Below are 57,671 nucleotides of genomic sequence, written 5' to 3' on the forward strand. Positions count from 1 at the left end.
TTTTATTTACCACAGAAACAAGCATTGGAAACACATAGCGATGTACAGCGCACTCAAATGAAAGCGTTTTACTCGACATCCTGAGGTTTTCCAGTTATTTTCCTTCGCTGCCTTCAGCAGTGACTGTAGTACATTACTCTAGATTTAAAATCGCAGACCAGTTCTCTGCATCCCAATTGACCTTAGCTCCTAATGTGTCACTAATGAATCGAAGCGGTATATAAGTGAAGCCTGCATCTGAGATGAACGGAGCGACAGCTAATGTGACAGACCTGCTACCGTTAACAAGGGCTTCTTTGCTGCCGATTTTCAAATTGACTGAAGTATTTCCTTTTTCGATGGTAATCGGCTGTGTTTCATTCTGCCAAGTGATTTTCCCTCCTATGGCTTCAATAACGCCGCGTAGCGGGATGAATGTGTTCTCGTTAACAATCATCGCTTTCGGGTTGATATCCAGGTATGTACCGTTAAGTTTAATACCGATATTTTGGTTGTTATATATTTTCTGTGGTGTGGGTATTGGCTGAGCAGGTTCGGACTTAGTCGGCTGTCGTTGACCTTTGCTGCCATCTTTATTCGGTAATAATACAGGGATCGGCTTCTCAGAATAATCGTAGCCCCCGTTAATATTTCCCCATGACCAAAGTTTGCCGTCTCTCGTCAAGGCTAGCGCATATTCCTCACCTAATGCCACTGAGGCGACATTCTCAAGTCCATCAACTATTTTTGGTGTAAATGAATAGGTGACGGACGGATCGCCAATAGTAAGTCCGACTACCCAAACGGTTCCGTCTCTTTTAACAATTGCAGTCGTATATAATCCAGTACTAATGGATTGAACATCGGTTAAGCTTTCGATGAGGACGGGGTGATACGAATTGTGAATGGAAGCTGGAAGTCCAAGTGCACCATTTCCGTTATCCCCCCATCCCCAAACGGTCCCATCCTTCTTAATAGCAAAAGTATGTAGGGAATTACCAGACGATAATGCGGCGATATTGTCCAGTTCATTCATTTTATAAGCGTTGTAGTTTTGTAACGGAACTCCAGTGCTGCTGTACGGGACCCAATTCCATACCGTGCCATCCTCCTTAAGAATTAGCACTCCATCGTTGGCTATACCGATATCTTTAGCCTTTGTTATATTTTCAAGCTTTACGGGATCGCTTCTTTCAGGCTGAGTGATCCATACCCATACGGAGCCATCCTTATCAAGAGCTGCATCTATACTGTGAAGGACCGAGACTTTGGAGATATCAGAAAGCCCCTTAATTTGTTTCGGAGCTGGGAATTCCGATCTTCCATTATTGTCATCCGTAAAGATGTACTTTCTACCCCATTCCCATACAGTTCCGTCCTTCCTCAAAATCAGGTTTTTCGTATTCGGACCGGCGGTTACTGCAGTGAAATCCCCCAAGCCTTGCATAATCTTTGGTTCCCTAAGACCTTCTAGCGGTTCCCAATACCAAAGCGTTCCGTCTGAATTGTAAGCAATTCTGTGGCGGTCGTGCACGGTAATGGCAACAGGCGGAGCTTCAGCGGCCTCCGATTTATTCTCGAACGCCGCCTGGGCTTGTACTCCAATCCCAAGTGTTAAAACAGAGGCTAGTATCATAACCCGGTATGATTGCGCTGCCCGTAACGTTGTTTTTAATTTCATTTTCTTCTCTCCCCAGTAGGTACTAGTCAAAGAATTACTGCAAGAAGTTTATGCAATCCCTATTCTTTGAATATAACTAAAATTTTCCAATCTAAGGTTAGACGAAATTAAACCCAAATAGTTGCATTTACAGGAAAAATATTACTGAAAAAACTTCAGAGTCGGGCATTTACACAGACATTCAGTAGACATTAATAGTTAAGCAGCCATATTAATAGCATTTCTTGAATGAAATATAATAAGCCCGCCTTCAGTTCATCTTCAGTACATGTGTACTGAAAGTGAACCAACGGCAGGCTTATTTGTACATCTTTAACTACTGTATTCCCAACTGCTTTTTGTTCTTCTCATATTTAGCCTGTTGATAGGCGACTACTTTGTCGTAGCCGAGCTTTTCACGATCTTTAAGGAATTTGGCGAAGGTTTCTTCCATTTCCGCATCGCTTTTCGACAAGAGCATCTTCGGCAGCGTTTTGCCCCACAGCTGCTGCGCCTTTGTCGAGATGATGCCTTCCGGGGAGTTGCCTTGCGGCTGCAATTGCTTGAACTCCGAGAAGTTATGCACTTTGCTTGTACCCCTTGACCAGTTGTAGTTAGTCAAGTATGGCTCTGGGTCCTTTGGTGCCCATTTCAGCCACATATTCGTATCCATGACCATTGGGAATAAATATTTTGCCCCGTATTTGACGCCTTCTTTCGGATTGTTAAGATATTCCTCCATGAACTGATCTTTGCCGTCAATCGTATCGTAGGTAACGCCCTTCACACCCAGGCAGAGGTCGCGCTGCCCTTCGTCACTAGCCAAGTAGCTCAAGAATTGAATCGCTCTTTTCTTATCTTTCACATCTTTCGAGATGAGCGTCAGCGTCCAGCCGGAGACATCCGGACCAGGCAGCGTCGGTTCTGCCATTTTGGTGTTTGCCGGGCCATCGATAGCGATGTAGATTTTGTTCGGATCCTTCAAATAGACCTGGCGGTTCTGCGCCTCAATGTCTGCGACAGCATACAGCATGGCAAAGTAGCGGCCCTGCATCGTTTTCTCCTCTACCTGCGGACGCTTGTCGATGAATACATCCTTTGCAATGAGCCCAAGCTCATTGGCTTTACGGAATGTTTTCATCCAGCGCATATATTCCGGGTCGGTCGTGCGATCATACAGCTTGCCGTCTTTCTGATGAGGAATCGCCAGGAAGTTAGGCAGAATATCGTCGAACGTATAGTTGCCTTTTTCATTAAAATCATGAAAGTTGAGCGGAATAATCGGCTGTCCGTCTACATCCGGGAACTTCTCTTTGGCTGCAATGAGCGCATTCAAAAACCCTTCCGGAGTTCGCATATCCGGCTTGCCCAGCGCTTCATACATATCTTTGCGGACAATGAAGGTCTGCTTGGTCGCACGAGGCACCGGATTTTTCACATAATCCTGCGGGGTCTGTGAGTCACTTGGGTAGCCGTACAGGTTGCCGTCCGCTTCCTTAAACCAGTTGACTTTGCCCGGATCGAGATGGTTTATGAAATAGGGCTCATACTGTTCCGATAACTCATTAAGTGGCAGCACCAGCTTGCCGTCAACCATTTTCTTCACCGCATCATCCGTTACATTGAGTGTAATAAAGTCAGGCAGCTTGCCCGAAGCGATCATCGTCTGCATCTTCTCGTTCTCATTGCCGGCCGGAACGATTAAGTTGACGTTGACACCCGTTTTCTTTGTAATATTTTGCGTAGTCAGGTCATCTCCCCACTTGTGGGTGAACCACGAGAAGTTCATGTACCAGTCAAATGTGATCGGAGACGTATCCGACTGCCAGCTTGGTCCTTTCGGGTCCGGCTTGCCCGTTGCTGCTGAATTTACGGAGTCGGTTTTAGACACCGATGGTGTGTTGGATGACGAGCAAGCGCTTGTTATGGATACCATACCAACCAATGCAGCTATAGTGATGTTTTTATATATTTTTCTCAAAAGATGTGCTCCTCTCGTTATTGGCTGCTCCTAGAATGCTGTCCTCGGGAAATACAGCCGCAAATTGATAGTTAAGCGTTTTCACGAAATGCTGATACAGCTTGCGATTGTCGTGCAGAATGGCCTGTCAATAACCGGTGAACTAGGGTGGAACTGCGCTTGCAAGGCTGACATCAGAATACATTTGAATTTTACAAGATGTCAACATGACCAGAAATTTTGGTACCTTACACAAAATCTCGAACCTTATGTGCATGTCGCGAACTCATCTATACTAAATTTGCCGGGAGGAAGAGGGCACAAAACATTAGGAGGAGCACTCTTATGAGTTCACATGTCAGTGATCAACACCAATCAACAAGCAAGGCTGCTGGCCAGACCTGGGGTTCAGGGATCGTCACACGATTAAAGCGGCAGAAGCTGCTTCAAGTGATGGCGCTATCGGGGATAGCTTGGCTCATTATTTTTCACTACGTGCCGATGTACGGCATTATTATTGCTTTCAAAGAGTATGACATTATCTACTCAATCGGTGATGCGCCTTGGGTAGGATGGGAACATTTCAAGGCATTTTTCGAGGATGAAAACCTTGGATACGTGATCAAGAATACATTCGGCATGAGCTTGCTGAAGCTGTTGATCGGCTTTCCGCTTCCCATTTTGTTCGCTTTATGTTTGAACGAGCTGCGTTCGATCCGCTTCAAGAAAGCAGTCCAGACGATCTCTTATTTACCGCATTTCCTGTCATGGGTTATTCTTGGCGGAATTCTAACGACCTGGCTGGCTGACATTGGTATTGTCAACAAAATGCTGATGGCGCTCGGCGTTATTAAAGGGCCTATCAGTTACCTGGCAGAGCCGGGATACTTCTGGACGATTGTTGTGAGCTCGAACATTTGGAAGGAGCTTGGGTGGTCGGCTATCATCTATCTTGCCGCTATTACGGGTGTTTCGCCAGAGCTGTACGAGTCCGCTACCATTGACGGAGCCGGCCGTTTCCAGAAGATGTTTTATATCACGATGCCGATGATTAAGGGCACAATTACGATCTTATTTATTCTTGCTGTCAGCGGTATTCTAAACTCTAATTTCGATCAGATTTTCATTCTGAAAAATCAACTGAACGAATCGGCAAGCAATGTGATCGATACTTACGTATACCAGGTCGGGATCTCGCAAGGCCGCTATTCCTATGCCACAGCCGTTGGCCTGGTGAAGTCCGTTATTGCCTTCATCCTGCTGATCGGAGCCAATACCATTACGAAGAAAATTAACAATACGTCATTATTCTAGGAGGGTGAGAGGATGAATATACGACGCAACTCAGAGCGGCTGTTCGATTGGGCCAATTTCGGGATCATGCTGATCATCTGCTTTCTGACGATTTATCCCATTTGGTATGTGCTCATTAACTCCTTCAATGAAGGGACAGACGCGATGCGCGGTGGAATTTACTGGCTTCCCCGGGTATTCACTATCGAGAACTATACGACCGTTTTTTCCAATAACGGATTGATGACAGCCTTCGGCATTACGGTAGCCAAAACCTTGCTCGGTACCGCCCTGCACGTCTTCTTCACGGCCATGGTGGCCTATGCATTATCCCGCAGAGAGCTGATCGGCCGTAAAGCCTATCTCATGATTGGCACCATTACGATGTTTTTTAGCGGTGGATTGATTCCAACGTACTTGCTCCTTCGCGATCTGGGCTTGCTCGATACGTTTGCCGTTTATATTTTGCCGGCCATGTTCAGTTTCTTCGATCTCATTATCTTCATGACTTTCTTTCGGGAGATTCCGTACGGTCTTGAGGAAGCGGCCAAAATAGACGGAGCTAACGACTTCGGTATTTTCGTCAGAGTCATCATTCCGGTATCGATGCCGGTTGTAGCAACGATTGCTTTATTTCATGGCGTATACCAGTGGAACGATTATTTTGCCGGCGTTATTTATATTAATAACACGGATTTGCAGCCTATTCAGACTTATCTGTACCGAATCATTGCGTTGTCGGGCTCGAACCAGATTGCTTCCTCCGTCCCGAACGTTGTGGAGAAAACAGTTACTTCGCAGTCGGTCAAGCTGGCTACCATGGTCATTGCCACACTGCCGATCGTATTCGTATATCCATTCCTGCAAAAATATTTCGTCAAGGGTTTTATGATCGGCTCGATGAAAGAGTAGGGCTGTCCGAATCCGGCGCCCAATTTGACGATATTTCCAACAAGTTTCTGGAGGAGCGTGGCAAGCTGCGGTATGATAGAAAAAGCAAGAAGAGCGGCGATTCTCCGGGCAGCCGGGGGGCGCTGGTTTCTTGCTTACGTTGCTTTTGGGAGTGATCGCGCGGTGAGACAACAGCTGTTTGATAGATGGAACAGACTAATTAGGCATATGGACAACATGAAGCTGCAAACCAAGCTGGTTGGCGCGTATATTTTTATCATTCTCGTCCCGATTATCGTTTTCTCGATGTATTTGTTTAATGATTTCTATAAAAATACAGTCAAGGAAATGATGCGGTCCAATCAATATATAACGGATATGGAATACAACAACATTATGAACAACATCAACCTGATGGAGCGAACGGCGCAGCTCATGCTCTCGGATGGTCAAGTTAAGGATTATATGACTCTCAGTCAGGAGCTGGATACTTTATCGCTGATTGAGTTCTCCAATAATGTCGTTCCTAACTTGCAGCGTATCCAATTCAACAATCCCAATATTGCGCATATCCGCATGTATTCCAACAATCCTAATATAAAGGAAATGTGGCCCATCTTTCTGAATGAAAGCAGAGTGACAGACGAGCCCTGGTACAATAAAGTCATTCAGAATCAAGGGCTGGAGCTGTGGCAATTTGAGTCTGACGACAGAGACGTTTTGCGCAGGGCGGCGACCGTTGTTCAAGAGAAGAAGGCGAAAGTTTCGCTGCTTAGGGAAATTAATTACGACTATATCGGCAATGCCGGCATTGTCCAAATCGACATGTCTCTGGATGAGTTTCTGCCTAAAGTATTCAGCAGTGTACAGGACGAGCAGTCCCAGATGATGATGATGGACAGCGATTCGCGGGTTTATTATAACTCGGCGTTTCCGCTGCTGGCCAAGGTATCCATTAGCGAGCTGAGGCAGAAGCTGGAGCAGACCATTAGGAACAACCCGGATGCCTCTCATTTTGAAATCGCATTCAATGACGAACCGTATATTTGCATCTTCAAAAAATTAGACAGGCTCGATGCTTATCTCATCAACGTTGTTTCTTTGCAGGATTCGCTCCATAAAATCAGCATATCTCGAAATATGATCATTGTTGTAAGTGCCATGCTCATTCTCATATTGTCCGTTATTACGTATTTGACGAGCAGAATTTTATTCAAGCGGCTTCGCAAGCTGCAAAATTCGATGAAAAGTGTGCGGGGCGGCAACTTCCAAGTCAATATTGACGTTCATGGCGGCGGCGAGGTTGGCGAAATTGCCGCTCACTTCAAAATGCTGATGAAGAAAATCAATGGACTAATTGCAGATGCTGTCAATAAACAGGCGGCAGCGAAGGAAGCGGAGCTCAATGCGCTTAAGAATCAGATCGACTCCCATTTTCTGTACAACACGCTGGAAAATCTGAAGATGCTCGCGGAGGTAGAGGGGCAGTATGTCATCTCCGATTCCTTGACTTCACTGGGGGGAATGATGCGCTATAACCTTCAATGGACGAGCAACTATGTGCGGCTTAAGGATGAAATCAAGCATATTCGCAACTACATTGCCATTATGAATATTCGCTATGATGACCGGATTTCACTGCAGTTCGATGTACCGCCCGCTCATATGGAGCAGGAAATTCTCAAGATGTCCCTTCAACCGATTGTCGAAAATGCGGTCAAGCATGGTATGCAAACGACAGCAGACGGTGAGGAGCTGCCACTGGTACTTTCTATTAAAGTCAATGATTTGCAGGATGCTACGGTAATCGAAATTATTGATAACGGTCGCGGGATCAGCGCAGAGCGGCAGCAGCGGATTAATCAGATGATCCGGATGAACGATTTGGATTTCCGTCAGATGGATCGGGACAGCGGAGAAGAAACGTATAAAGGCAGCGGGATCGGGCTGCGCAACGTGAATCAGCGTGTCGAGATGAACTACGGGACCGGTTATGGTATTTATGTACAAAGCGTAGAAGGCACATATACGTCGGTCAGCATCAAGCTGCCAAAACTCATACTAGCAGGAGGTGTTAAGGGCCATGCGTAGTCTTCTAATTGTAGATGATGAAAAGAATATTCAAAACGGGCTCAAAGCCATCATCGAGCGGGAGTTTCCCGGGCAGTACGCCATTACGCTTGCCGCTAACGGCGCCGAAGCGCTGGGGATTATGGATCAGCGGCAAATCGATCTGATGATTACGGATATCCGCATGCCTGTTATGGATGGAATTGAATTGATCCATCGGACACAAGAGCTTGCTCAAAAGCCTGAAGTCATGATTTTGAGCGGCTATGACGATTTTCAGTATGCGAAGGAAGCGGTTCGCTGCGAGGTTCGCATGTATCTCCTGAAACCCATTGTCCGGGAGGAGTTGTTCGATAGCCTGAAGCAGTTGGAGAGCAGAATCGTCAAGAAAGAGGAGCAATCGCAGCGGTTCGAAGCCTATGTGCGGCAGTCGAAGGAGTATACAGAGGTGCAGCTCAATTATTTGTTTCTTCAGCCGGTACTCGGGAAGCGGGAGATTGAGCAGCAGCTGCAGTCGCAGTCGCTGGAGCTCTATGGGCTGCAGGAGGGATATCAGCTTGCCTTGCTGCGCTGGTCGGATGCAGACCTTGCGCGGCATGACCAGAAGCATCGGCTCGGTTATGTCGATGATCGGATAACGGAGATGGGGCAGGAGGCTTGTCAGCGCACCCTGCGGTTCTTCAATAAGAACAGTGAATTGATTGTATTGACGGGCAGCAGGGAGATGCTGCCGCATCTGACGCGTTGTATCTACGACAAGGGCAGCATGAGCGTGAAGATCGGTTTCAGCGGCTGGGCCACCGCGCTGGGAGATCTGCAGGAATGCTATCGGCAGGCAGACAAGGCGCTTAAATATACGATCTTCCACTCGTATCCGGCATTCGTAGCCTATGAGTCGATCGTGGATAAGCAGCAGGTCTATACACTGCCGATTCAATCCATCAAGAAGATGGCCAACATGCTTGGCACGGACCGCCATGAGGAGTTCAAGCAGCTTTGCAAAGAAGTGCTCGATCTGAACACTATCCTTCAATACGATATTTCCTATATGGAGGGAATTAGCCAGGCTTTTAATGAGCTTTTGTTCGATCATGTATTTAATGTATACGGTGAGGAGTCCGTCGAAATATTGAGGTTGTACAAGCGCGTAGTCCATATGCACAACTTTCAGGATTTCCATGACTACTTCCACCATGTAGAAAGTCTTCTCGACAAGCTGAATGCCTATGTGAGCACGATGAAGCTGATTCATAACGACTATCGCGATATGAAGAAGGCGATTCAATATATTCATGACAACTATAACAAAGACCTGAACATGGCCATGGTTTCCAACCATGTATCGCTTAACTATACATATTTCAGCCAGGCATTCAAGAGCTATACAAAGGAAAGCTTCGTGCATTATATAAAAAGGGTTCGGATTGACAAAGCCAAGGAGCTGCTGCTAAGCACCGATCTCAAGGTGATGGAAATCGGCGTGCAGATCGGATTTGAGAATGTGAAGCACTTCCACCGTGTCTTCCGGGAGCTGGAAGGCATATCGCCGAATGAATACCGCAAGGCTGGGTTTGTGTCCACTAAATAAATGGCCGGGGCAGGAAGGTTGGCAAAACTGCCGGCAGCAGTACCTGAAATTCTGGTACCTGATATAAAATCTGAAGCCTTAAACATGCCTAACCACTCCTTTATAATTTGGATGATGGAAGCTTAACACATCGAAATGGCGAGGAGTGCAGGTACAATGAAGAGCTTAGTCTATATTATACGTGATGATTATAACCATCCGAAGGAAGTCATTGATCCGGTTATGGCGAAGGTGTTTGATGAGGAACGGTGGGAGGTTGTCCTTACGGACCGGGCGAGAGATTTGATTGAGACTGAGGCATCGGTGGATCTGGCTATGTTCTTTACCAACGGGCGTCCTGCGGGGGAGACCAATATGACCCCGGATGAGCAGCGGCAGATTGTCCGGAAGGTGAAGGATGGTATGGGCATTATGTTCATCCATGCAGGACTTGTCTTAATCGAGCCGGATAGTCCGTTCTACGTGGAGCTGAATTCCGGCCGATTCGTCGAGCATTCTCCTCATCACGTGGAGGTGACGAATAACCCGGTGGCCAGCTTCAAGCATCCGATTACCGAGGGCGTCGAGGCGTTCACGGCTATGGATGAGCATTACTACTGTCAAGTGGACACGACGAGAACCGATGTCATTCTGTTCAGCACTTCCCAGCATGTTACGGCGGCAGGGGGATGGGCGCATAGGGTTGACGCAGGCAAAGTGGTGGCGCTGACTCCTGGACATAACCCGGAAGCGCTGGGCCATCCTCAAATGATTCAGCTCATGAAGAACGGTGCGGATTGGGCGGTTCAACAGAGCTAGAACAGAGAGGAGCGATGTGTCAGTGAGTTCGATGTCAATAGCATTAGGATTGTATTCGGTATACAAGGAGTTTCAGCGCGATCTGGAGTCGACGCTGCGCAGAGTCAAGGCAATCGGCTACGAAGGAGTGGAGTTCTACGGCCCGTTCATTCATGAGCCGGAGAAGATTAAAGGACTGCTCGAGGAAATCGGACTCGTAAATTGCGGCTGGCATACGGAATGGAAGCTGCTGCAGGCAGATACGATCGAAGCCACATTGGACTACCATACCCGGGCCGGAACGACCAATATAATCATCCCGGCTTTGGGCGGCCCTTGGCAAATTGGGCACAAACAGAGCGAGGATTGCGCGGATGTGTGGGTGCATCATGCAGGCCGCATCAATGAACTTGCGGAGCTGGCGGAAAAGCGGAATTTGCGCATCGGCTACCACACCCATGCGCATGAGTTTCATACGCATTATGGCGAGTCAACGCCGTGGTCGCTTCTTAGTGAACATACCCACTCCGGTATCATACTGGAGTTGGATACAGGCAATTGCATCGAAGCGGAGGCTGATCCAGCTGAAGTCATTGCAGATCATCCAGGGAGAGTGCAGCTTGTACATTGCAAGCCGTTCTCCCGTGAGCTTGGCCACGAGACATTCATTGGCAGCACGACGGATGACAATGATTGGCCGGCTATTCTTGCGGCATGTAGCCATTCAGGCACCGAATGGCTCATTGTCGAACATGAATCGGAGACGGGGTATCCCCAGTTTGATGGCGCAGAACGGTGTTATGCCGGACTGCTGGAGCAGCTTAAACTAACCCGGCGGGAGTTGTTATTGTGATACAGACAAATCAGGCGATTAGGTTCACAGGCAAGCAGCAAGCATCGCTTGTGCAGTGCGCTTGGGAGCCGTCGCCGCTTGCAGCCGATGAAATTATAGGGCGAACACTCGTATCGCTCATTTCGAACGGCTCGGAGATGGGCGCTTATAGGGACTATTCCGGAGGAATGAAATATCCGGTAGAGACTGGCTATGCCGCTATCCTCGAGGTGCTTGAGGTGGGCGAAGCGGTTACAAATGTGAGAGCAGGCGAGCATGTGCTTGCGCTGTCCCCGCATCAAGCATACAGCCGGGTCAAATTCAGTGATTACATTCCTGTTCCGGCGGGAATGAAGCCTGAGCATGCTGTGATCGGCCGATTCCCGGCTGTCTCGATGACTTCGATGATTCATTCCCGAATCCGCCCGACAGAATCGGTGATGGTAACGGGGCTTGGCGTAGTGGGCCTCATGTGCGCGCAAGTGATGCAGCATTGCGGTTATGAGGTCTATGCCTTCGATCCGAATGAGGGCCGCCGAGCAACGGCCCGCTCTTGCGGATTGCGTCATGTATACGCTTCACCGGATGAGGTGCCGGGGCTGAAAGGAACGGCTGGATTGGCACTAGATTGCTCCGGCAGGGAAGAGGCGGTGTATGCCTTAGTTGCCAACCTGCGCAAGGGTGGGGAGCTGTATTTGATCGGCGTCCCTTGGTACCGTTCGACGGACAAGTTCGCGCATGAGCTGCTGCGCAGCATTTTTTACGGATTTATACAGGTTAATTCCGGGTTCGAGTGGTCGCTTCCGCGACATTCTTCAGAGTTCCATCCTAACAGCAGTCATGGCAGCATGAGGAAAGCGATGGAATGGATTCGCGACGGGCTGATCCAGGTAGAAAACATTTATGATATCTATGCGCCAAGCGCATGCGGAGAAGTGTATGCGGGGGTTGCTGACGGCACATTGAAGAAAACCTGCGTGATTTTTGATTGGAGTCTGGTTTAATACCGCCTTGCGGCCAGCAGCTCATCACATTTCCGGGAAGTGAGTGAGACGATGTATACGACGACTAAAAAGAAGGGCATCCATCATGTTTGCCTGAAGACACGGGATATCGAAGGTACGGTTAAGTTTTATATGGAAGGTCTCAGCGCACGCTTTGTCGTGGAATGGGGCAAGGATGGCGCCGAGGATCATGCGGTGCTGGTGGATTTGGGCGATGGCGATTTCCTGGAAATCTACGAGACGAAGAAGGAATTTGTCGACGGGATGTGGGAGCATCTAGCGGTTCGCACGATGGATATTGAGGAATCGGTGCGCAGGGCCGTAGCGGCTGGGGCCAAGCCTCTCGGCGTTCCGCGCCATAGTCGTATTCCGACCCGATCGGGCGAAATTGTCGGATTGAGCTTCGCCTATGTCCGTGCGCCGGGCGGCGAGCTCGTTGAGTTCATTCAGGATGACCAAACGGAGGAACGATGATGGAAAAGTCTGTACTGGCTGTTGATTTGGGCGGAACCAAAATCTTGATCGGGGAGGTTTCGCTAGGCGGCGAGGTGCTTGGCAGCAAGGTTTATGCATCGACAGTCGTGTCGCAAGCGCAAGCATTCGAGACGATAGCGGCAAGCCTGAGGGATTATATCGAGCATGTGGGACTGTTCAGGGAAGTGGCGGCGATCGGTATCGGCGTCGTAGGACGGGTTAATACGAGAGAGGGCATCTGGTTTGAAATTGATCCTTCCCGAAGCCAGCCGATTGAGCTTGCCCGGAAGATTGGCGAGATGTTCGCGATGCCGTGCACAATCGGCAATGATGTCTACTGTGCAGCGCTCGCGGAGCAGAGATGGGGCTGCGGCACCTATTCGGACAACTTTATTTATATGAATATTGGAACGGGGATTGCCGCTCGGTGTGTAGTAAACGGCGAACCCATTATCGGCCGGCATTTCAACGCAGGTGAGGTTGGGCATCATGTAGCGGATTACGACAGCAACATTCCATGCATTTGCGGCAGGAAGGGCTGTGTGGAGCTGCTGGCTTCCGGGCTCGGAATGCATAACCGAATCGTTGCGCTGAAGCCGAACTATCCCGATTCGGCCATTGTTATCCCGAACGAGGGCCGCGTGGGCGTTGAAGAGATTTTTGCAGGCTACGATCATGGCGACCCGCTCTGTACAGAGGTTGTGGATACTGCGCTGCAGGCTGTAGCCGAAACGATCATGAATATGGTCCGCTTCTCCGATCCGGACACCATTGTACTCGGCGGCGGCGTTGTCAGCGGAAGCTGGTTTATCGACAAGCTGCAATCCCGGCTGCAGGGGAAGACGATGCGTTTTGTGATTAACGGCGTGAAGAAGACGGTTATCGACGAGGCGGTTATCGGATTGAAAGGCGCTGCGTGGCTGGCTATTCGAACGATATCCAAGCCGGAAGCTTATTAAGGGGGACTACGGAATCATGGGATCGAAAATTGCACGTGAGCTTGCACTGTCAAATCTAATTCACAGGCCGCTGAAGGTGGACGAGAGTGCGTCATTGGAAGCGGACAGCTTGAAAAAGGAAGTATTGGACAGGATGGTCATTCTCGATCAGGCCGTGGGCGGTGAGCGGTGGACGCATCGTGGACTCGGGGCGTCAAGCGTGCTGGAAGGCGGCCTGCTGCAGCTGACTTCTCCTTTTGATATGGATGCATGGCCTGAGGGCTCGCCCAGTGACGGGGATTACAGCACTTACGGGCATGTAGGCATCTATCGGACGTTCGATCATGCGAATTGGGAGAACTTCAACCGGATTTCCTTTGAAATTTACCCGGACTGCAGCGGGATGTCAAACCCACATATCAAAGTAGGCATAAAAAATGACGGTACGATTAAAATTCCCGATATTTATCACCGTGAAGGCTCCAATGTCATCAATTTAAAAAACGGCCAGTGGAATGCATGCTCGATGGAAATCCCGGATTTGCCGCGGGACGGCATTACCGAGCTTGAATTTTGCTATGATATGTACGGCAAAGACCGGGCGACCGGCGATACCATGACATATCGCATTCGCAACGTCATCTTGGAAAAGGTAGCCTACCCGAACATTTCGAAAGGGTGGCAGCCAAGAAGCAAGGATATTATTTTCTCCCATAACGGCTACAGTATGGAGCAACCTAAAACGATGATTTTGGCGAAGCAGCAGGCATCGTCTTTCACCGTTATCGAACTTGGGACGGGAGAGGAGAAGTTCACCGGTCCTGTTAACCATGTAAGCACCTCGATCGGCAGCTTTACCGTTGTGGACTTTTCTGCGTTTAAGGAGAAAGGAACGTATATCGTCCGGGTCGGCGAGCTGCTGACGAGACCCTTTGAGATTGGCAGCGCTGCGGACCGATGGGAAGATTCGATCTGGAAATCGATCAACTTCATCTATTGTGAGCGCTGCGGCTGTCCGGTGCACGGCATTCACGGCAGCTGCCATGAGGACATTCTCGCCCGGCATAACGGCGGCACGATTATTTTCAATGGCGGATGGCATGATGCAGGCGATGTATCCCAGCAGCTGGTGCAGACGGCAGAAGTGGCATGCGCCCTGTACGAGATGGCTCATCAGGTGAAGAGTCACAACTATCCGCTGTACCTGCGTCTTGTCGAAGAGGGAGAATGGGGAGTGGATTTCATTCTGAAGACCCGATTCGGCGACGGCTACCGGGCTACAAGCGCAGGTATCCGCATCTGGTCGGACGGCATCATGGGCAATATGGACGACATGACTGCCCGCGTGCACAACAACCCGTATGAAAACTTTATCCTCTCCGGCATTGAAGCGCAGATTGCTATATTCATGGAGGATGGAGATCTGCTGAAGGATAAATTGACAGCCTGTGCGATCCAGGATTTCCAATATGCACTTGAGCAATTTGAGCTCAGAGGCTTTGCGCCGAAGCCTATTTTCTGGGAGCACACCTATATGAGCTCAGAAAGCTTGTTTATGGCGACAGCGTCATGGTCGGCATCGCTCCAATACCAGCTGACGGGCGAGGCTGCTTATGCCATTAAAGCTGTCGAATATTTGGACTATGTCATCGATTCGCAAGAGCTTGCCGGCATTCAAACCGATGACGGCCAGACCGTAGCGGGCTTCTTCTACCGGACGCCGGAGAAGAAGGTCATTCAGCATTTCAACCACCAGGCCAGAGAGCACATATATTTGCAGGCTTTCAACGAAATTCTGAAGACGCAGTCTGAGCATGACAAGCATGGCAGCTGGATGGAATCCGTCCGAAGCTACGGGGAGTATATCAAGTTTCTGACTGCCTTTACAGCTCCGTATCCCATGATTTCAAGCGGCATCTACCATGTCGATGAGAATCAGGATCGTGAAAGCTTCGATCTCCAGCATTTGCTGGTCGGGGAGGAAGCGGCCGCTTTGTATACGGAGCAATTGAGGCAGGGTGTTCGTCTGAACGACCACTATTACTTGAAGCGGTTTCCGGTCTGGTTCTCATTCAAGGGCAATACGGCGATCGTCCTTTCAACAGGCAAAGCTGCCTCCTTGGCAGGGATGCTGCTGGACGATCCGGAGTTGATCTCGATTGCCGAGAGCCAGCTGCAGTGGATAGTCGGCAAAAATCCGTTCGGTCAATCGCTGATGTACGGTGAAGGCTATAACTTCGCCCAGCAGTACAGCGTGCTTAGCGGTGAAATTATAGGTGAAATTCCCGTAGGCGTACAAACCTTCGAGAACGAGGATGTTCCGTACTGGCCGCAAATGAATGGTGCTACCTATAAGGAAGTATGGGTCGGTCTTGCGGGTAAATGGCTGTCGCTGCTTTCCGACTTGTACGCTCATGACAAGCAGGGCGAGGCTTGAGCATACAATAAATAATGCGGTATTCTACGCCGGCAGCGCTATCTGCCCATCAGGGAGGAAGATAATCGATGAAACCGACAATGATGACCTATATTGAAGAAGAGCAAGCGGTAACGGAGGGCATTCTCGCGAACTACCCGGGCAATGTGGATGCCTTCGCGCTGGCAGTGAGCAATAAGGCGGAATGGCTTATTCTGGCGACCGGATCAAGCATCAATGCCGCGCTAAGCGCCAAATATTATATCGAGAAAGTGGCGGATGTGCGGATTGACATCAAAGAACCGTTCAATTTCATGCATTACGATAAAATCAGTCCGCACTGCGATCTCGTCATCGGCATTTCGCAAAGCGGCCAGAGCACTTCGACGATCGGGGCACTGAATCGGATTCGCCAGCAAACAGGCCTCACAACGGTCGCGTTCACGAGCGATGTGACGACAGCCATTTCCGAAGCGGCAGAACTGACGCTGGATATCGGCTGCGGCAAGGAAAGAGTCGGGTACGTGACCAAAGGGTTTATTGCTACAGTGCTGACGCTGATGCTCGCCGGTTTAAAGACGGCAGTGGCGAAAAAAACGCTGACGGAACAGGAGGAGCGGGCCCATCTGGATAAATTCCGTGCAGCGGCAGCCGCGATACCGCAAACGATCGCAACAACAGAGGTGTTCTTCGAGCAGCACAAGGAAAATTTGGCGAGCGCGCCCAGATTCTCGGCGGTGGGTTACGGGCCAACCTTCGGAACGGTGAAGGAGTTTGAAACGAAATTTTCAGAAACGGTTCGCATGCCGTCGCAGGGGATCGATCTGGAAGCCTTCATGCATGGACCGTATCTGGAGGTCAATCCGGAGCACCGTATTTTCTTCGTTGAAACGGAAAGTCCGGTCAAGGACCGGATGGAGCTGCTGAGTGCATACGAGAGCCGGATTACGAACTACACCTACACCGTTACCTTGGGAAAAGCCGAGAATGACCGTACGATTGGTCTGGAGGTGGAACTGGATGAGTTCATGGCTCCGTTCATCCTGATTATTCCGTTCCAGATCTTGGCCCATCATATTGCGGGAGCAAGAGGAATCGATTTGACCCAGCGGATTTATACAGATTTCGGGGTCGCTATGAAGAGCAAGACACAGCCGGGGGACTACGCGTAAGAGCGGAATGGCCGGTGAGTTTGTATGAGAGGCTATCTCCAGTCATTTTTATGACTTGTGGGGTAGTCTTTTGTGTTGTTATGCTTCTGCGGTCAAAATAAGGGGGAAATTCAGACTGCCGAGACTTTCTCGACAGCCTGAGCGTTTCTAGTTATTTTCCTTCGCTGCCTTCAGCAGTGACTGTAGTACATTACTCTACATTTAAAATCGCAGACCAGTTTTCTGCATCCCAATTGACCTTAGCTCCCAATGTGTCACTAATGAATCGAAGCGGTACATAGGCGTAACCTGCATCTGAGATGAACGGAGCGACAGTTAATGTGACAGGCCTGCTACCGTTAACAAGGGCTTCTTTGCTGCCGATTTTCAGATTTACTGAAGTATTTCCTTTTTCGATGGCAATCGACTGTGTTTCATTTTGCCAAGTGATTTTCCCTCCTATGGCTTCAATAACGCCGCGTAGCGGGATGAATGTGTTTTCGTCAACAATTATCGCTTTAGGGTTGATATCCAGGTATGTACCGTTAAGCTTAATACCGATATTTTGGTTGTTATATGTTTTCTGTGGTGCGGGTGTTGGCTGAGCAGGCTCGGGCTTAGTCGGCTGTCGTTGACCTTTGCTGCCATCTTTATTCGGTAATAATACAGGGATCGGCTTCTCAGAGTAATCGTAGCCCCCGTTAATATTTCCCCATGACCATAGTTTGCCGTCTCTCGTCAAGGCTAGCGCATATTCCTGACCTAATGCCACTGAGGCGACATTCTCAAGTCCATCAACTATTCTTGGTATCGATGAATAGGTCATGGAAGGATCTCCAATATTAAGTCCGACTACCCAAACGGTTCCATCCCTTTTAACAATTGCAGTGGTATACGATTCAGTACTAATGGATTGAACATCGGTTAAGCTTTCGATGAGAACGGGATGATACGAACTATGAATGGAAGATGGGAGTCCAAGTTCTCCATCCCCGTTATTCCCCCATCCCCAAACGGTTCCATCCTTTTTAATAGCAAAAGTATGCAGGGAACTACCAGAAGATAATGCGGCGATATTGTCCAGTTCATTAATTTTATAAGCGTTGTAGCTTTGTAATGGAACTCCAGATCTGCTATACGGGACCCAATTCCATACCGTGCCATCCTCCTTAAGAATTAGCACCCCATCGTTGGCTATACCAATATCTTTAGCCTTTGTTATATTTTCAAGCTTTACAGGATCGCTTCTTTCAGGAGAAGTGATCCATACCCATACGGAGCCATCCTTATCAAGAGCTGCATCTACACTGTGAAGGACCGAAACTTTGGAGATACCAGAAAGCTCCTTAATTTGTTTCGGAGCCGGAAATTCTGATCTTCCATCCTTACCATCCGTTTGGATGTACATTCTGCCCCATTCCCATACAGTCCCGTCCTTCCTCAAAATCAGGTTATTCGTATTCGGACCGGCGGTTACTGCAGTAAAATCCCCCAAGCCTTGCATAATTTTTGGTTCAAGACCTGCTTTCGGTTCCCAGTACCAAAGCGTTCCGTCTGAATTGTAAGCAATGCTGTGGTTGTCGTGCACGGTAATGGCAACAGGCGGAGCTTCAGCGGCCTGCGATTTATTCTCGAACGCCGCCTGGGCTTGTACGCCAAGCCCAAGCGTTAAAACAGAGGCTAGTATTATAACCCGGTATGATTGCGCCGCCCGTATCGTTGTTTTTAATTTCATGGTTTTCTCTCCCCTGCAGGTACTAAGCAAAGAATCACAGCAAGAAGATTATGCAATTCCTTCCTCTAAATGCACCTAAAATTTTCCAATCAAAGGTTAGACGGAGATAAATCCAAAAAGTTTCATTTATAGGAAAAAATTGTTTCTCCCCCGTTATGTCTCCGATTGCCTCTGTTTCCACTCAAGGAACGATTTGGCCAGCAGCGTGATCAGCGCAAGTCCGACCAATAAGGTTGAAAAAGCAAACGACGCCGCATATTTGTATTCCTGATACAAAATCTGAATGTGCAGCGGAATCGTGTTCGTTTCCCCGCGGATATGCCCGGATACGACCGACACCGCACCGAATTCGCCCATTGCCCGCGCGTTGCACAGGATGATGCCGTAAAGCAATCCCCATTTGATACCCGGCAGCGTCACTTTCCAGAAAATGAACCAGCCTTTAGCGCCAAGCGTCACTGCTGCTTCCTCCTCCTGCACCCCCTGTGTCTGCATGACGGGAATCAGCTCCCTCGCAACGAACGGGAAGGTGACTAGGGCAGTTGCCAGTACGATGCCCGGCAGGGCGAAAATAATTCGTATATCATGGGCGTTCAGCCAAGGACCGAACCAGCCTTTGGCCCCGAATAGCAGCACAAAAACGAGGCCCGCAATAACGGGTGAAATAGCAAAGGGCAGATCGATCAGCGTGATCAGCACGTTCTTGCCCTTGAATTTGAATTTAGTGATGGCCCATGCGGCACACACGCCAAAAATAATATTCATGGGCACGGCAATCGCCGCCGTTTTGAGCGTTAAGATAATGGCGTGTCTCGCCGCTTCGTCAGTGAAGGCAGAGAGGTAGACTTCGAGGCCTTTTTTAAATGCCTGCACAAAAACAGTAATTAACGGAAGTATCAGCAGAAGCGACATGTACAGCAGCGCTATGACAATTAGCGTCCACTTCACCCAAGGGGCTTCGGTCACATGCTTCGGCCGTTCGGCCGTACGACGGCCTGCTTTCATATTCGTTACAATTCCAGCCATGTTGCGGTTCCTCCCCTTTGCTTAGGGTCCCGATCAATTCGAGATGACTTTGCGATTCGCGTACCACTGCACGAAGTTAATGAGCAACAGCAGCAGGAACGAAACGACCAGCATAACGACGGCTATGGCCGTAGCGCCCGTGTAATCGTATTGTTCGAGCTTAGTCATGATGAGCAGCGGCGTAATCTCCGTGACCATCGGTATGTTGCCGGCGATGAATACGACGGAGCCGTACTCGCCGATCGCTCGGGCAAACGCCAAGGCAAACCCGGTCAAGAGGGCCGGCAGCAGTTCCGGCCAGATCACCTTCCGGAACGTGAGCAGCCGTCCGGCTCCGAGAGTCGCTGCGGCCTCCTCCGTGTCAGCCCCGAGTTCTTCAATGACAGGCTGCATCGTCCGCACGACGAATGGCAGCCCGATAAATGTTAATGAGATGATGATGCCTAGCGGCGTGAACGCAATTTTGAGGCCATACGGCTCGAGGAGGGAGCCGATCCAGCCTTTAGTTGAGTACAGACTGGTTAAAGCTATGCCTGCCACGGCTGTAGGAAGCGCGAATGGCATATCGACCATTGCGTCCAGAATCCTTTTTCCCGGAAAACGGTATCGCACTAGGACCCAGGCTACGATGAAGCCGAAGATGGCGTTGATCAAGGCCCCGATGAGCGAGGAGCTGAATGTCAATTTATACGAGGCGACCACCTGCGGGTCGGTGATGATTTCCCAGAAACGATTCCATGGCATCGTCGCCGTTTTCAAAATGAGCGCAGATAGCGGGATTAGCACGACGAGGCTCAAGTACAGCAGGGTAAAGCCCATGGTGACGCCGAATCCGGGGAGTATGCTTTTAACTTTCCAACCTGTGACTGTTCGCATTATAAGGTTAGCCCCTTTTATTTGGCTGCCGGTTTGTAAATCTGGTCGAAGACTCCCCCGTCATTAAAATGAACGGTTTGAACTTTCCCCCAACCGCCGTATGGCTCGTCATTGATCGTCACCAGCTTAAGTTTCGGGAATTTTGACTCATATTTCTTCACAATTGCCTCAGATGTCGGACGGTAGAAGTTTTCCGCTGCAATCGTCTGGCCCTCATCGCTGTACAAATAGTCGAGATACGCTTTGGCAACTTCCTGCGTGCCTTTGCTATCCGCAACTTTATCTACGATAGCGACTGGCGGCTCAGCAAGGACGGAGATGGACGGATAGATGATTTCATATTTGTTCGGTTCGGATTTAACGGATAACAAGGCTTCGTTCTCCCAAGCGATCAGCACGTCGCCAATCCCCTGCTCAACAAAGGTTGTCGTTGAATCGCGGGCTCCAGTGCCCAGTACTTTGACGTTCTTGTACAGACTGCCGATAAACACTTTGGTTTGCGCTTCATCATTGCCTTTGCTCAGCGAGTACGCCCAAGCTGCAATGTAGTTCCAGCGCGCGCCGCCCGATGTTTTGGGATTCGGCGTAATGACGTCGATGCCCGGTTTGACCAAATCATCCCAGTCTTTGATGCCTTTCGGATTGCCCTTGCGCACGAGAAGCACAATCGTTGATGTGTAAGGTGCGCTGTTGTTTTTGAATTCCTTCTGCCAGGCCGGCTGGATTAGGCCTTCCTTCTCCAAGGGATCGATATCTCCGGACAACGCCAATGTAACCACGTCGGCTTTGATACCGTCGATGACGGACCGCGCCTGCTTGCCGGAACCGCCATGAGACTGCTTGATTGTCACTTTGTTGCCGGTCTTCTCCTCATACTGCTTAGCGAACGCTTTGTTGTACGCTTCATATAGCTCCCTCGTCGGGTCATACGATACGTTGAGCAGCTCGTAGGATTTGCCTCCTGCCGGTTTGGCGCTGGCCGCTGCTGCAGCTGCTGTTGTAGCTGCTGCCGTGGCAGCCGGCTGTATCGATGTCTCCTTGCCTCCGCACGCTACCGTGGCTGCAGCAAGTGCAGACAGCACGAGCCATAACGATGTTCGTGTTAAAAGCGGCTTCCAAGCGAATGTGTTCCCCATAAATAATGACCCCTCTCTTTGTTGCTCAAATTTTTGGTGAAACGAATTCCAATATAATTCCTATGAGTTTACTTGGATTATGTTGGAATCAATCTAACACCGAAGGAAACATCTGTCAATAAAAATTTTCGAGGGTGTTTTTAGTCGGGGAATGAGGGGGGAAGGTTGGCCGGACTCTTCTGATTCCCAATCGTTGACATGGTAAAATCTTCATGCTAAAATCCAAAACACAGTAAACTTATCGGAAAAATTTTATTTATTCGATATCGAAAAGAAGGGGAACCGAATCAATACGTGAAGGAGATGGTTGATTGCTATGGAACGATTTATTTTTCTCTTACGATGGTGGCGGTCCTTCCGGTCGTTCGGCTTAAAACCAGGGATTTTATTGTTAAATCGTCTTTCGTTCGTGGGTAAGTTTGCGTTGATCGGCATTGTGGTGCTCGTGCCACTGCTCGTGTTAACCGGCCGATCTGTTGTGGACTCCCGCGCTTCGCTATCTGCTGTTCGGAAGCAGATTGATGGTTTGGCCGCCGTTCGTACAGTAGGCGATCTTATGCGTACGCTGGAGCAGCATCGGACGCTTTCGGAAAGTGCTCGTACGAATCCGTCAGATGTCGAGCGCCTCCAAGCTGTAGAAACTAAAGCGGATATTGCGGTTGCAACTCTTGCATTCTACATGGGGAAAGAAGGTGGGGATCCATCACTGCAGGAAACATGGCGTGATTTCGTCAGCAGATGGAATCAATTAAAAGCACAAGGGACAGAACTAAAACGCATAGAAAGCTCTGAAGCTCATACGGTACTGTTAAGCCGGTTATCGAGACTAATCGATAGGCTTGGCGTGGAGTCGGGACTTCTTTTGGATTCTCAAGCCCAATTTTTTCAAATAAAGGATGAGACCATTCGGCAATTTCCCAAGCTTTTGCTCCATCTCAACAATTTTCAGGTGGAAATGCTGACGGCAGTTACGCAATCGACAATCGGTGTTAACGATAAGAATAAGATTGCAGCGGAAGCGGAAGCGGTCCATACGGAATGGGAGGCTATTTATCAAGCTTCCTCGGACCCCGATCAAGCAGCCGCACATCATGGGGTGAAGGAGGGAGACGCGAAAACGCATGAAGCCGTGAATCGTATGCTGGATGATGTTCAGTCAAAAGTTGTATGGCCACTCAAAGTTTCACTGAATGTGCAGGATTGGCAGCAGTTGTCGGGGGATGTGGCAGATCGCTTATACGAACAATGGGGCGGACGGATCGATTGGATTGATCGAAGTCTGCATGAGCGTGTTGCGAGCGGGAACAAGATGACATTTTTGATTCAACTGATTTGTATCGCAGCGGTATTGGCGTCTATCTATTTATTTTTGGCGCTTTATCGTTCGATCACTCGTGTTGTTTTTGACATGGAAAAAGCTGCGGTACGACTGGCCGAAGGCGATTTGACGGCGCGTTTTCAAATCGGAACAAAGGATGAGTTTCGAGTCATTGCGAAAAGCTTTAACCATGTTTGCGAATCGTTCCAATCGGTTTTGCTTGAAGTAAGCCAATCCTCTAATCAATTGGCTGCTTCTTCGGAGCAGTTATCGGCAAGCGCAGGACAAAGTTCCAAGGTCACTGAACATATTGCGGGTATGACCGAACAGATGGCGGACGGGGCCAGTGAGCAGGCCTACAAGGTAGAGGAAAGCGTCCAAACCATTCAAGAAGTATCGGCAAAAATTCAGCAAATTGCAGTGAGTGCACAATCAGTAGCGGAAACTACAACAACAGCCTCTGAGAAATCGTCGGAAGGCGGACGCGCTATTCAGACCGCTATAGGACAGATGAGCTCTATTAGCAGCTCTGTGAATGGACTCGCGCAAGTGATTACCCAACTAGCAGTTACTTCCCAAGAGATTAGTCGAATCACTGAAGCAATTACGCAAATATCGCAGCAAACTAATTTAATCTCTCTTAACGCTGCAATCGAGGCGGCTAGGGCAGGCGAGCACGGACGCGGATTTGCTGTAGTAGCCAATGAAGTGAAAAAACTGGCCGGACAATCTTCCCAATCGACAGAAAAAATTGCGAGTCTGATTCATGTCATTCTGGGTGAGATCGATAAGGTTCAGGAATCCATGCAATCGGCAACCGAAGAAGTCATTTTGGGAATGGAAGTCGTGCATACGGCAGGAAGCTTATTTGCTGAGATTGAACACTTTGTCGATGAGGTTAATAGTCAAGTGCGAGAGGTTTCAGCAGCAACTCAGCAAATTTCCGCCGGAACAACGCAAGCTGTGCATGCCATTGAAGGAATCGCCAGTGTGGCTCAAGCAACTGCATCCCGAACTCAGCATGTATCCGCTGCGGCAGAAGAACAGCTGGTTTCTATGGAAGAAATTTCATCCTCCTCTTCAGCCCTTTCACACATGGCAGAGGAATTGCAAGTATTAGTGGATAAATTCAAGCTGTAATTAGGTTTGGAACAAGGGATTTCTTGAAGGTAACAGCTCGCTTATAGACAAGCATGCGTCCCGAATAGTTAAATGTCAAAGAGGCTAAGCGCCGGTTTGTAGGTGCTTAGCCTCTTTGCTATTAGCGCTGATATCTCTTTGAATTTGCTGCCAACTCGCTCCCGCGAATTTGGAGGAATCGTTTCCTACAGGTCCAAGCTACTTACGAGAAACAAGATAAGGAGCCAATCCCGCTGCAATAACTTGATGCCCCCTATCATTGGGATGGATGGGCAGAGATCCGCTCAAGGCATCCTCAATTTTTCCATTTCGATATCCATAGATCAGATTCGCCTGTTTGCCTTCGAACCAGGTATGAACGGGCGCAATTCCGACCTCGTAACTTTGGGCGATCTCTCTTGTTATACGATTAAGTTGGTCCACGGATTCAGCGGCTAGAGAACTGTTAGGGAATGGGTTGTACTGCGTACAGAAGACGATGCGGGCGTGGCAGCCCTTTTTGATATGAGATACGATGGCGCTTAGATGGCGTCTATAGTATCCTGCCATTTGTTTTGCCGCCGCTAAAGGCTGCTGATTTCGAAGTGAGATCAATGCTGCATTTGCTAAATCCACACCTCCGATCCAGATAGTAACAACATTGGCAGGCCTAATAACGGAGGCTCCCCGCCATATCACGGAATCCAGGAGATCATGGCTGGTCCAACCCGGCCGAGCCATTACATAACAAGTTGCCTTATGGGAGCTTGAATTCAATGCAGACACGGCCAACTGGGGATAAGCATTGGCAAAGGAGGAGGCATTTTCCCCGAATGTGATGGAATCTCCAAGAGCTGTATAGATCATAACACGATCACGAACCCCTCTCTTAATTACTCCTGCATTTCATGAAACACATCTTAGAGGCATAATATTACAATCATGCGCAGGTTGTGTGGACGTTAATGGGGATGAGCCGATCCCGTGAATAATAAATGCAACAAAAGGATAAAATTACAAAAGATTCTGTTCGAATAACTACCGGCTATTCATGGCTGCAGGCGAGGGAAATGATGTGAACGGAACACAAGGGAAAATCGGTATTGTATCAATTATTATGGTCATGATGCTTTTCAACGGTTTGAATAGTCATGTGATTGTCAATCCGCTGGTTTTGGATGCATCGGGAAGGGATGCTTGGATATCTGTTCTAATGACAGCTGTTCTCTACATACCTTGGTGTGCTCTGCTTGTTTATATTATGAAGAAATCAGGACAGCAGGAGCTGCGGAAATGGCTGTCTAACCAAACAAATCCTCTCATTGCATGGATAATTATTGCTCCGATTTGCGTGGAATTATTTTTGATCGGCGGCATGACGGTGATCCAGACAGAGATTTGGACATTCACTAATTATTTGCCGGCAACCCCTGAATATATATTGATTATCGTATTAATTTCGGTCTGCTTTTACTCGGCCTATACGGGCATTCGCACGATTGCGATCGGTGCGGGCATCCTGCTTCCGACTGTCGTCTGTCTCGGATATTTCGTTTCTATTGCCAATACGTCGGAGAAGGATTTAGCGCTTCTCAAGCCTTTTCTGGAGCATGGCTGGCGGCCGGCTTTGGACGGTATGGTTTATACGGGAGGAGCATTGGTGGAGATCGTGCTGATGTTGATGTTCCAGCACCGTTTTAAATCGAAAATGCGGGTTTGGCAAATGATGCTGCTCGGTATGATTCTGGTCTACATTACTTTAGGCCCTTTAATAGGAGCAATCACGGAATTCGGTCCTCATGAAGCGGCCAAACAGATGGTATCTCCGTATGAGCAATGGCGTCTTGTCAAAATTGGTTCGTATATCGAACACGTCGATTTCTTGTCCGTATATCAATGGTTGGCTGGGGCGACAGTACGAATCAGTCTTGCTCTTTTTTTATTGGCGGAATTAATTCCATTCAAACGGGGTTGGTCCATTCTGATATTAACGCTTGCTCTGGCCCTATTCGCCATCATTGTAAACAACCAAAATACGTTCTATTTATGGATATATCAAATTTATTTTCCTGTATCTTTGATTTTCACCCTATGCATAACCATTGTTTTAGCCGTCATTGCATGGATGGCCAAACCCACCAAGGAGGGAAGCACATGAGCGGTAGCGATATTCAATCTGGCAACGTAACGAAAGAACAGATGCTTCGGCAATTATTCGCAAATTGTTCGGACGTGCAAATACAGATTTACCTGTTTGGTGAGGATGACCCGTCGTCCACGGTGATGATGATCTACGCAGAGGGTTTATGCGATGCGGTTCAAATAGGGAAAATCGTTCTGCCGGAATTGAATATTGTCTACAAAGAAAATGGGTTCGAATATTTACAAAACGGATATGTGCTGGGCTCTTTGCCGCTCATTTCCTTTGAAGGAGAGGCAACTGAGCAGGAAATAATCGATTGCGTCTTTCAGGGGGATCTGCTCCTCGTCTTTTTAGCATCGGATGCGATGTACAAGCTCAACATTTGCAACCGTCCTCAGCGCCAGCCTGATGAATCGAGTGTCGAAATTTCAATAAAAGGACCGAAAGATGGATTTGTGGAGGATTTGGCGACGAATATTGCCCTGATCCGCAAACGGATTCGAAGCAATTCCTTATGCTGTGAAACGACGATTGTCGGTAGAAGGACGAGAACAAAGATCGGACTTATGTATATTAAGGACATTCTAGCTCCTAATATTTTGCAAGAAGTTCGCTCCCGCTTGGATAAAATCGATGTCGACGGCATCTATAGCATCAACCAGGTGGAAGAAGCGCTTACCGAGAAGAAGTTTTCGCTATTTCCTATAACCGACTTCACCGGCAGGCCCGATTATGCGGTCAACTGCTTGCTGGCTGGACGGTTTATTCTTATTGTCGATGGCAACCCTTTAATTTTAATTGCACCAGGGACCTTTTCATTGATCATGAAATCTCCGGAGGATATCCATTTCAGCTTTCAATACGTATCTTTTGCCCGCTTAATCCGTTTTTTTAGCTTTTGGATCTCTATTCTGCTGCCTGGCATTTGGGTAGCCCTTACGGCATTTCACCAAGATCAGATTCCATTTCGGCTCATGGCGACGATCTCGGTAGCAAGAATCGGTTTGCCTTTATCCGCACAAATGGAAATGCTGACCTTGCTGTTTCTGTTGGAGGTTTTCCGGGAAGCGGGCGTGCGGCTGCCCAGCTCCATTGGACAAACGCTAACGGTCATCGGCGGGTTAGTCATTGGGGATGCTTCCATACGCGCGGGTTTGGTTTCGCCTTCGGTTGTTGTAGTTGGGGCGATTACCGCAATCATGGGAGCTACGCTTGTTAATCAAACCTTGGGTACAGTCGTAAGTGTGATCAGGCTGTTTATTTTCCTGGCTTCAGCGATTATTGGCATGTACGGGCTCATATTGGGGATGATTCTGCTGGTGATCCACATGTCCAGAGTCAAATCATTCGGTATTCCCTTCTTGTCTCCGTTGTCCCCACCCAATTACAAAGATATGTTTAAGAGCTTTTTAAGGTTGCCGTGGATTAAAATGGTTTACCGTCCGCAAGAGCTGCAGACAATAGATTCAGACCGTCAAGGGAAAAATGCCGAATGAGGAAGTATAGTCTCCTTGTGATCATCACTGCGATTCTATTCTTCCAGACAGGTTGTTGGAATTCCAAAGATATTCAAATGATGGCCTATGTCACAGCGATCGGAATGGATTACGAAGATGGCAAATATATCACCTATGTACAGGTGCTTAATTTCGCCAATGTGGCCAAAACCGAGTCAACGCAGCTGGGGAAGAACATTCCCTTATGGATTGGAAGAGGGGAAGGGGTAACGGTTACTGAAACGTTCAATTCGATATATGCGACTTCCCAGTTGAGAGTGTATTGGGGGCATGTGAAAGCCATTGTATGCACCGAAAGGTTTTTAAACAACGGTCAAAGAGTCAGAGAGGCCTATGATATGCTAAACCGATATCGTGAAGTCCGTTATAACGTTCTGTTGTATGGAACCAAAGAGCCGATACGCGATATTTTTCAACAGAAGTCCATTCTAAATCTTTCCCCTATAGATTCCTTGCTGGACAACCCTTCACAAATCTATTCTCAGCGTTCGTATATCACGCCGCATTACGGCTTCAAGATCATTTCAGAAATCAATGAAGCGGGGCAATCGGCCATGCTTCCTTCGATCGCTATTGATAAGGGAGCATGGACCGAGGACAAACAACCCAAAACGATGTTTAGAATCGATGGGGCGTTTTATTCACAGGGAAGCCAGTTCCTTGGGTGGATGTCTGAAAAAGAGCTGGAGGGTTTTCGCTGGCTTCAAGAAAAACTGTCGCGTTCCCCGATCAACATTCCGGACACCCAAAAGCCTGTCGCAGCTATTGTCATGATTGAGCCGAAATCCCGTATTCTACCGGTTATTCGTGATGGCAAGGTATACTATACGATTAAATTAAAAATGAACGCCTATGTAGATGAAATGGTTGAGGACCGATCTATCAAGGATATGGAGAAACTTGCGGAGCAAGTGATTGAGGAACAGATTAGAAAAACTTATGCGATAGGGCTTAGCAAGAAAATAGACGTGCTGCAATTGGGCGAACGGCTTTACCGGAACTACCCGAAGAAATGGCACGAACTTAATCAGAGCGAAGAGTTCAAATTGGATGCTGACTCCCTCGATATCGTGGAGGTTAAGGTTAATCTGGAACATACCGGCAAGTACAAAGCAAGAGCACAGTAACGTTAAACCTTTGGAAGAACCTCTTTCGCCATCTGCTGATCCTCAGGAAGGTCATCTGCGTTCCATGTTTTCGGTTTTTTCGGGAATGCGGATGCCTGTGCCTGTCAGGTCAAAGACTAGCTTGGCACGAGTGAGATGCCCCGATACGTTTATTATGTAAATGAATTTAATGAAGAATATTAAATTATTGACCGTAATATTTCAATATGTTGGTCTCTGGCCTAAAGTATAAAAATATAAGCAGTAAATTTGTAATCGCTTACAACTTTAGATGCTTGATTCACGCCTCTGCTGCCGGCGCCGCTTTGCCGGTCTTCATGGTACAAGTCATAAATAAATATATATTGTGTCATTAATTTATTTTATTACATCTAACCGGATAAATAGTGTATACTAAAAATTAAATAAAACACATTATATGTTTTGGAGGGGAATTCCTTGATACAAGGCGTAGGCATTAGCGGAATGGGTCGAATTGGACGATTGCTAGTCAGAAAGATATTTTCGGAAAAACAGAGACCTTATCGGCTGTGCGCTATTAATTGTAGTTATCCGGCCGAGACGATTGCGCATCTTTTAAAATACGACACCGTACATGGAAGATTGGATGCGGAAGTTGCCGTAAGCAACGGGAAGCTGATCATTAACGGGGAGAGCATCGAAATTGTCGATCAAAGGAACCCCGAAATGATTGCCTGGAAAAGTCTCGGAGCGGATATCGTTGTCGATGCAACCGGTAAATTCAATCATCGGGAAGGCGCCCTAAAGCACATTGCGGCAGGTGCATCCCATGTTCTGATTACAGCTCCGGGCAGCCAAATGGATCTTACAGTTGTGATGGGTGTGAACGATCACTTGTATGATCCCCGGAAACATCAGCTTCTGTCGGCCGCTTCTTGCACGACGAACTGCCTGTCGCCTGTTTTGCACATTGTGGATCAAGCTTTCGGGGTGCAAAGCGGTTGGATGACAACGGTCCATTCCTTTACTTCCGACCAGAATCATATGGATAATCCGCATAAAGATTTACGAAGAGCGCGGGCATGTACACAGTCCATCATTCCAACTACCACGGGCGTAGGAAAAGCTTTAGTCGATGTGCTTCCGCATCTGGCTTCCCGCATTCAGGGAATTTCTCTCCGAGTTCCTACACAGGATGTGTCGCTTATTGATTTGACTGTTAAGGTTTCGAGGCCAACAAGCTTGGAACAAGTAAGGTCCGTTTTCAAGGCGGCATCCGAGGGTGGCTTATCGCCTTATGTTTGTTTTACGGATGAACCTTTAGTATCCGCCGATTATATTGGCTGTTCCCAATCAGCTGTCATCGATGGACCTTCCATCATGGTCATAGATGATCAGATCAAGGTTTTGGCCTGGTATGATAACGAGTGGGCTTACGCCAGCCGTGTCGTCGAGCTTGTACAGCTCATGAAAGAAAAGGTTGATCAATTGTGGAAAGCGCCTCTGTTAGCTTAAGTTGGTAAACTCACATTTTAAATAGACACTATTAAATAAGACACTGAAGGGAATGGATGAGTATGGAAACCAAGCTGCAGCAGTTGAAAATAGGGAAGATCAGCAATAATTTGTCCGTTTCCGAGTTGGTCGAAGCCGCTTTGGAACGGAAGGAAGGGGTTCTTGCTTCCTCTGGAGCGCTGCAAGTATACACAGGGAAATATACCGGACGCTCGCCTAAAGACAAGTTTATTGTCCAAGAACCTTCCGTTCGGGAACACGTAGAGTGGGGGGCTGTGAATGAACCCATCTCCGAGGCTCAGTTCGAGCGCCTTTACCAAAAAGCGCAAGACTATATGTCGGATAAAGATTTGTTCGTATTTGACGGTTACGCTGGAGCTGATCCTGAGTATCGGCTGCCCATTCGTGTCGTGAATGAATTTGCATGGCACAATTTATTTGTTCGGCAGCTTTTTGTCCGTCCGACAGAGGAAGAACTGCAAACGCATGAGGCGGAATTTACGGTGATTGCACTGCCAGGTCTAAAAGCCGTTCCTGCAGTGGACGGTACGCGCTCTGAAACGTTTATCTGCGTGTCCTTTGAGAGGAAACTGGTGCTCATCGGTGGGACCGAATATGCGGGAGAGATGAAAAAATCGATTTTTAGCGTTCTGAACTATTTGCTCCCTTTCCGTGGCGTTCTGCCTATGCATTGCTCGGCAAATGTGGGTGAGAACGGCGATGTGGCTTTGTTCTTTGGGTTATCCGGTACGGGGAAAACGACGCTATCCGCCGATCCGAACCGCCGGTTGATCGGGGACGATGAGCATGGCTGGACAGATCACGGAGTGTATAACTTCGAAGGCGGATGCTATGCCAAGTGTGCCAATCTGTCTGAAGAGAAGGAGCCGCAGATTTGGCAGGCTATTCGTTACGGTTCGGTTTTAGAAAATGTCGTGCTGGATCCAGAGACAGGCATCGCGGATTATAGCGATACTCGGGCAACAGAAAATACGCGTGCCGCTTATCCGATCGATGTCATTCCCGATGCGGTCATTCCAGGGAAGGCGGGCCATCCGAAGGTCATCATTTTCTTAACAGCGGATGCTTTCGGCGTGCTGCCTCCTATCGCGAAGCTGACGAAGGAACAGGCGATGTATCACTTCTTGTCAGGGTACACGTCGAAACTGGCAGGAACCGAAAGAGGAGTAACGGAGCCGGAAGCGACATTCTCCACTTGCTTTGGAGCGCCATTTCTTCCGCTAGAGCCATCTGTGTACGCTAAGCTGCTGGGAGATAAAATTGAGCAGCACCAAGCTAAAGTGTATTTAGTGAATACGGGCTGGTCCGGAGGTCCTTACGGTGTAGGAAAGAGGATGAATTTAACCTTCACCCGTGCGATGGTGACCGCAGCTTTGAATGGAAGCATCGAGCAAGCGTCGTTTACGGCCGACCCGATTTTTGGTGTGCTTTGCCCCGATTTCGTAGAGGGAGTTCCAAGTCACATTCTGATTCCCCGTCAAACTTGGCAGGATCAGGAGGCGTATAGGAAATCGGCTTGGGAATTGGCTGAACGTTTTACTCGCAATTTCGAGAAATTTTCCAATATCGATACAGAAATTAAGGGTGCCGGCCCAAGGTTAAGGGATTAAACTCACGAGTGGATACTCGATGAATGCCGCACCTCCATACCAAGAAAGCAGCACCCGAGAGGGTGCTTTTTTCTTTGAACATAAAATTTAACAGTTTAGTGTCGAAAAATGACGATATTTCACGATTAATCTTAAAATTCAGATCGCGTTTGTTGCTATATTAGGCATTTTATACTATTATTTGTGGTGCTTGCAGGAAGCCTTACCCATCTATGGGATGATTAAGTTTATTGGGTTCTCCGCGTTTCCAATAAGATTCCTAGCATTCATAAAGGGGGTCATCATAAGTGCATTCCAGAACGATCAGATTATCAATTAGCAAAAAGCTCATGGGGTTATTCTTGAGTATTGCTGTCCTAATGGGGATTACAAGCAGTATCTCATTTTATTACCTTAAGGAAGTAGATCAATCTTACACCGATTTAATTGACAGACGGTCAATTATAGTGGCCAATGCTCAAACCATGCAGCTGGAAGCGGCAAAACAAATTAGCAGATTACGCGGATATCTCTTAACAAGGGATTCGGAATATACGAAACAAGTGCAAGCATCCAATGATAACTTATCTAAGCTAGTTAGCGAAACCATGACTTTGGCCAACAGAGAAGTGGATAAAGAAAGACTAAGAAAATTGGATGAATTGAATATACAATTCAAACAAAAATACGATCAATTGCTGCAAATGGTCCAAAATGGCCAGAATTCCACACAAGTGATGGAATTTTACGATAATGAAGTGCTGCCTTCGGGAAGGCTGCTGGAGCCGGCTGCAGATGAAATAGCTAGTGAGCAGCGAAAATTAATGACGGATGCAAATGCCAGCAATACCAAGATGATCGATACGGCTAATAGTACCGTTTTGACATTAAGCTGTATTGCATTGGTTCTAGCGATATCCATTGGTTATTTTAGTTCGCGTGTGATATCCCGCCCCATTGTATTTATGGAAAAAATCGCCGAGAAAATAGCTTCGGGCGATGTATCCGTTGACAATATTCAGGTCAAAAACAGGGATGAAATCGGCGCTTTAGCGGATTCCCTTAATCGAATGAAGGAAAGTCTTCATAGCTTGGTCAAGCAGATTAGTCTAAGCGCCGAGCATGTAGCTGCTTCATCGGAGGAGCTGACCGCCAGCGCAGAACAGACCAGCCAGGCTTCCGCAACCATTGCTTCTACCATTCAGCGGGTCGTCGTTAGCGCAGAGAATCAGTCCTACAGCGTAGAGGAAAGCCTACGAGCGATGAGTGAAATGTCAGCCGGGGTACAACAAATCGCCGCAAACACCCAAGTTGCTTCTTCTGTGTCCATGCAAGCCGCCGAAAAGACATTGCAAGGAAACAATGCGATTCTGTCGGCGGAAGAACAGATGGCGTCCATTCAGACTTCATTCAATCAGCTTGCTGGCGAAGTGAAAGAAATGGGTCAGCGCTCAGGGGAAATTGAACAGATTCTCGACGTGATCTCCGCTATTTCCAGCCAAACCAATTTGCTCGCTTTAAACGCGGCGATTGAAGCGGCAAGAGCCGGCGAACAGGGGCGCGGATTTGCCGTAGTTGCTGGCGAAGTGCGTAAACTGGCCGAACAATCCTCCCAATCGGCCGATCAAATTACGCAGTTGATTGCCCATATTCGCAGCGGTATCGATAAGACGACGCAAGCGGTGGAGTCCGGAGCCAAGGAGATTCATGAGGGGATCCGGGTTGTACATCTTGCAGGAGAATCTTTCGAAGAGATTAAGGGGCTTGTAGATCACGTAGCCAGCCAGGTCCAAGAAGTATCGGCGGCCTCGCAGCAAATGTCAGCCAGCGCAGAACAGATTGTTCATTCTTTTGAAGAAATTTCAGAAGGATCGAGAACCGTAGCCTCCGGATCCCAAAACGTAGCGACTGCCACGGAGGAGCAATTGGCTTCCATGAAGGAGATTTCCTTATCCGCGTCCTCTCTGTCTTTAATGTCAGAAGAACTGCAGGCGCTGGTTGGCAAGTTTAAAGTTTAGTTGAGGTGCAGCATGATCGACTCCATGAGCAAAGTTACGCTCGATGCCTGGCTAGTGCGTAAAAGAACTTCTTTTATTGTACTGTTCTTGATTCTTGTGATCGTCATTACATTGATCGATAAGACGCATCCCAAGGACAATTTGACGAGTATGTATCTTATTCCCTTAGTAGTTGCAGGCTTTGCTTTCTGGAAACACCTGCATGTACAAATTATTGTAGCCGGCGTTTTGATATGGATCAGTGATCATTATGCGCCATATGAAACCCCTCTAAGTATACATGTGATAGCATCCCATTGGTTAACTTACACACTAGCCATATTGTCCGTATCCACTTCCATAAGGTTATATATTAGGGAGAGGGAGAACACCCTGCATTTAACGTTTGCACTAGCGAAATCTTTGGATTCCAGAGATCCGCATACTGCTTTTCATTCAGAGAACGTAGCCAGATACGCTTTATTAATAGCCAAAGAAATGAAGCTGTCCAACCGGCAATGCGATGCGATTTATTTAGGCGGCCTTCTGCACGATATCGGGAAAATAGGGGTGCCGGAAGCTATTTTATCGAAGCCAACGCCTCTGACCAAGGAAGAATATGATGCGATCAAGCAGCATTCAACCATTGGTTATAACATGGTAAAGCATATCCCCTCGTTCGAAAAAAACGGCATTTTGGATATCATCCTATATCATCATGAACGGTATGACGGCGCTGGATATCCTGAAGGGCTATCGGGTCAGCATATCCCCCGGTTAGCCCGTATCCTGTCGATTGCCGACTCTTTTGATGCTATGACGTCGACTCGAGTCTACAGAAATAAGATGGATTTGGAGTATGCCGTCAATCAGATCCGGAAAAACCGGGGGACGCAATTCGACCCTGAAATTACAGATGTTTTCTTAAGGATGCTGGAAAAAGAAGGACCGGATATTTTATTGCATATAGAAAGCGTCAAAATGGCCCGAACTAGCTTAGTTACAAGCTAATCGGGCTCTTTTATTTTTCATGGAGGGTAAAGGCCTCGTGAGATCTATGGGTTTTGACCGGGGTACAGACGCTTCTGCTGCCGCTGCTCAGCCAATACCTGCATCATCCATTGCTGGATGCCGTAAGTATGCGAATTTGCATAGGAGTAATGTGCGAGATTAACGGTTTCTAAAGGGTCCTCGGTTAGATTATACAGCTCATATTCATCCGGAACCGGCTGCGTTTTGACCGAAGAGGCATACAGGGAATGACTTCCTCCGCCGCTTCCTCCGACCGCTCCGATCGGCTGGATAACTTCGTCTTTTACCCCCGGATCGCTCCAGAATTGAGGATTATCGTAATAGCGGGAGAGTTTCCACAACTCTTTCCTCCCATTCCTATAAAGGGCTGTAATGACAGTCTCAATGTGGTTAGGTTGAATCACGGAATGATACGGCTCACCGAGTAGATTGATTTGGTTTTGGCCGCGGGTAAAATCGTCATCGGTCATGAAATAAATGGGCTCATCCGTAAGAAGGGAGGGGTTCTGCCCTAAGATATGAGGAGCCAGATTGCGTCCCACAAAGGGATGGACTTCACTGAATTTGTGTCGCAAGCCGTTTTGAACCTCTTGGATGTCAACATTCGCCAGTCCGAGCATGGTGGGCAGGAGATCCAAATGGCTTGTAAGCGTATCAATATGGGCAGACTGCGGAAAAAGATGTTGATTATGAATGAGGAAAGGAACATGCAGAGCCTCTTCATAAGCGCAGTAAAATTTTTGACGAAGATGGCCGTGAGCGCCAAGCAGTTCCCCGTGATCCGATGTGAAAATAACAATCGTATTGTCATAGAAAGAGGAACGGGTAAGAGCTTCAAACACCTTAGCCATTTGCTGATCGGCATTTTTTTGCAGCTGGTAGTACAGCTTGCGGTAATGCGACTCGTTGATAATGGGCTGTAAAGCTTTCGGATAGAGATCCCGGTAGCTTGCCTGACAGCGCGGTTTCGTAGTGAGAGGGTCATGGATGGTTGGAGGAGGAGGCACCTCCGGCATCGGATCGACATGAAACTGAAACGTGGGTATCAGCTCTGTAAAAGCACCGTACAGAACAATATCGTGCGGGTTTACGAATGATGCTACGAGCAGCCAGGGCTTGGCATCCTTGTCATGTTGACTCTGGCGGTCGAGGGAATCGATTAACTCCACCACTTCTGCGGCATAGACTTCGTCTCTGCCGCTTAAACCGATTGCAGCGGAAGACGCCGAATTTCGAGGATCTTTGCCGTGGGGTTCCGGACCGATCCAAGTGGAGAAGCCGAAGTCCTCTAAGCGGTCGGCATGGTCATATAAGGCTTCCTGCTGCTTGTCAGGAACGCCGGTCAACGGATTATAGCTGGGGATGCTCGTATGGGTGCCTGGAACGATGATATCGGCATTGGATACATGCCATTTGCCTTTATAGTAGGTTTGATACCCGGCTGCGCGAAAGTAATCGCCCATCGTAGGTACTGTGCTCGGATCCAGCCAAAACATATCGGAGTCAAAGGCGCTCTTGGCCACGCCGGTCGTCTGGCTGACACCGTGAAGCGACGGGTACTGACCGGTCAACAGAGTAGCCCGGCTTGGGCAGCACGCAGCGCTGCCAATGTAATGCCTGTGGAATTCCACGGCATTGGACTTCAGAAGCTCTTGGGTAACGAGATTTTGTTTGCGCCACTCTCTGATTTCTGCATTTTCATACACAGGGGGATAGCGTTCCTCGTCTACGAGAAACACGAGAATGTTAGGTTTTTCAAGATTTCGGGTACGAGGTTGCGTATTCTTCATGGAATGCACATCCTAATTTAGCTTTTTACTTAAAGCTATGTGGTGAAGCTCTCAAACAGTATGATTCCTGAAAATTTCTACAAGGCAAATGGCGAATGTTGAGCGGCTGATGACTTGAAATCCATGCAAACGGGCAAGCTAACTAGCAAAAAAGGAGCTGCGAATATGAATATCATGGAAATACTCGGTGATACGATTAAGCCGTTTCTGGACGGTGAAAAGCCGCCTTTAAACGTCGGAGAAGTCATGAATTTGTGGTTTTATTTGACGGCAACGGAGCAAACGATGCGAGGTGAACAAGTATCTTTTAACATTACTGAGGACCCTGAGCTGAAAGAGAAGCTGCAGGATGTCATTAACAATGTGCACCGGCCGATTTTCACGGAGTTAACGGAGTTTCTGAAAGCGGAAGGCGTTCCGCTGACAGAGGCGTCGCCGGATAAGCCTGTCGGGGATTTCCGGGATATTCCGGCTGGCTCCAAATTGTCGGATGAGGAAATAGCAAGTCTTCTCAGCTTCAATCTTGTACTCGGCATCAATTACGGTTGCCGGGGGATGACGGAAGCCGTGCGGCCCGACGTTGCCCTCATGTTTGCCAAATTCCAGATGAAGAAGCTGACTTTTGCGATAACGTTAAAGGATCTGCTGCTGAAAAGAGGGTGGCTAAAAGCACCTCCGTATTTTAAGCCGGAAGGCTAGGATAAGAGAGAGGCTATCTCCAGTCATTTCTATGACTTGCGGGACAGCCTTTTCATAAAAATTTAATACGAACATATGTTCATTTCTTGAAAAGAATGGTAAAATGAATAAATGTTAAACATAAATATTCTATGTAAGTAGAGGAGGATTCAAGTTGAACGTCTCAAGCGAAGCGGCGAACGCTTCAATAGATGTAAGTAAGCTCAAGCGAGGTCCGATTGTTGCTGCGCTGGTCATCGGCGCTTTCGTTGCTATTTTGAATGAAACGCTGCTCAATATCGCCTTTCCCGATTTAATGAAAGAGTTCGCGATTACGCCGGCAACCATTCAATGGCTGTCCACTTCGTATATGCTCGTGATTGGTATTCTCGTCCCTGTTACGGCGCTTCTTCAACAATGGTTTACGACGAGGCAAATGTTTCTGACGGCTATGATTTTGTTCCTCTTGGGGACCGTCATCTGCGGTGCGGCTCCTGTATTTAGCGTCTTACTCGTCGGCAGAGTCATACAGGCACTAGGAACAGGTCTTATGCTGCCTGTCATGATGAATACGATACTCGTCATTTACCCACCGGAGAAAAGGGGCGGCGCAATGGGAATGATCGGTCTTGTCATCATGTTCGGACCGGCGATTGGCCCCACGTTGGCAGGCCTCATTATTGATCAGCTGGATTGGCGTTGGTTGTTCTTCCTGGTTATCCCGCTTGCAGCATTCTCCGTTATTTTCGCGGCCGTATACCTTCGCAATGTCTCCGATTTGACCAAGCCCAGAGTTGATTTGGTGTCCATTCTACTGTCTAGCATCGGATTTGGCGGCATTGTGTATGGTTTCAGCAAAGCGGGGGAAGGCTCCTGGTCTGCGCCCGAAGTCGTGTGGACCATCATTGTCGGCGGCATTGCCGTTCTTTTATTCATCATTCGGCAGTTGGTCGCTGCGGAGCCGATTCTTAATCTCCGGGCATTCAAATACCCGATGTTCGCGCTTGTGACGGTCATGATGCTGGTGCTCATGATGACATTGTTCTCCACGATGATTTTGCTGCCGCTGTTCTTGCAGACGGCGCTTATGATGACGGCTTTCAAAGCCGGCCTAACCTTAATGCCCGGCGGTATTATCAATGGGATTATGGCGCCGATTTCAGGCAAATTGTTCGATAAATTCGGTCCCCGCGTCTTGGTTATTCCGGGTTTGATCTTGGTGCTGATTGCGCTTTGGTTGTTTACGGGCATTTCTGTTCAAACCTCGACGGGCCATGTGGTCACGCTGCACATTATTCTGCTTATCGGTATTTCCCTGGTTATGATGCCTGCCCAGACGACGGGTCTTAATCAACTTCCTCGCCATCTGTATCCGCATGGAACGGCCATCTTGAACACACTTCAACAGGTTGCCGGCGCAATCGGTACGGCCTTGTTTATCAGCATCATGTCATCCGGTACGAAAAATTATTATGCGGCTAACCCGAAGGGGAACCCGGCAGAGGGGCTCGTAGCTGGACTGCATAGCGCATTTGTTATTGCCTTCTGGATCGGCTGCATCGCCCTTATCATCGGCTTCTTCATTAAACGCGTTCAAGCGCCGCAAGAGGGAGAGAAAGGTTTGGCGTGAGGAAATGCATAAAGAAGCACCTCACGGTGCTTCTTTTGTACTAGGCCGCCTGCCGGTCATACCGATTGAACATCATGTTGTACAAGACGGCTGACAGGAGAGCTATTCCCCCAAGCAGGATGAAGGTCCACGAGAAGCCGATCCACGAGGAGATCGGGATGGACAGCGGAGCCAAGGTGCGGCCGAGGGTATACCGCAAGCTGCCTGCGGCAAAATATTGGCCGCGCATATGCTCAGGAGCCAACCGGGAGACGAAGGCTTGCTGCGGGCCCGCCGACATGAGCTCAGCCAATGTGAAGACGGCAATGGCGAAGGTGAAGCCCCAGAACGTGGACATGTGGCCGAACATGATGATGCCCAGCGCATAGAATACCGCGCCGCCGATGAATACATAGCGATCCCGGAAAGCGAGCATCCATTTGGTGACGACGACGGTAAAGAGAGCGACGAACAGGCCGTTCTCGGATACGATCAGACCGAACAACTGCTTGCCAGTCAACTGCAGGTCCCAGTCTCCGTAGGAGAAGATCGTCGTTAGCTTCACAGTCTCCTCCATGAAAACAGGGAACAGCAGATCCAACTGCATGAAGGTTTGAGACAGCAGGACGCCTGCAAGAATGAACAGCAGGAAGACACGGTCTGCTGCAATGACCTTATAATCGCGCAGCTGCGCGGCCAAGAAGCGGTACCAAGGCTCGCCGGCCGTCAATCGGTGACGCTCGGCAAGCTGTTCCGGCAGCGTTTCGTGTAAGGTGCGGCTCATCGTCGTTGAGAGGATGAGGCAGAACACCGAAGCTGCGCCAAGCACGATGTACGGATTATCCTTGTACGTGATAGATCCGATCAGCGGACCGATAACGACGGACACGTTCGCGGCCGTATAGAAGATGGCAAACACACCGGAACGGTGTTCCTCTTTGACAACGTCGGCCACCATCGCCTGACTGGCAGGCCAGTATAGGGAGCCGGACATGCTGGCCAAGCTGAATCCGACGAAGCCAAGAACAGGCATCGCGATCATGGGCGCAGCGGCAAAGGCGAAGATGCCGTAACCGATGCTTTGCCCGAAGGCTGCGATGGTCATCATGCGCTTGCGTCCGAACCGGTCTGCGCAGTAGCCTCCCATCAAATTGGCGAAAACGGACAGCGTTTGCGACAAGATGAGCAGAATGCCCGTCCAGCCTTTGCCGAAGGAATTCGCAAAATAGATCGATAGAAACGGAAAAAACGTCCAAAAAATAACGTTAAAAGCGGTCTCTCCAGCGAGCCGGATTTTTAAATTGATATCCCAATCTTTCATTTTCATCTGTATGTCCCTCTGGTTGTCAGTCTTTATTCATCATACTACCATTGTTCTTTGAGAAACAAAACGAAGGAAGAACATAAGGATAATCGGAATATTGAACCGTCAGGCAGCATTGCCTTGCCCTCGCATCGGTCCGGAGACGGAGAAAGAATGTGACCGGCGTCTGAATGAAATACGTCGCGAATCGTATATACTTATATAAAAAGCAGCAATAGGAGGCACATTTATCATGAATGCTCAAACGTTGATCGGGTATGGTGTGGGTGCTCTAATTATCATACTGGTGTTATGGTTTAGAACCCGTGGCAGAAAACGTCCGATCAAGAACAACGGGATGGGAATCTTAATCCCCGTCATATTGCTACCTGTCATTTTTGGTTTTTCCATTTATTCGTTAACCCAAATTCCCGACCATCCTTTTCATTTGCCTGTGATCTGGGAGATGCTTTGTGCCATCCTGCTGGGAATTGGGCTAGGCAGCATTATGCTGTATCATACCGGCTATGAGAAGCGGGAAGACGGGTTTGTTTACCCGAAGCCGAACAAAAACTTCAAGTATGTCATCATCGCCGTACTGGTCATTCGCATCGCGCTTTCGCAGTATTTTAAAGGATTGGATTATACGGAATTTACGGTTCTTACCATGTTGATGGCGTATATATACATTTGTGTCTGGCGGATCGGAAGCTTCTTGAAGTACCGCAAAGTCAGTTTCAACTAAATTGTACGGAGGAGTCCCCCTGGCGGCATGAGGCTAGGGGCTTTTTCTGTTGGTGCCCCAGGGCGGACGCTCAAGATATATCAGTAGAAGATCCTTGTCGAATGATGTAATATAAATTAGACAAGAAGTTGCGTTTTTCCGCGTAAGGACTAGATAAATTGGGGGTGGCACATGAAATTTCTGATTTATTTTGCACAGTGCAGTGCATTAATCGTGACCTTTGTTTTTTTGTTAAGATGGCTGTATCCCTACTATGTAAAATGCTCCAAGAGATGGCAATCCATCATTTTCGGAATCGCTTTTGGGATCTTCGGTTTGATCATTATGCAAATGCCACTAAATGTCGATCATGGGCTGCATATGGATGTCAGGTTTGTAAGCGTCATTTTCTCGGCAATTTTCGGAGGGCCATTATCAGTTATCATCACAACGCTTATGATCGGCGCTTACCGGATTAGCCTGGGAGGAGCGCTGCTTTTCCCGCTGGGTTCCCTCCTGACCACAATGCTCATCTCCATGGTCGTTCATGTGCAGAATAAGAAGAATAGAAAACTTATGGGAAAATACGGCTGGTTGCTGGGGCTCGTCATCGGTCTTGAGACCGTTGGTTGGTCGCTGCTTGCGCCGCAGGAAACGATGAACTATTTTATGACTGAATTTTCAGTCACTTATGTCATTTTTCATACCGTAGCCATTCCGCTTTATTACTCCCTAATCGCTTATGAAATTAGAAGCTATGAGACGGAGAAAAAACTGCGCGAGAGCGAAGACCGCTATCGGACACTGGTGCAAAATTCCCCGGATCTCGTGTATTGCTGCGACCTGGACGGACAGATTACGCAAGCTAATAACAAAATGTCGCATTTCTTAAAGATGAGGGAGCACGACTTGCTCGGGCAAAATATATTGGATCTGATCGCCTCGGAGAAAACTCGCGAGCAGTGGAAAAAGGCGCTTAGCGAAGTGCTGCGCACCAAGGAATCGAAGTCGTTCGAAGCGGAAAGCATTACGCCGGGTGGCGACAGCAAATGCATGCACTACACCATATCGCCCATTTTCAATGAGCACAAAGAGATTGTGGAGGTAACCGGAACCGGTCATGATATAACCGAGCTTAGACAGCAGGAGAAGGTGCTCCATCAGTACAAGGGCCATCTGGAGGAACTGGTGGAGGCGCGTACCTCGGAGCTGGCGGAGGCTAAGGAAATGGCAGAATCCGCGAATCGCGCCAAAGGCGAGTTCTTGGCTAACATGAGTCACGAAATTCGCACGCCCATGAATGCGGTCATCGGTTTAAGCTATTTGCTCCAGCAGACGGAGCTTTCGGAACAGCAGCAGGTCTATGTGGATAAAACGATTGTTTCCGCCAAAAATTTGATCGCACTCATTAATGATGTCCTTGATTTTTCGAAAATAGAAGCAAAAAAGCTGGTCATCGAACAGGTCGACTTTGACTTGTATGATGTGCTGAATCAGATATCCAATTTAATTGGGATGAAAGCTTATGATAAAGGGCTGAAGCTGCATTTCTCCATTCATCATGAAGTTCCGCAAATGCTGGTCGGCGACCCGTTCCGTTTGAATCAAATCTTGGTCAATCTGTCGAATAATGCCGTGAAGTTTACGGATGAGGGGGAAATCTCTTTCGAAATATGCCTCGTATCCAAAAGCGACCGCTGCGTCACCATTGGATTTACGGTGCGCGACACAGGCATCGGCATTACGGAAGAACAGCAGGAGCAGTTGTTTCACCATTTCACACAAGCGGATATGTCGACAACCCGGAAGTATGGAGGTACGGGGCTAGGTCTGGTTATCAGTAAAAATCTCGTCGAGCTGATGGGCGGAGTCATAGGCGTAGAGAGCAAAGCCGGTCATGGCAGTTCCTTCTCCTTCACGGCGGATTTCGGATACAGCACGGGGGCGCGGCTTGCGGAGATAAATAAAGACTCCCGGCTGAAGCTGCTCCGCGTCCTGCTGGTCTGCGATGATGCCGACATGCAGTTGGTGCTTAAGCATCAGCTTGAGCAGTTCCAGTTCATTGTAAGCACGGCAGACTCCGAGAATGAAGCCATCGAGCAAATATACCGCAATGGCCGCTATGATTTGGTGATTGTGGATTGGAAGCTGAGTGACTCGGTTGCCATTCCGCTTGCCGAGCGCATTCAGCTCGAGTTCTCGTCGCCGATGCAAGTAATTGTGTTGGTTACCGCTTATCATGAACCTGAGCTGCAGAAGGGCATCCGCTCCCAAGCCATCGATAAAGTATTGTACTACCCGATCAGCCAATCCCAATTGTACAATGAGCTGATTAGCTTGTTTCAGCAGCATTTCGTGGCGAAGCAAGTTATGGGCCCTGATCTTGAAAAGTCGGAGCGTTTTAAGGCGCTGCAGCATGCGAGCGTTTTGCTTGTGGAGGATAACGAGATCAATCAATTGGTCGCTACGGAGATGTTGAAAGAGGTGGGCGTGCGGGTCGAGGTGGCCGAAAATGGTCTTGAAGCCATATCGCTGGTGAAGCAGCGGCGTTATGATGCGATTCTGATGGATTTGCAAATGCCTGTAATGGGCGGCTATGAGGCAACGAAGCATATACGTCAGCTGGAGCATGCGAAGGATACCCCCATCATTGCGATGACGGCGGATGCCATGAAAGGCGTGAAGGAAGAAGTGCTTGAGGCCGGCATGAGCGGCTATATTACCAAACCTTTCGATCCGATCCAGTTGTTCGGCTTGCTGCAGCGGCTGATCCAGACCTCGACCGTGAAGGGGTACAAGCAGATTGCGGCTTCGGCGGAGACGTTGGATGGAGAATAAGACAAGGTGCTATAATGGAGCAAGTACTTACGAAGCGGGTGATCGTACGATATGTTAGTTATCAATCAGCACGAGGTTATGGAATTGCTGCCAATGTCAGCTTGCATAGAAATTATGCAGGCTGTTTTGGCAGATTTGACAAGCGGACAAGCTGTCCAGTCGCTTAGAAGCGTTGTGCCTTTGCAGGGGAGCCACCTTATGGGACTCATGCCGGCTTACTTGAAGCGGGAAGAGAGGGTGGGCGCCAAAGTGATTACGGTGCTGCCGGATAATCACGCCAAAGGGCTGCCCTCGCATCAAGGGTTTGTTTCATTGTTCAATTCGACCAACGGTCAATTGGAAGCCATCGTGGATGGCACCAAGATCACCGCGATTCGAACGGCGGCAGTGAGCGCGGCGGCAACAAAGCTGCTGGCGAAACAGGAAGCGAGCACGCTGGCCATGATCGGGACGGGGGAGCAAGCCCGCACGCATATTGAGGCGATGAGGCTGGTTCGCCCGATCGAGCGGATCAAGGTATGGGGGCCGAACCCGGCCCATGCCCGGAAGTTGAAGGAGGAGACGGAAAGCAGGTACAACGTGCTCGTTGAGGCCGTCTCATCCGTTGAGCAGGCCGTCCGGGACGCGGACATTATTTGCACGGTCACAGCGTCGACAACGCCGGTTGTGCAGGGCGCTTGGATCAAGGAAGGCGCACACGTGAACGCCGTCGGAGCCTGCCGCGCGAAGGACAGGGAGCTGGACACGGAGCTGGTGCGCCGGGCGGAGCTGTTTGTCGATCGCCGGGAGTCTGCCGTGAACGAGGCGGGGGATTACTTGATTCCCCTGCAGGAAGGCGCGATCGCGGAGGGGCATATTTTAGGCGAAATCGGAGAGCTGCTCACTGGGCTTAAACAAGGGAGAAGCTCGAGCTCAGCCGTTACACTTTTTAAATCACTGGGCCTTGCCTGCGAAGATCTTGCAGCTGCCCATTATATTGTTCAAGAAGCGGTTCGCAGGAATAAAGGAACACAAATTGCATTTTAGGAGGAGCTTAGATGAAGACGAATCTCACGGAGGGGTTGTATCCGTTTCACTTAACGCCGGAGCAGGAGGCCCGTGCCAGTCAGCTTCACGAGAGTAGTATCATTATCGATTTGCTGTTTCAGGGGCCTTTGTCGCCTAAAGCGATTCCTGGACATATCTCAGAAAGCATCCGTGAAGCCTGTGAGCCTTTTCGGGATGAACCGATGGTGTACAGCGGCATGCCAAGCAAAATGATTCATGACCTGGCGGCTCGCGGAGAGCTTCCACCATTTAAAGAGGAATGGTACCGCTCCGGTATTACCGCGGGCAACCGCCAGCTGGGTATCTCCGATATCGAGAGCCTTGTGACCAGCATGGGAGAAATTCAGCGTCAATTCGATACGATGGATTGGTTGATCAAAGTGCTGAAGGCTGACGATATTCGTACCGCCAAAAGCAATCATTTAAAAGCGGGTATCGTAACCGCCCAGGAAACGGACGGATTAGGAAAGAATCTGGCTTTACTTGACGCGCTTCATCATTTTGGCCTGCGTGTGCTGCAGCTCACGTACAACAATCAGAACTACATCGCTTCCGGCTGTGCCGAGCAGGCGGATGGCGGCGTGAGCAATTTCGGCGCTCGTTTTATCCGCAGAATGAACGAACTGGGCATCGTCGTTGACACGAGCCACTGCGGCAAACAGACGACGCTGGATGCTTGCAGACTTTCGACGGCTCCGGTCATCGCTTCCCACACCGGCGTGGAGGCGCTGTTCGGTCATATGCGCTGCAAAAGCGATGAAGAACTGCAAGCGATTGCCGGGACCGGCGGCGTGATCGGCGTTTTTGCGATGCCATGGTTCGTCTACAAGGATCCGAATGAGACGACGATCGAGCATGTGCTGGATCATATTGATTACATCGTTCGGCTGGTCGGAGTCGATCATGTGGGTATTGGAACCGATTGGCCGATGAGCGATGTGGAGTGGTCGTTGGTCTATTTTAAGGAGCATATCGCACCGAGAATTGGCTTTGCCAAAGGGGACGGTCCGTCTACGGAGACGGTGAAGGGGCTTGAGAAGTACAGTTATTTTATTAATTTCACCCGTGGATTGGTTGCCAGAGGATACAGTGACGAGGACATTCAGAAGATTATGGGCGGCAACTGGCTGCGCGTATTTGAACAAGTTTGGGGATAGGAGCGAGCGGGGATGAGCACATATTTTCAGTCAATGACGTTCAATTTGTATTGTGCCGGTGTGTATGAGGGGAAAATCCGTTTTGCCGATAGCGGCATTATGCACGCGAAAGTGGATTCTCGCAGGAGGAACCAAATGCAGGAAAATGTCCTTCCGGAGAGGACGCACTTTGTGCTGCCTTTTGCCAAAATCAAGACGTCCTTGGCGCATTACGACCAAGCGGTTTGGCAGGGGGAAGAGGTTGTTCTTGGAAATGGCGACTTGTATCACAGGCATGTTAGTTACACGGCTTTCTTGGCAGATGATGCTGGGGTGACCGGGCAGGCGGGACATGCGGGACATGCGGGACATGCGGGACATGCGGGACAAGTAGGGCAGGCAGGACCAGCGGGACTAGCAGGACAAGCAGGGCAAATAGGGCAGGCAGGACAAGCGAGGAAAGCAGGACTGGCTGGACAAGCAGAGCAGGCTGGACAAGCAGGGCAAAAGCTAACATCTCAGGTGTGGGCGATGCGCAAGGAGACCGCGCTTGACATCGTGACCGTGGACGGGCGCGTCGTAGCGTTCGTGGCACCGAACCGATATGGCATGGAGGTTCTTGTGGCGGAGGGGTATGAAGCGCTGACTCCGCTTACGGTCTATGATGATCCGCTGCTGTCCAAACCGGAGTTCGGCGTGAATGACTTGGGAACTTTCCTGATCCCGATGCGGGACGGTGTGCGTTTAGCGACGGATGTGTATCTTCCTGAGGGCGCTCGACCGGGACATAAACTGCCAACCATTCTTATTCGCACGTGCTATGACCGCAGTTTGAGAAAAGAGTTTTTTAAACGTTGGGTGAACAAAGGCTACGCCGTCGTTAATCAGGATGTCAGAGGGCGGGCGGACTCCGAGGGCGAATTGGTTCCGTTTTATTATGAGCGGGACGACAGTGCGGATACGATCGATTGGATCGTGTCGCAGGACTGGTCCGACGGAGGCGTCGGCATGTGGGGTGCATCCTACCTCGGGTATATCGTGACAGCAGCGTCAACGAGCGGACACCCGAATTTAAAGGCGGTCGTCAATGAAGTGAACGTGGGTTCACCATTTGTGGATACCGTGCGCAAGGGAGGAACCGTTTGCTCTTGGCCTTTGCTTTGCTGGACGCTTGCGCAGTCGGTGGGCACTCGGACGGACTTTGATATTTTTGCGGGTAAAACGGTCGACCCGGAGAAAGCCGTCGATGCCAGACCAATCAGGGAGATTCCCCAGCAGATGATCGGCCGGGCATCCGGACCTTGGGATCTGTGGAGCGGGCATCCGGAGTATGACGATTTTTGGAGAAATTGCACGTTCACGGAGCGGGGCGACCAAGTAAAGGTGCCGATGTTTGTCATTTCCGGTTGGTACGACGGCGACAGCGCGGGCGTTTCGGAGACGTGGAGAATGCTGACCAAGCACGACGTGCCCAACCGGAAAATACGGCTCGGACCGTGGGAACACGGCCCTAACCGGGCAAGGGATCTGCTTGGCACGAGCTTTGGCAACGATGCGGTCGTCTACGATTATGACGTATCGGTGCTGCGCTGGTTCGACCGTTTCCTCAAAGAAATTCCGAACGGCATTGATCAAGAGCCGAGAGCGGCGTATTACGTCGTCGGGAGCAACGAGTGGCGAACGTCGGAGGATTGGACGCCTGCCGAGGCGAGCGTCAGGAATTTTTATTTGGGCAGCAATGGGCGGGCCAACTCTAGCCACGGGGATGGAGTGTTGATGTCAGAGCCTCCTCCTCATAGTTCTGCGGATACGTATGTTTACAACCCGGAGGACCCGGTTGCCGACAGCGGCGAAAGAGAACCGGAGAACATGCGCAAGCATGAGCTGCGCAGCGATATTCTCGTGTATACGAGCGGAGAGCTGGAGAGCGATTTGACCGTGGCCGGCGAGCTGTCGTGTGAGCTGTTTGCGGCAAGCACCGGCGTTGATACGGACTGGGTCGTTACTTTAAGCGATGTCGATTCTCTGGGCAATTCGATCAAGCTTTCGAATTACATCGTGCGAGCGAAGTACCGCAACGGATTGGATGCGCCGGAACTGCTCACGCCCGGTCAGGTGGAAAAGTATGAAATATTCATGCAAAATATCGCCCATACGTTCCGCCAAGGCCATCGCTTACGGTTCACCGTCACGTCGTCCAGCAAGTTTATCGCGTTCCCCAACACGAATACAGGCATTAACCCGTATGAAGATCCGGAACCGGTGGTTGTGCAGCAGACGATTTATCACTCGAAGGAGTATCCGAGTCATATTAAGCTGCCCATTCTGTCGTAGCATAGATGTAGTGGAAGAGAAAGTAAAAAGACACCCGTTGGGTGTCTTTTTAAGATCTATCTCCTGAATGTCGATGATAACCCCTGTACCGGGAGCGGATATAGAGAGAGGATAAAGGAAAACTTTCCCTATAAATTAACTGCAGATGCTTGTCAGATCCATTTAGCAGGAAAATAGAGAACTACAGGGCGTTATTTTCATGAAAGCGGCCCTTTGGACGAATGGGAGGGATCTAGGGTCCGCTATTTCGTCTCGCTTAACAGAAAACTGGATGATGGAGGGGAGTTAAGACCCTGTAGTTCCCACCAACGTCCGAAATTCCGCTTTTCCCCTAAAATAAGGGAACTGAGCTCCCTTCGATAGGGCGAATCTCAAGATGAGCCGGGTTGAGAAGGCTCAACCATCCCCAATCACAACTCCACTATCAGCCCATCATACGCAACTACAATCCCATGAGGCTGAAAAATATCAACCAAATCCTCATGCAGCAGCCCAGCATTATGGGAAAAATGCGTGACGAAAACTTGCGCTCCCGGCTTAAGGACCCCGGTTTCGTCCATCCACGTTTTCGTTTCGAGGACAGCATCCACGTTCATATGATTGTTTCTGTGTCCGACACGGCCTGTCGTACATTCGAGTATGACCAGGTCGAATTGCTTATCCTTCAGCCAAGCCCAGGTTTCATCCGGGAACCAGCCGCTGTCATTGCCGTACAGGATGGTTTTGCCGTCTTTTTCGATGGAATAAAGCAGGCATGTTTCGAGAGGGTCATGGTCCGCCAGCAGTGGCACAATCGTGGCCGTTTGCGTTTGGACAGCTTGAAACGGAATAACCCGGTGAAACTTATAGTTGTGTTTTAGCCCGTGCATAGACGGAAAGGAATGTCATGTCCGTAGACATGCATGGTTTCGCCGCCTGCTTGGGCATACCCTTCTGCACGAATGGCCATATCCTCGGCATACAGATGATCGGAATGCGAATGGGTGATGAGCAGGTCCTTCACGCTGTTCATATCCAGCCCGTATTGAAGCGAATGCATGAATGTATCGGGCGGGAAATCGACCTTTAGGTCATGATCGATCATCACCGAGGTGCGGGAGCGAATATTTCTCCCTCCGCGTTCACGGGCTTGTTTGCAGGTGAGACACTGGCAGAATAGGGATGGAATCCCCTCATAAGCCGCTGTGCCCAGAAAGTGAACCTTCATGGATATACCCTCCTTAACGAATGTACTGCGCAAAAATAATCGAACGGAATGTTGTTTTATGAATATTCAATGTTGTTTGTTGTTAATATCTTGTTGTTTATTGCCAATTTTAACGTCGTCTGGCAGCGCTGTCAATGCGAAAAAATGATGGCTAGTTTCCATACAAAACGTTCCCCAGTCCCCTAGATTGGGGCGTTTTTGTGACCAAATGCAAATAATATGAAGGAAATTAACACGTGGTTAATAATTTCTATTACTTTCTCCTAACATTTTTCCGATAAGATTGCTGGGACAAGAGGCAGGCGGTAAACTTTCCCTTACTAATTTGAATTTCGGAGGAAATACATGCAATCGGCAGCACAAAAACTTCATAGGTTAACGAACAGACAGATGAAATTGAGTCTCAGGCAAAAAATGATCGGATCCTTTACAGTGGTCCTTCTACTTATGGCCGTATTAAGTCTTACGGATATTTTGAAAATGAAGCATATGAAGCAGGATATCACAGAAATCGCGAATCGTTGGATGAAAGGTACGCAGGCCATTGAGGATTTCAGCTATTTGACGGAGCATTTTGCAAAAGATTTGATGGGCATACAAAATCTCAAGGATCCATCCGGCAAGGTGGAGCTCACACGCGATATTGAAGCGACGATTACGAAAGGCGACAGGACGCTCGAAAGTTACCAAAGCACACTGGCCGGCGGGGAAGATGCGCAGAATTTCAACATGCTGCAGGAACGCTGGGACTCGTTAAAAAAGAACTACGCAAAGTATAAGCAGGCGGCAAGCGCCCCAGACGCAGCCGCAATTTATGAGGACTTAACGCAGAATTACAATGATGTGCAAAATATTTGCCGTCTCATGGTGACATACAGCCAGAAAGGGGCGCAAGCCAGCGTTGAGAAAAATGATGAGCTGTATCACAGCAGTATCCTGAGTGCGATTCTCTTTCTGAGCTGCGCTATATTTTTGTCTGCCCTCATTGTCTGGATGATCGTGAGAAACATCTCTAGACCTGTCATTGCTGCGTCCAAAGCCGTTAAGCGGATAGCCGCAGGCGATCTAACCGTCGAGCCGCTGAACTTCAAGAATAACGACGAGATTGGTATCCTCGTACAGGCTGTGAATGGGATGACGCGCCAAATGCGAGAGGCAATGAGCCGCCTGCAGGAGTCCTCGGGCAGCGTAGCGTCGTCTGCGGAGCAGTTGTATGCCAGCTCCCGGCAAAATAGCGAAGCCTCCCAGCATGTAGCGGTGGAGATTCAGACGATCGCTTCCGAAGCCGAGACACAGCGCTTGAACGCGCTGGAATGCGCCAGAGCGATGGACGAAATCGCAATGGGCGTGCAGAGCATAGCGGAAACGGCGTCAGATGTCTCGAGCTTATCCATGCAAGCGTCCGACCAAGCCAGACAAGGGCAGGATGACATTCACCATGTCATGCTCAGCATGAATGCGTTAAGTGCCGCAGTAACACAGGCGAATGAAACAATTCTCCAGCTCGCCGAGCATTCCCGGAACATCGGTCAAGTGTCCCGGATGATCGGCGAGATTGCGAATCAAACGAATCTGCTGGCGTTGAACGCTGCGATTGAAGCAGCACGGGCGGGCGAGAGCGGCAGAGGCTTCGCCGTCGTCGCTGGCGAGGTACGCAAGCTGGCATCGCAAACGGAACAATCGGTTGGAGCTATCGGCGAAGTGGTATCGAGCATCCAGAAAGATACACAGGAAGCTGTGCGCGCTATGGATGTGGGACTCACCGAAGTGGATAAAGGGCTTCAGTCCGCGAACCGGACGGTGGAAGGATTTGAGGCCATCGTACGGTCGGCCGAAGAAGTCTCCGCGAAGATTCAGGAAACAGCTGCAGCGGCGCAGCAAATGTCGGCGAGCTCGCAGCAGGTAGCGGCCACGGTGACGAGTATGGAGAATGGCTCGAGGAAGACGTCCGAACTGGCGCAGAGCGTTGCCGGAGCGACGGAAGAACAGCTGGCCTCCTCGCAAGAGGTGACATCCTCCTCCCAAATGCTAGCCGGCATTGCCCAAGAATTACAGGACATCATTCATACGTACAAAATGAAATAATTAAACGAAGCTTAACCATTCTTGATGGCAGCAAGCTTATCCCGGACGGTGTTCTCAAGCTTGAAGATTCGTTGTTTCTCCTCATTGATTTGGCGCAGCAGGGAAACCATGGAAGTGAGGGAGCTTTGGACCCCGATCGGCTCGCCTTGCTTGGCGCTTTTTTTGAAGGCGCTCCATAACGGGGACAAGTTTTTTCGCGAGGTTTTCACAGCGCTTTGCTTGGCTTTAATCTGCACGTTAGTCGGATCAATGTCATCGAGCAGGCTGCGGATTTTCTTCGCAGCTTTGGATGCTTTCTCCTTGGCGGCTTGCAAGGTGCTCTCCTTCGCTTTAATGTCGGAGCGCGCCAACTGGACAGGAATTTTCAAGGCGGCCGCCTGAAGCCGAAGCAGGGTGTTCATGCTTTTATTTTTGAACGGTCGTACGTCTTCGATCTGTTTATTTAATGCCGTGTAGCGGGATAATAATGGTTTGTACCGCGCTTTCGTTTGCAGGACATCCTCCTCCAATTTGGCTAATTGGGCTTCATCGATCGCTTTGGCCTGTTTGCTTAGCTCCGCATGGGCCTCTTTATTGCGGCTATGCTGCGTGTTAATCGCAGTGTCCCATTCTTGTTCTTGCTTCTGAAGAGTGTGCAGCTCATCTTTCAGGGAGTGGATGCGATTGGCCTGGGTTTGGGTAGCGGCGGCCAGCGTTTTGTCGAGAAGCGCGGGGGTGATTTCGACGGGGGCTGCTGCGGACGCCTCCGCGGCGATGGCAGTGGCTAGAGCTAAAGCGGCAAGAAGCGAAATAAAATTTTTCAATTAAAAGCCTCCTTTTCATTTCGGAAAATACAAAAAAGCACCTGCAAGAAAAGGCCTAAGCCTTATCCTACGGGTGCTTCCAACGTAAGTATTTACTCGAAATATGATAGAGATACTATACCAATTGACCTTGCAAAGTGTCAATACGAACGCCAAATTTGCTCCGGCGGCCTTCGTACTTTACACTAAGTAAGACTGGTAAAATAACCGCGGCCAAAGGATGGAACTGCTATGATAAATCAACTATCGATGAATGATTTGAAACGGTTTAAACATGAATTAACAAGATTTATGATGACTTACAAATTCGCTTTGGACGCTATGGAGACCCGCGTAGAAATATTAGTGCAGGAATTCGAGATGCTGCATGAATATAACCCGATCGAGCATACCAAATCCCGCTTGAAATCGCCGGAAAGCATTTTTCATAAGCTAAGCAGGAAGGGCGGAGAAATGTCTTTTGACGGGATTAAGGCAAGCATTAAAGATATTGCGGGCATGCGGATTACATGCTCATTCGTCTCCGATATTTACGTGATCTCCAATATGCTTAAAAATCAAAGCGACTTGAAGGTGCTGGGGGAGAAGGATTACATCAAGCATCCGAAGCCCAATGGCTATCAAAGCCTTCATTTGTTGGTTGAGGTTCCGGTGCATTTGACGGACCGTCAAGAAAGTGTGTGCATCGAAATTCAAATACGGACGATTGCGATGGACTTTTGGGCCAGCTTGGAACATAAAATATTTTATAAGTTCAACGAAGGCAATCAAGCCGTGCCAGCACGTCTGCTGGAGGAGCTTAAACAAGCGGCTGTTGCGGCGTCTGCGCTCGATTTGCAAATGGAACGCCTGCATGCCGAAATTGCAGAAATTAAAGAAGAGCAAACCTCCGCTATTATGGCAAACGATAATCTCAATAAGATTGTCATTAACAATCAGCAATTTGCGCTGCCGCAGGCGCTGCTGGAACTTTTAAGCGATGACGATAAATAAAAATATACCTGACAGAGATTGGGAGGAAAAATGATGAAAAATAGCAATCAAACCTATGCGAATCACCGTAGAATGCACCCATTGTTTCACTATGTATTCTCTTTGCTGGCGCTAGTGCTGCTAGTGATGTCGATCATCGGACTGGTCGAATCCTTGCAATCGGGGAATGGCTTGCTTACCTCCTTCCTGTTTCTTCTGATTTCTGTAATTGTCATCATTGTATTTGTGCTGCTTCGTTCCTATCCGTTAAAAGCGCAGGATCGCGCCATACGTGCCGAAGAGAATCTAAGGCATTATGTTTTGACCCAGAAGCTGCTGGATTCCAGGCTAACGATCGGCCAAATTGCCGCTTTGCGCTTTGCTTCCGATGAGGAGTTTCCTGCTCTATGCAAGAAGGCTGCTGCCGAGCAGTGGACGCCTGACGCGATTAAGAAGTCTATTAAGAGCTGGAGAGGCGACGAGCATCGCATATAGTTGTCAAAGAAAGAGACACATCCTGACGGATTGTGTCTTTTTTGTTTATTCATTCCAAACGAAAAATAGTTATTTTATCCTAGGACTTCTGGTACAATTTCATTAGAAGAACGTTCGAATAAATGAGGTGTATCATGAGCAGCGTGCTATCGAATAAATTGTATCAAGCTTTCGTACAGAAGTTCGCAGGGGATACCAAGGAGTATAAGAAAGTTTTCCTCCTATTCGCCTATCTCTTCTGTGTCGTATCGGCATCAACGATTGGAAGAACTGCGGCAGATACGCTTTTTTTAAGCCGTTTTGACAATTCGTATTTATCTATCATGTACTTGCCCCAAGCGATCGTCATGATTGCGGCGGGCATCCTGTTTCAGCGGTACTCGCCGAAAGTACGGTTGGAAAGCCTCATGAAAGGCTTGATTCCCTTCATATCCCTGCTCGTTCTGGTTTCCAGATTTGGCGTGGGTCTTGAACTGCGCTGGGTGTTCCCGGTGATTTACATCGGCTATGACGTATTCAACTTTCTAATGATCGTCTGCTTCTGGCAGTTCGCCACATCGGTGATGGATCAGAGGAAAGCGAAGCAGATGATTGGAATCGTCGGCAGCGGGGGGATTACGGGGGGCATTCTGAGCGGTTTCGGGCTAAAAGCACTCGTTCCGCTCGTCGGCACGGCGAATCTGATTTATTTCTATGCGGGCTTGCAATTGCTTGGCTTGGCGGCTGTATTTTTAATTTTAAAAGTGGCTAAAGATTCGGTAGAAAGCAAGCCGGTCCAGACCAGGACAGCATCTCCGAAGCAAAGCGCACAGCGGAAAACTGGCCTTTTTGCCAGTGTGCCTCATCTAAAATATGTGGCGATCCTGTCCGCAGCGCTCGTCCTGTCCCTGACTCTAATTGATTACCAATTCAAAGTCATTTTAAGAGGAACCTTGCAGAATGAGGCACTTGCCGGATTCATGGGAAGCTTCTACGGGTTCTCCGGACTCATTGCATTAGCGTTTCAATTGTTTGTTTCGGGTCGGATTTTGACACGTTTTGGCGTGATGACGGCATTGCTTATTTTCCCGATTACGCTGCTCGCCGGCAGTTTGGGCATACTAGCCCTTCCCGTGCTGGCGATGGCAGTCGTTGTGAAAGGGAGCGACAAGGTTGTGGGCGATACGCTCTATTCTTCGGTCAGCCAATTAGTGATGTTCCCCGTTCCGCCGGAATGGCGGGGCAAAGCGAAAAGCTTTCTGGACGGCATCGTGCGCAATGGGGCCAAAGGGTTAGCGGCCATCTGTTTGCTGATCGTCTCGCGTCTCTTGGCTCCTGAGCAGCTTAGTTACATCGTCATTGCTCTCCTTGTCGTGGGCATCGCAGCGGGGATCAAGGTTAAAAAGGCGTACCTGCACACATTGCTATCCAACCTGAAAACAGGGGGAGACGACCTGCAGAAGGTTGAGCTTAATTTGCTGGACGCGGTGAGCCGTCAAATGCTGATTGATGCGCTGTCCAGTCCGGATAAGCAGCAGGCTTTGTATGCTTTCGGCCTTTTGCGCAAAATGGAAGGCTTTGACCTTAGCCCTCATCTGGAAGGCCTGCTGCATCACCCGTTGCCCGACATGCGGATAGAAGCTTTGGCTTACGTGGAACAAAAGATGCCGGAAGGCTTGGAGCCTACCCTGAGAAAGCTGGCGGTAACGGCAGATGGCCACGAGAAGGTCAAAGCGAAGGCTTTGCTGGCGCTGGCTGCCTATGCCAATGAAGCTTACCTGGATGAAATTACGGCACAGTTGGAATCGCCTGAAGTGGAAGTACAGGCGGCTGCCATTGCAGGATTAGTGAAATATTACAGCATTGAGGGGATGTTTCGGGCGGTAGGAAAGCTGAAGGCGATGATGGAAAGCGGGAAAGAGGAAGAACGAATCGCGATGGCTGCCTTATTTGGGCAAATCCGTGTGAAAAACTTCTATAAGCCGCTAATCTCGCTGTTGCATGACAGCAGTTTGCAGGTTAGAATTCGCGCGCTGGAATCCGCTGCCATTCTCCACGTACCACCCTTGATTGTACCGATCGTTACGATGCTAAAAGATAGCCAAACCCGGCGCTATGCCGCCCAAGCTCTCGCTGCTTACGATGAGGAGGATGTGCTCCCGCAGTTGGCTCCTTATTTGGCACAGCAGGAAGTCGCGTTATATATGCCGGCGGTTTTCGAGCAAATCGGAACAACGTCCGCTTTCGATCTCTTAATCGCTTCCTATGAGACGGCTTCGTACGACATGCGGGATCGCATGTTGGAAGCGCTGCTTCGCATGCATCGCAAACTGGCTCATGTGAACAGTAAAAAAGTCGAATCCTATATTTTCCACGAATTGCAGCTGTATGGACAATTTGCCGAGCATGGAGCAAGCATTGCCGGGGTAGAAGGTTATAAGGGCGTAGAAGAAATTATAGGGGAAATTCGAGCCGGGATCAGCAAGCGCGTCTTCCAGCTATTGTCCCTTATTTATGAGGAGCGGACGATGCAGGCTGTTTTCATTGACTGGTCCGAGGGGGATTCACGCCAGCAGGCAAATGCGGAGGAGGTCATCGATCAAACGCTGCATGGATCGCTCCGCACAGAGATGGCGAAGTTCATGTCAGCCTCGCGCAGCTTGCAGCGTACCGGCGTAAGCGGCGGCCAAATCCAGCAGCACCTCGATTGGCTGGAGGCTCAGCAGGATGCTTGGCTCACGCAGAACATTCGACATGCGGCAGGGACCCATGTGGATAACTTACAGGATCATGAACTGATGCACCGGGTGCACCTGTTAAAGCATGTTTCGCTGTTCAAAGGAATGACAAGCCGGGATCTTGCGCACATTGCCCAGCGATTATATAAGCTAAGCGCTGCGCAAGGCAGCATCGTGATCCAGGAGGGAGATTCGGGAGACTCCCTGATGATCCTGGACACGGGCAAAGCAGGCGTCTACCGAAACGGACAGCGGCTTGGCGAACTGAAGCGGGGAGATTGCTTCGGCGAAATGGCCGTGCTCAGTGAAGGGCCGCGGACCGCGACGATTCAGGCGGAGGAGGATGTTCTCCTGTGGCGGTTGGATTCAGCCGCCTTCTACGATATGATCTTTGACCAGAGCAGCATTGCGGTCGAAATGATGAAGCTGCTGTCCCGCAGGCTGCGGTCCGAACTAGCGAAGGCGGATTCATCCCACGCCAAGCTTATGCAGCCTGAAGCCGCAGCGGCTGCGCAACTGCCGGAGGCCAAGGCGGCGCAAGGACTGACACGGGATGAGGCGCTTTTAAGGCGAATCCTTGTCCTGCAAAAAATTGATCTTTTCCGGCATCTGGCACAGGATGACTTCATCTGGCTGGCGCAGATGGTGGAGGAGGTCGCTTATGAAGCCGGAGAAGCGATTTGCCGCACCGGTGACTTCGGGGATACGATGTACGGCATTATCGAAGGCAGCATTCGTGTACATCGAGGCAGTGAAGAGTATGCCATCCTTCGGGAAGGCGACTTCTT

At 49.1% G+C, this 57,671-nt stretch carries 42 protein-coding genes (1 of these 42 running past the window's edge); 30 read left to right on the top strand and 12 right to left on the bottom strand.

Annotation, left to right across the window (positions count from 1 at the left end):
* Window positions 1-133 precede the first annotated feature (133 nt).
* Together AC3WRW_RS14590 and AC3WRW_RS14595 are read right to left on the bottom strand one after the other, a co-directional pair.
* Window positions 134-1,660 carry a stalk domain-containing protein gene (locus AC3WRW_RS14590; RefSeq protein WP_492547037.1) on the bottom strand — a complete coding sequence of 509 codons (1,527 nt, stop codon included), beginning with the start codon at window positions 1,658-1,660 and terminating at the stop codon, window positions 134-136.
* A 316-nt stretch (window positions 1,661-1,976) separates the two neighbouring features.
* Window positions 1,977-3,575 carry an extracellular solute-binding protein gene (locus tag AC3WRW_RS14595; protein ID WP_492547119.1) on the bottom strand — a complete coding sequence of 533 codons (1,599 nt, stop codon included), beginning with the start codon at window positions 3,573-3,575 and terminating at the stop codon, window positions 1,977-1,979.
* A 369-nt stretch (window positions 3,576-3,944) separates the two neighbouring features.
* Between AC3WRW_RS14595 and AC3WRW_RS14600 the strand changes: the two genes are divergently transcribed.
* From AC3WRW_RS14600 to AC3WRW_RS14650, 11 genes are all read left to right on the top strand, one after another.
* Complete coding sequence (locus tag AC3WRW_RS14600) at window positions 3,945-4,913, top strand: ABC transporter permease (RefSeq protein ID WP_492547038.1); 969 nt, start codon at window positions 3,945-3,947, stop codon at window positions 4,911-4,913.
* A 12-nt stretch (window positions 4,914-4,925) separates the two neighbouring features.
* Window positions 4,926-5,804 (top strand): carbohydrate ABC transporter permease, encoded by an 879-nt coding sequence (locus tag AC3WRW_RS14605; protein WP_492547039.1) that lies wholly within the window; start codon window positions 4,926-4,928, stop codon window positions 5,802-5,804.
* Window positions 5,805-5,876: 72 nt separating this feature from the next.
* The gene (locus tag AC3WRW_RS14610) at window positions 5,877-7,874 is read left to right on the top strand and encodes a sensor histidine kinase (protein WP_492547040.1); all 1,998 of its coding nucleotides are present in this window, start codon (window positions 5,877-5,879) and stop codon (window positions 7,872-7,874) included.
* The gene (locus AC3WRW_RS14615) at window positions 7,867-9,441 is read left to right on the top strand and encodes a response regulator transcription factor (RefSeq protein ID WP_492547041.1); all 1,575 of its coding nucleotides are present in this window, start codon (window positions 7,867-7,869) and stop codon (window positions 9,439-9,441) included. Before AC3WRW_RS14610 ends, AC3WRW_RS14615 begins: the two co-directional genes overlap by 8 nt.
* A 156-nt stretch (window positions 9,442-9,597) precedes the next feature.
* Window positions 9,598-10,239 (top strand): ThuA domain-containing protein, encoded by a 642-nt coding sequence (locus tag AC3WRW_RS14620; RefSeq protein ID WP_492547042.1) that lies wholly within the window; start codon window positions 9,598-9,600, stop codon window positions 10,237-10,239.
* A 31-nt stretch (window positions 10,240-10,270) separates the two neighbouring features.
* Window positions 10,271-11,071: a sugar phosphate isomerase/epimerase family protein gene (locus AC3WRW_RS14625; protein ID WP_492547043.1), complete on the top strand. Its 801-nt coding sequence runs from the start codon at window positions 10,271-10,273 to the stop codon at window positions 11,069-11,071.
* The gene (locus tag AC3WRW_RS14630; protein WP_492547044.1) at window positions 11,068-12,054 is read left to right on the top strand and encodes a zinc-binding dehydrogenase; all 987 of its coding nucleotides are present in this window, start codon (window positions 11,068-11,070) and stop codon (window positions 12,052-12,054) included. The genes AC3WRW_RS14625 and AC3WRW_RS14630 overlap by 4 nt, the downstream gene beginning before the upstream one ends.
* A 39-nt stretch (window positions 12,055-12,093) precedes the next feature.
* Window positions 12,094-12,528, top strand: coding sequence for a VOC family protein (locus AC3WRW_RS14635; RefSeq protein WP_492547045.1), 435 nt, complete (start codon window positions 12,094-12,096; stop codon window positions 12,526-12,528).
* Window positions 12,528-13,487 (top strand): ROK family protein, encoded by a 960-nt coding sequence (locus tag AC3WRW_RS14640; RefSeq protein ID WP_492547046.1) that lies wholly within the window; start codon window positions 12,528-12,530, stop codon window positions 13,485-13,487. Before AC3WRW_RS14635 ends, AC3WRW_RS14640 begins: the two co-directional genes overlap by 1 nt.
* A gap of 16 nt (window positions 13,488-13,503) precedes the next feature.
* Entirely contained in the window at window positions 13,504-15,903 is a 2,400-nt protein-coding gene (locus AC3WRW_RS14645) for a glycoside hydrolase family 9 protein (protein WP_492547047.1), read from the top strand.
* Window positions 15,904-15,971: 68 nt separating this feature from the next.
* Window positions 15,972-17,054 carry an SIS domain-containing protein gene (locus tag AC3WRW_RS14650; protein WP_492547048.1) on the top strand — a complete coding sequence of 361 codons (1,083 nt, stop codon included), beginning with the start codon at window positions 15,972-15,974 and terminating at the stop codon, window positions 17,052-17,054.
* Window positions 17,055-17,244: 190 nt separating this feature from the next.
* Here AC3WRW_RS14650 and AC3WRW_RS14655 read toward each other — a convergent pair whose 3' ends face one another.
* The 4 genes from AC3WRW_RS14655 to AC3WRW_RS14670 all read right to left on the bottom strand — a co-directional run bounded on the left by AC3WRW_RS14655 (window position 17,245) and on the right by AC3WRW_RS14670 (window position 21,806).
* Window positions 17,245-18,768 carry a stalk domain-containing protein gene (locus tag AC3WRW_RS14655; protein WP_492547049.1) on the bottom strand — a complete coding sequence of 508 codons (1,524 nt, stop codon included), beginning with the start codon at window positions 18,766-18,768 and terminating at the stop codon, window positions 17,245-17,247.
* Window positions 18,769-18,921: 153 nt separating this feature from the next.
* Window positions 18,922-19,794: a sulfate ABC transporter permease subunit CysW gene (gene cysW / locus AC3WRW_RS14660; RefSeq protein ID WP_492547050.1), complete on the bottom strand. Its 873-nt coding sequence runs from the start codon at window positions 19,792-19,794 to the stop codon at window positions 18,922-18,924.
* Between the two features lie 33 nt (window positions 19,795-19,827).
* Window positions 19,828-20,670 (bottom strand): sulfate ABC transporter permease subunit CysT, encoded by an 843-nt coding sequence (gene cysT, locus AC3WRW_RS14665; RefSeq protein WP_492547051.1) that lies wholly within the window; start codon window positions 20,668-20,670, stop codon window positions 19,828-19,830.
* 17 nt (window positions 20,671-20,687) lie between these two features.
* Window positions 20,688-21,806: a sulfate ABC transporter substrate-binding protein gene (locus AC3WRW_RS14670; protein WP_492547052.1), complete on the bottom strand. Its 1,119-nt coding sequence runs from the start codon at window positions 21,804-21,806 to the stop codon at window positions 20,688-20,690.
* 316 nt (window positions 21,807-22,122) lie between these two features.
* Between AC3WRW_RS14670 and AC3WRW_RS14675 the strand changes: the two genes are divergently transcribed.
* Window positions 22,123-24,264, top strand: a complete 2,142-nt coding sequence (locus AC3WRW_RS14675) for a methyl-accepting chemotaxis protein (protein ID WP_492547053.1) — start codon at window positions 22,123-22,125, stop codon at window positions 24,262-24,264.
* A gap of 198 nt (window positions 24,265-24,462) precedes the next feature.
* Here AC3WRW_RS14675 and AC3WRW_RS14680 read toward each other — a convergent pair whose 3' ends face one another.
* Window positions 24,463-25,110 carry an SGNH/GDSL hydrolase family protein gene (locus AC3WRW_RS14680; RefSeq protein WP_492547054.1) on the bottom strand — a complete coding sequence of 216 codons (648 nt, stop codon included), beginning with the start codon at window positions 25,108-25,110 and terminating at the stop codon, window positions 24,463-24,465.
* A 184-nt stretch (window positions 25,111-25,294) separates the two neighbouring features.
* Here AC3WRW_RS14680 and AC3WRW_RS14685 point away from each other — a divergent pair, with 184 nt between their 5' ends.
* The 7 genes from AC3WRW_RS14685 (at window position 25,295) to AC3WRW_RS14715 (ending at window position 35,124) form a co-directional block, all read left to right on the top strand.
* Entirely contained in the window at window positions 25,295-26,401 is a 1,107-nt protein-coding gene (locus tag AC3WRW_RS14685) for an endospore germination permease (RefSeq protein ID WP_492547055.1), read from the top strand.
* On the top strand, window positions 26,398-27,882 hold the full coding sequence (locus AC3WRW_RS14690; protein ID WP_492547056.1) for a spore germination protein: 1,485 nt from the start codon (window positions 26,398-26,400) through the stop codon (window positions 27,880-27,882). The genes AC3WRW_RS14685 and AC3WRW_RS14690 overlap by 4 nt, the downstream gene beginning before the upstream one ends.
* On the top strand, window positions 27,879-29,030 hold the full coding sequence (locus tag AC3WRW_RS14695) for a Ger(x)C family spore germination protein (protein WP_492547057.1): 1,152 nt from the start codon (window positions 27,879-27,881) through the stop codon (window positions 29,028-29,030). The genes AC3WRW_RS14690 and AC3WRW_RS14695 overlap by 4 nt, the downstream gene beginning before the upstream one ends.
* A 438-nt stretch (window positions 29,031-29,468) precedes the next feature.
* On the top strand, window positions 29,469-30,506 hold the full coding sequence (gene gap / locus AC3WRW_RS14700; protein ID WP_492547058.1) for a type I glyceraldehyde-3-phosphate dehydrogenase: 1,038 nt from the start codon (window positions 29,469-29,471) through the stop codon (window positions 30,504-30,506).
* Window positions 30,507-30,562: 56 nt separating this feature from the next.
* The gene (pckA, locus tag AC3WRW_RS14705; RefSeq protein ID WP_492547059.1) at window positions 30,563-32,137 is read left to right on the top strand and encodes a phosphoenolpyruvate carboxykinase (ATP); all 1,575 of its coding nucleotides are present in this window, start codon (window positions 30,563-30,565) and stop codon (window positions 32,135-32,137) included.
* A gap of 287 nt (window positions 32,138-32,424) precedes the next feature.
* Window positions 32,425-34,134, top strand: coding sequence for a methyl-accepting chemotaxis protein (locus AC3WRW_RS14710; RefSeq protein WP_492547060.1), 1,710 nt, complete (start codon window positions 32,425-32,427; stop codon window positions 34,132-34,134).
* Window positions 34,135-34,146: 12 nt separating this feature from the next.
* The gene (locus AC3WRW_RS14715; protein WP_492547061.1) at window positions 34,147-35,124 is read left to right on the top strand and encodes an HD-GYP domain-containing protein; all 978 of its coding nucleotides are present in this window, start codon (window positions 34,147-34,149) and stop codon (window positions 35,122-35,124) included.
* A gap of 44 nt (window positions 35,125-35,168) precedes the next feature.
* Here AC3WRW_RS14715 and AC3WRW_RS14720 read toward each other — a convergent pair whose 3' ends face one another.
* Window positions 35,169-36,935, bottom strand: coding sequence for a sulfatase family protein (locus AC3WRW_RS14720; protein ID WP_492547062.1), 1,767 nt, complete (start codon window positions 36,933-36,935; stop codon window positions 35,169-35,171).
* Between the two features lie 165 nt (window positions 36,936-37,100).
* Here AC3WRW_RS14720 and AC3WRW_RS14725 point away from each other — a divergent pair, with 165 nt between their 5' ends.
* Both AC3WRW_RS14725 and AC3WRW_RS14730 read left to right on the top strand, forming a co-directional pair.
* A complete protein-coding gene (locus AC3WRW_RS14725; RefSeq protein ID WP_492547063.1) occupies window positions 37,101-37,634 on the top strand; it encodes a DUF3231 family protein in 534 nt (177 codons plus the stop codon).
* A 187-nt stretch (window positions 37,635-37,821) separates the two neighbouring features.
* Window positions 37,822-39,243: an MDR family MFS transporter gene (locus tag AC3WRW_RS14730; protein ID WP_492547120.1), complete on the top strand. Its 1,422-nt coding sequence runs from the start codon at window positions 37,822-37,824 to the stop codon at window positions 39,241-39,243.
* 40 nt (window positions 39,244-39,283) lie between these two features.
* On the opposite strand, the gene AC3WRW_RS14735 is transcribed toward AC3WRW_RS14730, so the two are convergent.
* A complete protein-coding gene (locus tag AC3WRW_RS14735) occupies window positions 39,284-40,549 on the bottom strand; it encodes an MDR family MFS transporter (RefSeq protein ID WP_492547064.1) in 1,266 nt (421 codons plus the stop codon).
* Window positions 40,550-40,778: 229 nt separating this feature from the next.
* Between AC3WRW_RS14735 and AC3WRW_RS14740 the strand changes: the two genes are divergently transcribed.
* From AC3WRW_RS14740 to AC3WRW_RS14760, 5 genes are all read left to right on the top strand, one after another.
* The gene (locus AC3WRW_RS14740; RefSeq protein WP_492547065.1) at window positions 40,779-41,270 is read left to right on the top strand and encodes a CcdC protein domain-containing protein; all 492 of its coding nucleotides are present in this window, start codon (window positions 40,779-40,781) and stop codon (window positions 41,268-41,270) included.
* Window positions 41,271-41,441: 171 nt separating this feature from the next.
* Window positions 41,442-44,087 carry a response regulator gene (locus AC3WRW_RS14745; protein ID WP_492547066.1) on the top strand — a complete coding sequence of 882 codons (2,646 nt, stop codon included), beginning with the start codon at window positions 41,442-41,444 and terminating at the stop codon, window positions 44,085-44,087.
* Window positions 44,088-44,138: 51 nt separating this feature from the next.
* Complete coding sequence (locus AC3WRW_RS14750; protein WP_492547067.1) at window positions 44,139-45,113, top strand: ornithine cyclodeaminase family protein; 975 nt, start codon at window positions 44,139-44,141, stop codon at window positions 45,111-45,113.
* Window positions 45,114-45,124: 11 nt separating this feature from the next.
* A complete protein-coding gene (locus AC3WRW_RS14755) occupies window positions 45,125-46,291 on the top strand; it encodes a dipeptidase (protein ID WP_492547068.1) in 1,167 nt (388 codons plus the stop codon).
* Between the two features lie 12 nt (window positions 46,292-46,303).
* Window positions 46,304-48,604, top strand: coding sequence for a CocE/NonD family hydrolase (locus AC3WRW_RS14760; protein ID WP_492547069.1), 2,301 nt, complete (start codon window positions 46,304-46,306; stop codon window positions 48,602-48,604).
* Between the two features lie 410 nt (window positions 48,605-49,014).
* On the opposite strand, the gene AC3WRW_RS14765 is transcribed toward AC3WRW_RS14760, so the two are convergent.
* Both AC3WRW_RS14765 and AC3WRW_RS14770 read right to left on the bottom strand, forming a co-directional pair.
* A complete protein-coding gene (locus AC3WRW_RS14765) occupies window positions 49,015-49,473 on the bottom strand; it encodes an MBL fold metallo-hydrolase (RefSeq protein ID WP_492547070.1) in 459 nt (152 codons plus the stop codon).
* Entirely contained in the window at window positions 49,461-49,811 is a 351-nt protein-coding gene (locus AC3WRW_RS14770) for an MBL fold metallo-hydrolase (RefSeq protein WP_492547071.1), read from the bottom strand. Before AC3WRW_RS14770 ends, AC3WRW_RS14765 begins: the two co-directional genes overlap by 13 nt.
* Window positions 49,812-50,201: 390 nt before the next feature.
* Here AC3WRW_RS14770 and AC3WRW_RS14775 point away from each other — a divergent pair, with 390 nt between their 5' ends.
* Window positions 50,202-51,896 carry a methyl-accepting chemotaxis protein gene (locus tag AC3WRW_RS14775; RefSeq protein WP_492547121.1) on the top strand — a complete coding sequence of 565 codons (1,695 nt, stop codon included), beginning with the start codon at window positions 50,202-50,204 and terminating at the stop codon, window positions 51,894-51,896.
* Between the two features lie 11 nt (window positions 51,897-51,907).
* Here AC3WRW_RS14775 and AC3WRW_RS14780 read toward each other — a convergent pair whose 3' ends face one another.
* Entirely contained in the window at window positions 51,908-52,699 is a 792-nt protein-coding gene (locus AC3WRW_RS14780; RefSeq protein WP_492547072.1) for a hypothetical protein, read from the bottom strand.
* A gap of 231 nt (window positions 52,700-52,930) precedes the next feature.
* Here AC3WRW_RS14780 and AC3WRW_RS14785 point away from each other — a divergent pair, with 231 nt between their 5' ends.
* From AC3WRW_RS14785 to AC3WRW_RS14795, 3 genes are all read left to right on the top strand, one after another.
* Window positions 52,931-53,692, top strand: a complete 762-nt coding sequence (locus tag AC3WRW_RS14785) for a GTP pyrophosphokinase (RefSeq protein ID WP_492547073.1) — start codon at window positions 52,931-52,933, stop codon at window positions 53,690-53,692.
* Between the two features lie 33 nt (window positions 53,693-53,725).
* Window positions 53,726-54,166 carry a DUF6526 family protein gene (locus AC3WRW_RS14790; protein ID WP_492547074.1) on the top strand — a complete coding sequence of 147 codons (441 nt, stop codon included), beginning with the start codon at window positions 53,726-53,728 and terminating at the stop codon, window positions 54,164-54,166.
* Between the two features lie 134 nt (window positions 54,167-54,300).
* Window positions 54,301-57,671, top strand: partial view of an Npt1/Npt2 family nucleotide transporter gene (locus AC3WRW_RS14795; protein WP_492547075.1) — the 5' portion only. The gene runs 175 nt beyond the window's last position; the window shows 3,371 of its 3,546 coding nt (coding positions 1-3,371); its start codon is at window positions 54,301-54,303; its stop codon lies off the right edge, out of view.

It is taken from the genome of Paenibacillus sp. FW126-R14, assembly GCF_058789495.1.

Bases quoted from the DNA above. Each gene is read 5' to 3' on its own strand.
- AC3WRW_RS14620 (WP_492547042.1), top strand. From the start codon at position 9,598: ATGAAGAGCTTAGTCTATATTATACGTGATGATTATAACCATCCGAAG.
- AC3WRW_RS14755 (WP_492547068.1), top strand. From the start codon at position 45,125: ATGAAGACGAATCTCACGGAGGGGTTGTATCCGTTTCACTTAACGCCG.
- AC3WRW_RS14600 (WP_492547038.1), top strand. From the start codon at position 3,945: ATGAGTTCACATGTCAGTGATCAACACCAATCAACAAGCAAGGCTGCT.
- AC3WRW_RS14790 (WP_492547074.1), top strand. From the start codon at position 53,726: ATGAAAAATAGCAATCAAACCTATGCGAATCACCGTAGAATGCACCCA.
- AC3WRW_RS14655 (WP_492547049.1), bottom strand. From the start codon at position 18,768: ATGAAATTAAAAACAACGATACGGGCGGCGCAATCATACCGGGTTATA.
- AC3WRW_RS14610 (WP_492547040.1), top strand. From the start codon at position 5,877: ATGATAGAAAAAGCAAGAAGAGCGGCGATTCTCCGGGCAGCCGGGGGG.
- AC3WRW_RS14720 (WP_492547062.1), bottom strand. From the start codon at position 36,935: ATGAAGAATACGCAACCTCGTACCCGAAATCTTGAAAAACCTAACATT.
- AC3WRW_RS14770 (WP_492547071.1), bottom strand. From the start codon at position 49,811: ATGAAGGTTCACTTTCTGGGCACAGCGGCTTATGAGGGGATTCCATCC.
- cysW (WP_492547050.1), bottom strand. From the start codon at position 19,794: ATGGCTGGAATTGTAACGAATATGAAAGCAGGCCGTCGTACGGCCGAA.
- AC3WRW_RS14750 (WP_492547067.1), top strand. From the start codon at position 44,139: ATGTTAGTTATCAATCAGCACGAGGTTATGGAATTGCTGCCAATGTCA.
- AC3WRW_RS14725 (WP_492547063.1), top strand. From the start codon at position 37,101: ATGAATATCATGGAAATACTCGGTGATACGATTAAGCCGTTTCTGGAC.
- AC3WRW_RS14670 (WP_492547052.1), bottom strand. From the start codon at position 21,806: ATGGGGAACACATTCGCTTGGAAGCCGCTTTTAACACGAACATCGTTA.
- AC3WRW_RS14645 (WP_492547047.1), top strand. From the start codon at position 13,504: ATGGGATCGAAAATTGCACGTGAGCTTGCACTGTCAAATCTAATTCAC.
- cysT (WP_492547051.1), bottom strand. From the start codon at position 20,670: ATGCGAACAGTCACAGGTTGGAAAGTTAAAAGCATACTCCCCGGATTC.
- AC3WRW_RS14595 (WP_492547119.1), bottom strand. From the start codon at position 3,575: ATGGTATCCATAACAAGCGCTTGCTCGTCATCCAACACACCATCGGTG.
- AC3WRW_RS14605 (WP_492547039.1), top strand. From the start codon at position 4,926: ATGAATATACGACGCAACTCAGAGCGGCTGTTCGATTGGGCCAATTTC.
- pckA (WP_492547059.1), top strand. From the start codon at position 30,563: ATGAGTATGGAAACCAAGCTGCAGCAGTTGAAAATAGGGAAGATCAGC.
- AC3WRW_RS14685 (WP_492547055.1), top strand. From the start codon at position 25,295: ATGGCTGCAGGCGAGGGAAATGATGTGAACGGAACACAAGGGAAAATC.
- AC3WRW_RS14760 (WP_492547069.1), top strand. From the start codon at position 46,304: ATGAGCACATATTTTCAGTCAATGACGTTCAATTTGTATTGTGCCGGT.
- AC3WRW_RS14615 (WP_492547041.1), top strand. From the start codon at position 7,867: ATGCGTAGTCTTCTAATTGTAGATGATGAAAAGAATATTCAAAACGGG.
- AC3WRW_RS14740 (WP_492547065.1), top strand. From the start codon at position 40,779: ATGAATGCTCAAACGTTGATCGGGTATGGTGTGGGTGCTCTAATTATC.
- AC3WRW_RS14690 (WP_492547056.1), top strand. From the start codon at position 26,398: ATGAGCGGTAGCGATATTCAATCTGGCAACGTAACGAAAGAACAGATG.
- AC3WRW_RS14785 (WP_492547073.1), top strand. From the start codon at position 52,931: ATGATAAATCAACTATCGATGAATGATTTGAAACGGTTTAAACATGAA.
- AC3WRW_RS14675 (WP_492547053.1), top strand. From the start codon at position 22,123: ATGGAACGATTTATTTTTCTCTTACGATGGTGGCGGTCCTTCCGGTCG.
- AC3WRW_RS14695 (WP_492547057.1), top strand. From the start codon at position 27,879: ATGAGGAAGTATAGTCTCCTTGTGATCATCACTGCGATTCTATTCTTC.
- AC3WRW_RS14765 (WP_492547070.1), bottom strand. From the start codon at position 49,473: ATGCACGGGCTAAAACACAACTATAAGTTTCACCGGGTTATTCCGTTT.
- AC3WRW_RS14735 (WP_492547064.1), bottom strand. From the start codon at position 40,549: ATGAAAATGAAAGATTGGGATATCAATTTAAAAATCCGGCTCGCTGGA.
- AC3WRW_RS14745 (WP_492547066.1), top strand. From the start codon at position 41,442: ATGAAATTTCTGATTTATTTTGCACAGTGCAGTGCATTAATCGTGACC.
- AC3WRW_RS14650 (WP_492547048.1), top strand. From the start codon at position 15,972: ATGAAACCGACAATGATGACCTATATTGAAGAAGAGCAAGCGGTAACG.
- AC3WRW_RS14775 (WP_492547121.1), top strand. From the start codon at position 50,202: ATGAAATTGAGTCTCAGGCAAAAAATGATCGGATCCTTTACAGTGGTC.
- AC3WRW_RS14715 (WP_492547061.1), top strand. From the start codon at position 34,147: ATGATCGACTCCATGAGCAAAGTTACGCTCGATGCCTGGCTAGTGCGT.
- AC3WRW_RS14680 (WP_492547054.1), bottom strand. From the start codon at position 25,110: ATGATCTATACAGCTCTTGGAGATTCCATCACATTCGGGGAAAATGCC.
- AC3WRW_RS14625 (WP_492547043.1), top strand. From the start codon at position 10,271: ATGTCAATAGCATTAGGATTGTATTCGGTATACAAGGAGTTTCAGCGC.
- AC3WRW_RS14590 (WP_492547037.1), bottom strand. From the start codon at position 1,660: ATGAAATTAAAAACAACGTTACGGGCAGCGCAATCATACCGGGTTATG.
- AC3WRW_RS14640 (WP_492547046.1), top strand. From the start codon at position 12,528: ATGGAAAAGTCTGTACTGGCTGTTGATTTGGGCGGAACCAAAATCTTG.